The organism is Furfurilactobacillus milii (assembly GCF_009864005.1).
Taxonomy (GTDB): domain Bacteria; phylum Bacillota; class Bacilli; order Lactobacillales; family Lactobacillaceae; genus Furfurilactobacillus; species Furfurilactobacillus rossiae_B.
In genome coordinates, this window is record NZ_WEZQ01000001.1 from 287,109 (window position 1) to 344,779 (window position 57,671).

The window sequence follows — 57,671 nt, forward strand, 5'->3', positions numbered from 1 at the left end:
GTCAACAGCTGATTACGGAAGTTATTAAACGAATACCTAGTTTGCAGCAATCCTAAGGGGATGTTAAGCATGTTTGATGATGAAAATATTATTGAGAAAGCTATGGAATTTGTACTGGTTAGGACGAAACCAGAATATTTAAACGAAATGGTAAGCATTCTTGATGAGTTGGTTGTTGAGGCGCGTGTAACTCGTAATATCGCTGTGCTGATTGAGTTACCAACGGTTCAAAGTCGGATGATTAAACCAGAATACGTGGACGAAGTGAACACGATTAAGCATTATTTTGGTCAGCACCCGTTGGCAATGAGTTAGTTAAGCAAGTGATGCTAGTGCAACCCGTGCTGGGCCATTTTGGCGAATTGCTCTGGATCCACAAAGAAGGTGATCTCACCGGTTTCTGGGTTCACCTTGGGATAGACATTAACACTGATAGGTAAAACTTTATCCTGATTTTCTACCGTCAGTTTGAAGATGTTGCCCCAGGCGTACATTTTGCAATCTGTTTTTTCCATGATGTCGAGTTGCTCCCTTATCTTTTTAATGTGGCACGTTTAATTTAGCCCCAGAGTTTAGCAAAATAAAGCAAGTCATTTCAGCGATATGGTCTAAACGCCGAGATGACTTGCTTTTGAAATTCTGAATATTAATACATTAATGTTTGCAACTCGTTATTGTTTTAAGACTACCGTTTTCTGATAAAGCGGTAAGCGGCGGCAATTGCGCCAATCAGTAAGCTAGCACCGAGGATTGAAGCAACCGTAGCGCGTTGCTGATCAGTCAGTGGAAGAACGCCTGATTTATTACGTTGCGTCTGACTAGTCGTTTGAGATCCTGAACGGCCTGTGGTGGTGCCACTACCTGATTGAGGTGCAATAGCACGTGGTCCATTAACGGTACCACTTGTTACAGAGCGTCCGTTTGATCCGGTCCCGCTGGTGCCAGTTGTACCGGTCATGCCTGAGTCGGCTGTTTTTGAACCAGTCGCTTCTGAGCCAGTCGTTCTTGAGCCGGTCGAGCCAGTGTTGCCGGAACCTGAACCGCCTTGACCTGTCATGGCTGATCCTGAACGACTCGTTTGACCTGTGGTGCCAGAAGCAGTGCCAACACCCGTGGAACCAGATCCGGTTGTGCCTGTCCCACTGTTGCCGGAGGATGTTTGTCCACCAGAGCCTTGACCGTTGCCAGTTCCGGTAGTGCCAGAGTCAGTGTTACCCGACCCAGTGTTATCTGAACCGCCGCTGCCTCCAGTGCCCGGATTACCTGAACCACCGTTATTCCCAGTGCCTGGGTTACCAGGTGTGCCAGGCTGACCGCTACCAACTGTAACGTCCACTGGTGTGCTGTCCTTAGCGTTGTCGCCATTAGTGGCCACGATCTTCACGGATAGTGTTTGCCCATCAGTTAAACCGTCAATTGGAATGGAGAAGCTACCGTCTGCATTCACTGGTGCAGTTTTGGTTGAGCCATCAGGCAACGTTACAACTGCGGTAAACGTTGTCCCATCTGGTACTGGCGTTGTGATATTGGCATTCCCAGTTACCGCAGTGTCACCGGTATTAACTGGATTAACGGTTGGTGTTCCCACATTGTAATCATCCAGTGGATTTGTTGCATTTGGCTGACTAACAGTGATTGAAACAGGTGTACTATCCTTGGTATTGTCACCATTGGTAGCGACAATTTTGACACTCACTGTTTGACCAGGTGTCAGGGCACCAGTGTCGATGTTAAAGGAACCATCAGGGTTCACGGTGCCAGTCTTTGTCGAGCCATCTGGTAGTGTTGCGACTGCGGTAAACGTGGTTCCGTCTGGTACTGGTGTTGTAATGTTGGCGTTCCCAGTCACGCTGGTATCACCGCCCTTAGCAGGGTTTACGGTCGGTGTGCCAACGTTATAACCATCCAGTGGATTTGTTGGGTTGGTTGGGTCACCAGCTTCAACAGTTACAGAAGCAGGGGAACTGTCTTTCGTATAATCTCCGTTTACAGCTTGCAGTTTGACAGATACGATCTGGCCAGTAGATAAGGCACCTGTGTCGACTGTGAATGTGGCCTTGTCGCCGTTAACCGCTGCGTCGACGGTTTTGGTTGAACCATCTGGTAAGGTAGCAATGGCCTTAAACATGGTCCCATCAGGAATTGGTGTGGTTAGTGTGGCTGATCCAGAGACGCTGGTGTCGCCATTTTTCGCCGGATTCAGCGTTGGTGTTGTGACATTGTAGTTTGTTAATGGATCTTCGAAAGTCGGATCTGACTTACCGACGAAAATGGTTACCGGTAAACTATCTTTGGTATTTTCTCCGTTTGTGGCAACGATTTTGACGCTGATTTCTTCACGGGCAGTTAGTGTACCAGAGTCAATTGAGAATGAACCATTATCGCTAACAGCTGCTGATTTTTGAACGCCACCTGGTAGGGTTGCGACTGCCATAAATGTTGTGCCTTCAGGGTAACCAGGGTTGATGTTGGCATTACCGTCAATTGAAGTGTTGCCTTCTACAGCTGGATCGACGGTTGGGACATTAACAGTATAGCCGTCCAACGGATTACTTGGGTCGGCTTGGTCAACAACGATACCTGTTGGCAAACTTTCCTTGGTGTTATCACCATTGGTTGCCTGAATCTTCACATTGATTTGCTGACCGGCTGCCAATGTACCAGTTTCAATTGAGTAGGAACCATCACCGTTAACGGTCGCTGTTTTTTTGCTTCCGTCAGGCAGGGTAGCGATAGCTTCAAATGTTGTCCCATCAGGAATTGGCGTATTGAAATTGGCATTACCAATTACGGTAATTTCACCCGCCTTGGCTGGGTTAACAGTTGGTGCATTAACGGTGTAACCGTCCAATGGATTGGCCGGATTAGTTGCTTCAACAGTTGTTGAGGCTTCTGCTCCGTCCTTTGTGTTGTCACCGTTAACTGCCTGTAGTTTGGCAGATACTACTTGGCCGGTCGTTAATGTTCCAGTATCAGCTGTAAACGTCGCATTGACGCCATCAACATTTGCATCAACCGTTTTAGTCGTGTTGTCTGGTAATGTCAGAATGGCTTTAAACGTGGTGCCTTTTGGAATCGGAACTGTCAGTACAGCTGACCCTGAAACACTGGTATCGCCGTTCTTAGGTGTGACAAACGTTGGTGTTGCCACTTCGTAGTCAGCCAATGGATTTTCGGCTTCGCTAACAGTCATGTCCGTTGGAGTACTATCTTTGGTTGCGTCACCGTTTTTAGCTTGAATCTTGACGCTAATGGCTTCTCCCGCTGCCAAGGTACCGGAGTCGATCGTGTAGGTACCATCAGGTTTGATTTCAGCCGTCTGTTGAACACCACCGGGAAGAGTAGCAACGGCTGTGAAAGTCGTACCATCTGGATAAGGTGTGTTCAAGTTGGCATTCCCGGTAATGGCCGTGTCACCGGCCTTCGCTGGGTTCACTTCGGGTGCGTTAACGGTGTAGTCGTCAAAGGCATTAGCCACAACAGTTGTCGTTGCTGGTGATCCGTCCTTCGTGTTGTCACCGTTGACTGCCTGAAGTTTGACCGAAATTTCTTGGCCTGTCCGCAGTGAACCAGTGTCAATGGTAAACGTGGCTTGGTCGCCTTCTACGGTAACGTTACCGGTGACTGGTCGGCCACTCGGCAAGGTTGCGACTGCTTTAAACGTTGTTCCCGCAGGAATTGGTTCCATTAATGTAGCCGTGCCAGAGATCCTAGTGTCGCCGTTCTTCGGCGTCGTTAATGTTGGTGTCGCAACGTCGTAATCAGCAATTGGGTTTGTGACCACGGCCTTGCCGACGGTGATGTCAGTGCCAGTACTGTCCTTAGTGGCGTCGCCATTTTTCGCTTGGATACGAACGCTAATGTCTTCGCCTTCTGTTAATCCACCGGAGTTGATTGTGTAACTACCATCTGGATTAACCTCCGCTGTTTTCTCAATACCACCAGGGAGTGTTGCGATAGCGGTAAACGTCGTGCCTGAAGGGTAAGGCTCATTTAAATTAGCGTTCCCGTTAATCGTTGCATCGCCATCATTTGCTGGGTCAACACTTGGTGCGGCAACTGTGTAGTCTTTAAACGGATCTGCCGCTTGAACGGTTACAGAACGTGGTAAACCGTCCTTAGTGTAGCCACCGTTTTCGGCTTGAATCTTAACGGAGAGCACATCATTGGCGTTTAATTGGCCCGTGTTGATTGTAAATGTTCCGGTACCATTATTAACCGTAACAGTGCCTTCTGCGGTGCCGCCACCAGGTAATGCCGCAATGGCTTTAAACGTGGTGCCGTTTGGCATACCATCTGCAATGGCAACATTTCCTGAAATACTAGTGTCACCAGCCGTGGCAGGGTCAAGGTTTGGTACATTAACCGTGTAATTTTGAAGTGGGTTAGTCGGGTCAACATCATGGACGACCACGCTCGCGGCGCCACCGGTCTTGGTGTTGGCGCCATTAACTGCCTGTAGCTTGACGGATACTTCTTGACCAGCCGCCAATTTGCCGGTGTCCACGTTAAACGAAGCATGATTGCCGTCAACAACAACATCGCCTGTCACCGTGCTACCGCCGGGCAGTGTGGCAATGGCTTTAAATGTCGTTCCTTCTGGAATCGGTTCTGTCAGAGTCGCGTTCCCAGAAACGCTGGTATCATCAGCTGTTGCTGGATTCAACGTTGGGGTGGCGACAGTATAATTTTCCAGCGGATTTTGGGGTGTTACTGCAAATTGGAGGTTAACAGCATCACCTTCGCTGCTTAGGAGGTCAATATCCACGGCACCATTACTGGATAGGACACCGTAAACCTTTGTGTTGGCCGCGGTTGATTCACTTACAGTCGTTGTCAAACGTGCGGTTGTGACCAAGCAAGTTAACATTCAGCAAGTTATTCAGCAGGTTGCTTGATACCCCGATAATCGGATTTAATACGTTAAGCAGTGCTTGTAATGCCTCACGTAAGGTTGCTGTTAGTGGGTTAGATGTTGGTAAGGCATTCAGTGCATTTTGAACGTCAGCGATAATTAGGTCAGTTTGACTCTTAACATAGTTGCCCAAGCCATCTGTTACATCGGCGGTAATCCGATCATTTGATACAGTTCCGGCGACATTAGCTTGATAAGTACCTAGTGGTTGTGCACTAGTTAGCCGATTCAATGCGTTTTGAACGGCCTTTAATTCTGGTGACCCAGTTCCCAGTGCGGAGAGGGCGGTTTGAACCAGAGCAACTTCGGCACTAACACCTGGAATCTTAGACAGGTTAATGTCCGTTAATGCCGCATCGACGGAGATGTTAGCTCCGCCGACAACTTTGCCTCGTAATTCAGGGGCTAGTCCAAAGACCATGATTTTTTTCGTCGCTAAACCGACATCGGCGACACCCGTCCCAGTGTAACTAAGATCCAAGTCATAATTGCCCTGAGCGTTCTTCGTTTGTGGATTAGCTTTATTAGTAGTCATTTGACCATTGGATAGCAAGCTAACGTCAGCTAAGCCAGCTCTAGCCTGACGAGTTGTTTGTGGTTCGTTGATGGTGTCAGCTAAAGCAACGCCGCTTGGCACTGAGGCACTAAGTAGCATTAGTGTGGCACCGCATACATAAATAGACCGGCGCAGGTTACGTTTGAAATTAGCACGAGATTCAGATGGTGATTTTTTTGACACCTTTTTGGGGGATTGCGTTGACGCTTTTGTTTTAGACATGACGTAGTCTCCTTTCGCAGCCCAAGTGGGCAACACATTGCTAAATGTTTACCTGACGCCCACGTGTTTTGGGGCCTCGGCATCACTCTGAATCGATCATGATCAATTAAAAATGACTACCCGTCGATAGTACCTGAATGGTAACAAGGAACTTTTTATAAGCAAAAACATATGCTTTTTATAATTAATAATTTAATGATGAACTCATGTCGGAGTATGAAAATTATGGCATGGCAGTGAACTGTTGATATAATGAATCGATAGGAAAATGTTGATTCGTAGTAAGAAAGGGGAGGAAAATGTTCAAACAAAAAAGAATTTGGTTTATAGTTCTCCTCGTTCTGCTAGTCAGCACATTAGCGTGGGGTACGTTATATCATGAGGTGCAACGATCAACGAAAGTGGCACATCCAGTGTACAAACGAAAACCTGTTGTTAAGCCAATTGCGAAATGGCAAAGTGCTAAAATACCGACGGCAATTGACCACACGCAGGCGGATTCGTTGGATAAAAAGATGCAGTCAATCGATTTTGTTGGTTCTGTGCTTGTCGTTCGTGGCGGTAAAGTGGTGTTTGAAAAGCAATACGGGGATGCAAATGCGGCCCGTAAACGTCAAAATGATGTGAATTCGGCTTATGCTATTGCTTCCATCCAGAAAATAGCTACTGGGGCATTAGTCATGCAGCAAGTGCAACAAAACCACCTGTCACTTTCTGACCACATCAGTAAATTTTATAAAGACGTTCCGCACGGTAATGAAATTACAATTCGGCAAATGCTGGACATGACTTCGGGATTGACTTTGCCTGGACCACCCGGACCGACTACGCCACAAACGGATAAACAGATTGTGGATTATGATTTGCATCACTTAAAATTTAATCCACAGCTTTATAATCAGTGGCGTTACTCGCAAGTGAACTACAATATCTTGGCAGGAGTATTGACTAAACTTACGGGAAAGTCTTACGAAGCCTTGTTCAATCAGCAGGTTATTCGACGCTTTAATTTACGGCAAACGGTGTTTATGCCGTCTGACAACCCACATGTTGCCGTATCTTACGCGGGCACTAAAACAGACAACGTGGACTATGGTAAGGAAGTCGTGACGCCGGACGCAATGTGGCATGACGAGCTGGGAACTGGGCGCATCGCGATGTCGGCGCGTGATTTGTACGTTATGATCAGTCAAATTATGCAGGGTAAATTAATCTCTCAAACTTCAGTGAATCAGTTATACGAATCTGGTAGTCGCAGCACGTACGGTGGTGGTACGTACAACATGTATGGTGCGGCAGTTAATCACGGGCTGGGCTACGGTTATCAAGGAATGTCGATCGTTTCAAAGGATGGGCAGAATGGTCTGATCATGCTAAGTAATTCATTTCGCGCGAAACACAGTGTGAAGCCGTTTGCAGAACAACTGTATCTCAATTTATTTAAAAAATAACAAACTGATTCACTGGTTAACAAAAATTCCTCAAGCAACTTTTTTAGTTGCACGAGGAATTTTCTTTTGTCACCGTGTGATTAGCAGTAAAGTGGTATTTAATACACAAAACGAATAATAAATCGGCTATGAAAAAGATTATGATAGAACGAATAACTTCATCAGAGAGGATGTACTTATGACGGGGACTAAGCGAACGAGTATTTGGCGTTTTTTAGGCGCTTTTTGGTACTTCTTTAAGCATTATTCATTTACAGCAATTATTGTATACGCTATTTTAATTCCGCTGTTTTCTTGGCTGGGTGCAGGCATTTTACGCTGGAGCCATATTCCGTATTTGTCTTATACGAACGCTATCTCAGTGGCAAAGGATCATCCATGGGCGATGGTTAGCCTACTCTTGTTACTGTTACTGATTGTTCTGGCAATTTACATGCAGTTTGCTTATTTACTGTTGATGGTTGCTTATCGGCGGAAGGATCAGCGACCGACTATCCGTCAACTGGTAGCGCAGTTATGGCATAGATTACCACGGTTATCACCCGGCACGTTTGGCTTTTTCTTGTTGTACTTCTTGTTAATTGTTCCGTTTGGAGGCAACTTCATCAGTACGCCGTTACTGGCGAAGGTTCAAATTCCCGACTTTATCGTTGAGTTCATCATGACCAAGCCACTGTTAGTGGCAGCGTTGGTGTTACTGTACGTCGGCGCTTTCTATTTCGGAAACCGATTATTTCTTGTTATTCCAATGCTGATGTTTGAACAACAAACGGTTCGGCGGGCAGTTCGTGCATCCTGGCAAAGAACCTGGGGACGGTTTTGGTGGATCACGTTGCGGATTGTTGGCATTATCGCCAGTATTTCAGTTCTGTATGGCATCATGTTAGGCGGCTTTTATTTTGGACAACGGTGGTTCGACACCCAAGGACACACAACTGCATTGAGCGCTGCGATTGTTAACTTTAATTTGTTAACGCTGGTCAACTACACGATTTCAATTCTCGCAACTGTGTGGGTATTGGATTTGAGTTTGCAGTTGATGAAAGATTATGACGTCCACGCTCTTGACGGTTTGCCAGACCTGCCACGGGTAACGGCAAAACCATGGTGGCGAGTGGCTGTTCCGGTTGCCTTTACCGTTGTTGCCATTGTGTTTGCAGGCTACGGTTACAGCTATTTTGCCGGATTGCTGGTCGTGAATCCACAAACGTTATCCCACCGAGGTGTTGATAATGGTAACGGCGTGCAAAACACGGTGCAGGCATTAAAGGAAACACACAAACAACACCCAACGTACGTTGAAATGGATATTCAAGAGACCCGTGATCATAAGTTTGTCGTCATGCACGACCCGAATTTAAGTACCTTAGCTGGTCAAAACAAAACGGTCGGCAAGCAAACGTTAACCGGTTTAACAGATACCACGATTCATGAAAATGGGCATCAGACAAAAATTGATTCTTTCGATGATTATCTTCATGCAGCGCAACAAATGCACCAAAAATTGTTAGTTGAAATCAAGTTGAATGCCGGGCAGAACAGGCGGAAACTCGTTAACCGGTTCATAAAACGTTATGGTAACTCACTGCTTGCTCATCATGACATCATTCATTCACTGGACTATGGTGTTGTTGAACAGTTGAAGACTCAACGGCCAGCACTGACTGTGGGATACATCCTGCCGTTTAACTTTATTGGCGTGCCGCAGACCAAAGCAGATTTTTACACGATGGAATACACGACGTTAAATGATCGGTTTGTCAGCGGCGCTCATCGGGAGCACAAAAAAGTGTTTGCGTGGGCTGTGAACGATAGTGATTCGATGATAAAAGTCATGAACATGGACGTTGATGGTGTCATTACCGATCAGTTAAGCACGTTAAAACGGCAAATTAGGCAGCAGCAGGGTGGGCGTGATTATGCCACTCAGCTACTGCAGTACGGCACTCAAGTGATTAGCGATAACCAATAGTCATTTGAGCGGAGAGGGCAAAGGGGATTGAGTATGAAGATTGAACCTGCAACAGTAAATGATCTAGAACAAATTGAGGCAATTGAACAGGCTGGCTTTAACGCGGCAGAAGCTGCTTCACTGGAAACGTATCGCAAACGGCTGGCTGTTTTGGCTGATACTTTCTTAGTTGGCCGTGCTGACAACAGTGATGTCCTAGGCTTTATCGTTGGGCCGGCAGTGAAGGAACGTTTTGTTGAGGACTGGATGTATGAGGAGACGCCGCAAAATTTGCTTCAAGGCGGTCATCAACTGGTTTTTACAATTGCGACAGCGCCCACTGTTCGTGGACAAGGAATCGGCAGTAAGTTACTGACGGCCTTGGCCGACGTTGCGACACAGGCAGGACGGACATCCATGGCATTAACTTGCTTAAAAGACCGCATTCCGTTTTATGAGAAGAACGGTTTCACTAACGTTGGCGTGGCTGATTCGGTTCACGCTGATGAGATTTGGTACAACATGGAAAAACAACTGAAACGGAGTGTCTGAATGGAAACACAAGCAACGAATGTTGATGCAAAAGTAACGGCTAACTCAACAGAAACAGCAGCGACGCCACGTCCTAGAAAGGCACTGGGGATTGCCTTGGCCTGTACGGCGGGGATTTGCTGGGGAATTTCAGGCGTGGCCGCCAGTGCACTATTTCATCACAATCACGCGATTACGCCACTGTGGGTGAGCCAAGTGCGGATGACGATTGCTGGCCTAATCATGATTTTAGTTAGTCTGACACAGGGGGAATCGGTAGCCATTTGGCGTAACAAACGGGATGCACTACAACTAGTGATGTATGGGCTTTTAGGCCTCATTCCAGTTCAATTATTTTATTTCAACGCGGTTCACGCAGGCAATCCATCAATCGCAACGATATTGCAATTTTTAGGACCATTTGTGATTGCTTTTTATTACATTCTCTTCCATCATCAGCTGCCAACGCGTTCTGAAGTTATCGGGATGGTACTGGCGTTTGGCGGAACATTACTGATTATTACCCATGGCCATTTCAATACATTGGCTGTGTCTGGCGCCGTTTTATTTTGGGGCGGTTTGTCGGCCATTGGCGTGGCCACTAATACGTTACTGCCACGAGCGTTATTGCGTAAATACGGTTCGTTTGCAACAACCGGCTGGGGTTTGCTGGTCGCTGGTTTATCCCTAAACGTGTTTGGACCTGTTTGGTCTAATCCAGTTCATTTAGCTGCGCCAGATTGGTTGCTGATGAGCGTGATTATTGTTATTGGAACCTTGCTGGCATTCATTTTGTTCGCGATTAGTTTGAAACATATTTTGCCAACAACTGCGAGCTTGCTTGATGCGTTTGAACCATTATCAGCGACGGTCTTTTCCATCATTTTTCTTGGCATCTCGCTATCGGGTATGGATATTGTCGGCGGCGTCTTGATAATTCTCGCCGTAATGGCATTGGCAATGGATTTTCGAGCAATTCATTGGTTCCGCAAACGTTCGTAGGGTGACCCATCGAAAAGATTGTTTTGTGTAATAGCATGGGTGTATGATGCTGCCAAATGAAGCGGGTGGCGATTAAAATGACGCAGCACATAATTTATCGGTTTTGGTGGCTAATTCATGTTATTAATGTGGCTATTGCTGTCGTTCTTTGGGTGCGACTCAGTCGTTTGCAGATAACCTCTAGAAATGAACTTTTGGGTTTTAGCATTATTGCGGTGCTTTATCTTGCTTATATGCGATTACCGTTTGCAATTGGATCGTGGTCGTTTGTTCAGTGGCCCGTTGCAATGAAACTAAAGGTAGCAATTACTAACGCCGTGGTTTTTATGGCTTATGGCATAACTGCGTGCGTTTTTCCGAATGACTTTCAGGCCAGCCATGCGTCGATTGTTGGACTTACTTCAGGACTGGCAGGAATGCTAGTAACGTATTTGCCACCGGCACATCCAACATTCACAATTGGGTTTCACATCAAACAAAGTGATTCTGCAACAAAAGGTATGCTGTTATTCATGGGTCGGGGGTTGGCTATCGCCGGTATTGTTATCGTAGTAGTTGGCAATGCCGTTCCCGATGTCTTGATTCCAGTCGCTGCCGGTCTAACCACGTTCGCCTTAATTGGTGGGTTTGTATATGGTCAGTGGCTGGACCGACGATCGAAATAATTTCAAAGAATAGTGGCATTAATCCTATGCAAAGTGCATTTAGGGTTAATGCCACTATTTTAGTGTTATAGAAGTTATGACCAATAATAAAACGATAAACGCCGCTTTGAAAGATATGATACACAATGGCTATTATTGATTCTGGTTTCCCGCCAATAAAGAATCAATAATGAACTCATCAAGTCATAACGCACAGTATTTTTCGGAGGTTGATAAAATGGCTACAGACATCAAGGTTCATGTTTTGCACACAGGCTTAGTTCAAGTTGATCGGGCCTTGCCCTTTCATGACTATTATCGTAATCCGTTGGCATTTACAGGTGTATTGCGATCACATATTAATCAAATCACATTACCCGTTTCAAGTTATTTAATTGAGCATCCAAAAGGGTTGGTACTCATTGATACTGGTTGGAATGAATCGGTTCGTCAGAGTCAGTGGCATGAACTGGGCATGCAAGTGCAAATCAATAAAGCCTATTTACCAGCTGGGTGGTCGGTTCGTGAACAGTTAGCAACTTTAGGATATCAACCAAGTGATATTGACTATGTGGTATTAAGTCATTTGCACAGCGATCATGCCAGTGGTCTCAAATTGGTTAAAGATGCCAAGAAAATTTTAACCAGCGAGACGGAGTGGCAAACAGCTAATCATGATAAATTACGGTATATCAGTAGAATGTGGCGCGGCGTTAACGTAGAAACATTTGCATACAAAAGCGCAAATGTCGGTCCCTTACATCAAACGTTTGATCTATTTGGTGACGGTAGTGTTCAGTTTGTTGCTACACCAGGCCACAGTGCGGGGCTATCGGCTACAATTGTAACGGGAAAAGATGGACGTGAAGTCGTTCTTGCCGCTGATGTGGGTTACGCCCGCGAATCTTGGGAGAAAATGGTCACACCTGGTATTGTGATAGATCGGAAAGCTGCTATTGAGTCACTGGCATGGATTAAACAAGAAGCAGCAAAACCAAATGTTATTGAGGCGATGGCAAACCACGATCCTCAGGTACTGCCTCACGTTGTTACGTTGAATTAACGAAGCCGTTGAGATACCAATTATCAACTTTGCTGAGTGATTTGATTGGCAATGTTGATAAATGCTTTGTTCATAAAGTGGGCGACATCCTCATTGAGACCGTGGGCGAGCGACCACGTAATGTAAGTCATTGCATTAGCAACGTACAAGTCTTGCAAGTAAGTAATTGGTAAGGTCGTTTTAAGATGATTTCTCAGAAAAACTGCTAAGTTGTCTCCTATGATTGTCCGAAAATTAGCGTCTAGACTAATATCATCAGTGTGGACGTTTAGCAGTAGTAACAGGGCGTCTTTATCGGGCAGAAGATCTGTTACCAAATTGGCGAGGGAATTCGACTGTGTTAATGTTGAAATTCGTGTCGTCATAATTTTTTCAAATTTGTCGGTATATTGGCTGTTAAGATGTTCAAGCAATGCAAATTTGTCTACGTAGTGATGGTAAAAAGTAGATCGACCGATTTCGGCCTCCAGACAGATTTGTTGAATGGTGACTTGTTCGAACGATTCTGTTTTTAATAGTTTTAATAAAGTCTTGTCAATCAAACGAACCGTTTTGACAACACGTAAGTCTGCTTCATTCATAAATTTGCCACCTTTCGAAAACTAAATTCATTGTAGTCGATGAGCTCAGATGGCGGCAAGAAATGAAAAAGTGAGTTCTGTGATTGCACGATGGACAAACCTGTGATAATCTATGAACCACAAGTTAATTAGCATACGAACAAAGCTTATATAAGACCATGATATGGATGGTTGTCTCTACCCAGAGCCCTAAACTCCGGACTATAAGCAAATTAAGTCAATGTATCCTCGGCTTCTTTTGCGATATCCGCAAGGGAAGCTTTTTTGTTCTCAGAAAATGGAGGAGAAGTTTATCAAACGTCTTGAAGAACGCATTGATGCCGAAGGTCGTGTCCTCGGTGAAGATATTTTAAAAGTTGATAGTTTTCTAAATCATCAGGTAGATCCCGAATTGATGCAGGCTATGGGCGATGAATTTGCTCACTACTTTGCCGATATGGGGATCACTAAGGTGCTAACCGTTGAATCATCCGGGATTGCTCCTGCATTGATGGCTAGTCTTTCTCTTGGTGTTCCGATGGTCTTTGCACGTAAGCACAAGAGCTTGACGTTGACAGACAATTTATACACAGCGACGGTCTACTCCTTTACGAAACAAACTGAAAATACAATTTCAATTTCAAAATCATTTTTGTCGGCTGATGATAAGGTGCTGATTATTGATGATTTTCTCGCAAACGGTCAAGCTGTTAACGGCCTGCTGGATATCTGTGAGTCTGCTGGAGCCACGGTTGGTGGTGTTGGCGTGGTGATTGAAAAACGATTCCAACGTGGTCATCAGTTCATCGTGGAGCGTCACATCCCATTGCTCGCTTTGGCAAGTATCGCAAGTTTTGATAATGGTCACGTCGTTTTCAGCCATGAAAAGGAGCAAATTAATGTTCAGTAAATCCACGACAACGGCATGTGAATCCAAAGCTGCCATGCTTGGACTTCAGCATCTACTAGCAATGTACTCAGGCACCGTATTAGTTCCGTTGCTCATTGGTGGCGCCTTGCATTTTAATGCAACTCAAATGACATATTTGGTTTCAATTGATATTTTCATGAGTGGGTTGGCAACGTTGCTCCAACTGCTTACAAATCGTGTTTTCGGGATCGGCTTGCCAGTCGTTCTCGGATGTGCCGTTCAGGCGGTAGCACCATTAATCTTGATTGGTCAGCACTTTTCAATTGGAACTATGTATGGTGCCATCATTGCGGCCGGTATTTTTGTCTTTTTAATCGCCGGTGTGTTCGCCAAGCTCCGACACCTATTTCCACCGTTGGTCACGGGCATAGTCATCACCGTTATCGGATTAACACTAATTCCCATTGCATTTTTAAACCTTGGCGGTGGGGATGTATCGGCCAAAACCTTTGGCTCACCTTTAAACCTCGGGGTTGGCTTTCTGACTGTGGCTGTAATCATTGCCGCTAACGTTTGGGGTCGTGGATTTATTCGCCAAATTGCTGTGTTGATTGGTTTGCTGGTTGGTACACTAACGGCCGGAGCATTCGGAATGGTGTCATTAAAGCCGGTTTTGCAGGCCAGTTGGTTTCACTTTCCACAACCGTTTTATTTTGGTGTTCCACACTTTGAAATCTCTTCAATCCTAACGATGATTTTGATTTCACTCGTATCAATGGTTGAATCAACCGGTGTTTTCTTCGCTCTGGGAGATATCATGAACAAACCAATTTCGGAAACGGATTTAAAGAAAGGCTACCGTGCTGAAGCCTTGGCAGTTACCCTTGGCGGTTTGTTCAACACATTCCCATACACAACGTTCTCCCAAAATGTTGGATTGGTTCAGCTATCCGGAATTAAGAGTCGCCGACCAGTGTTTTATGCAGCTGGTTTTCTGATGACACTGGGATTATTGCCAAAGATTGGCGCGTTAGCTACGATTATTCCAGCGCCAGTTATCGGTGGCGCGATGGTTGTCATGTTCGGAATGGTTGCGATGCAGGGTGTACGGATGCTTGGCCAAGTTGATTTTCACAACAATAAAAACATCCTGGTTGCTGCAGTTTCTGTTGGCTTAGGTCTGGGCGTTACCGTTCAACCGGCAATTTTTCAAGATTTACCAAAAACGGCTCAACTTATTTTGAGCAATGGCATTGTGATTGCTAGCTTCTCAGCTGTTATCCTAAACTTGCTCTTACGACCGGAGCGCGAGCAGCAACCGGAAAGGGAGCAAACAGTAGTTACTGCGGAGAACCAGACTACGGCAGCAAAGCCAGAGAAGTAAGTCTCCGTGTTAATCGTGAGTTAATTTTATTTCCAATTAGTTAGTCCGTTTTACAACTAACATCGAAATTAAAAAAGTTGAATTGAAAGGGCGCTACCAAATTCTGAGTTTAATCAGAACTTGGTAGCGCCCTTTTTGAGTTTTAATTAATCGCCATTTGTAATGGTGTTGCGCACGATGACATAATCGACGGTTTTGAGTGCTGTAAGGTCACTCCCACCTGCATATGAAATAGATGATTGAAGATCTTCTGTCATTTCCGTTAATGTATCGCTGATTTCGCCACGGTAATCTACTAGGATATCTTTACCTTCAACGTTTTTATGACCACCCTTTTGGTTTTCGGATGCTGAACCGTAATATTGCTTGAAGTGGCGGTGATTGATCATAATGTCATGGCCTGGTGACTGACGATGACCGGCAAACAGTGAACCAATCATTACCATACTGGCACCAAAGCGAATGGATTTAGCAATATCGCCATTGTGACGGATTCCGCCATCCGCAATAATTGGCTTGCGCGCAGCCTTTGCACACCAGCGAACAGCTGCCAGCTGCCAACCACCGGTACCAAAACCAGTCTTCAACTTCGTAATGCAAACTTTACCAGGGCCAACGCCAACTTTTGTTGCATCGGCGCCAGCGTCTTCAAGTTCACGTACGGCATCAGGCGTTGCCACGTTACCAGCAATCACGAATGCCTTTGGGAGGCGTTTTTTAATGTAATGGATCATTTCAATAACGCTGTTGGCATGACCGTGAGCGACATCAATGGTAATGAAGTCTGGTGTTAACTTTTCACTGGTCAAATCATCGATAAACTGTTTTTCGTTCGGTTTTACACCAACACTGATTGAACTAATCAGATGTTTCTTCGCCATTTTCCGAACAAAAGGTAATCTTGTTTCTGGTTCGAAGCGGTGCATGATATAAAAATAATCATGTTCTGCCATCCAGGTAGCTAACTGTTCATCGATGACAGTTGCCATGTTCGCTGGAACCACAGGAAGCTTGAAGTGATGACCACCAAACGTAATACTTGGATCCGCCTGAGAACGACTCTCAATCAAACATTTGTTGGGGATTAACTGAACGTCTTCATAATCAAATATTTCCATGAAGGTGAAAACCTCTTTCTGTCATTTATTGATTAAAGTTCGTCAACACGAGATACAATAATCGTTTTAAATCTTTCTGTCAAATTAAAATTCGCTAAAACAAGAACAATAAATTTATTAATAATTAGATTATACAGTTTTAGTTGATTATCCGAACTTTACCTGTTATAGTTCTCATTGTTGTTCGACAAATAAAATTTGAGGTGACATAATGACAGCAGTAGTGATTGTTGGGAGTCAATGGGGCGACGAGGGTAAAGGAAAGATTACCGATTTTGTCAGTCAGCAGGCTGACGTGATTTCACGTTACCAAGGTGGCGACAATGCGGGACACACCATTACCTTTAACGGCGAAAAGTACCAGCTACAACTATTGCCTTCAGGAATTTTTGAAAGTGATAAACAATGTTTGATTGGCAACGGTGTTGTGCTGAATCCCAAAACATTGTTAGCTGAAATTGATTACTTACATGAACGCGGCATTAGTACCGATAACTTAAGAATTTCTGATCGTGCTCACGTGATTTTTCCATATCATATTTTGCAAGATCAATTAGAAGAAGCCAGTAAAAAAGGCAGTAAGATTGGCACGACAAATAAGGGTATTGGCCCCGCATATATGGACAAAGCTTCACGAATTGGCATTCGAGTGGCCGATTTATTGGAACCAGAAACTTTTAAAACATTGCTCGCTCGCAATGTCATAGCTAAAAATGAGTTGTTGGCTAAATTGTATGGTGCGGAACCGATTGCGTTTGAACCATTACTAAAAGCCTATCAGGGTTATGCCGAAAGGCTCGCCAAATATGTAACTGATACTTCAAAAGTGCTTGATGATGCGCTTGCTAATGGCCAACGTTTGTTGTTTGAAGGTGCGCAAGGGGTAATGCTAGATATTGATCACGGAACTTATCCTTATGTAACTTCATCTAATCCAGTTGCAGGCGGTGTCACTATTGGTGGTGGCATCGGACCGACTAGAATTTCAGCCGTTATTGGTGCGGCAAAGGCCTATACGTCTCGGGTTGGCGATGGTCCGTTCCCAACTGAATTACATGACGAGAAAGGTGACCACATTCGTGAAGTGGGACACGAATATGGGACCGTCACGAAACGGCCTCGCCGAATTGGTTGGCTGGATACGGTCGTTTTGCGACATGCCAAACGTGTATCCGGCTTAAACTACTTGGCGTTAAACTGTTTAGATGTTCTGACCGGTTTGCCAGAGTTAAAAATTTGTACAGCTTATGAGCTGGATGGTGAAACAATTGATCGTTATCCTGCTGGGCGGGAAGCTTTATTGCGCTGCAAACCAGTGTACGAAACCTTGCCTGGCTGGACGGAAGATATCACAAATTGTAAAACAGTGGATGACTTACCAAAGAATGCACGCCAGTATGTGGAACGCGTCATGTCATTAACTGGTTTACCATTAGCAACTTTGTCTGTTGGACCAGATCGTAAACAGACAATGGTTTTGAAAGATGTTTGGCAAGATGATATGAAAGTTGAGGAAATGGCATGATTGATCGCTACGTGCGACCGGAAATGGGCCAAATTTGGTCACAGAAAAATAAGTTGCAACAATGGCTAAAGGTCGAAGTGGCAGCGTGTCAGGCGTGGGCAAACTTAGGCAAGATCCCACAGGCGGATGTTGATGCCTTACGTGAGCATGCCGTCATAAACGTTGATCGAATGCAGGAAATTGAAGCAGAAACCCATCATGATGTGGTGGCATTCACACGCATGTTATCCGAATCGCTGGGCGATGAACGAAAGTGGGTTCATTATGGCCTGACGAGCACGGATGTTGTGGATACGGCTCAGGAATTGCAATTAAAAGCCGCTAATGGCCTATTGATGACAGATATGCAAACATTAAGAGACACATTGATCAAGCAGGCAAAACGTTATCGCCACACGGTAATGATGGGACGCACACACGGCATTCAGGCGGAACCGATGTCGTTTGGCGTTAAATTAGCACGGTGGGTAGATGAAATTAATCGTGACATCACGCGCTTACAAGCAGTGACTGATGAAATGGCTGTGGGTGAGTTAAGTGGTGCAGTGGGCACTTTTGCAAATATTCCCCCACAAGTGGAACAGGACGTTTGTGATCAACTTGGACTGCGCCCGCAACCAGTGACCAGTCAGGTGTTGCCACGGGATCTTCACGCACACTATTTGAGCGTATTAGCACTCATTGCGACTAGCTTAGAAAACTTTGCAACGGAAATTCGCGGTTTACAGCGAACGGAAATTGGTGAGGTGGCTGAGCCGTTTTCCGTTGGGCAAAAAGGTTCTTCAGCGATGCCTCATAAACATAATCCAATTGGCTCAGAAAACATTACGGGTTTGGCTCGGGTAATTCGTGGACATATGATTACGGCTTTTGAAGATGTATCTTTGTGGCACGAGCGCGACATTTCGCACTCTTCCGCCGAACGAATCATTTTGCCGGACACGACTGAGCTGTTAGATTATATGCTGCATCGTTTTAATCGCATCATGAAAAATTTGGTCGTCAATGAGGACCGGATGATTCACAACATTGAATCCAGTGGTGGCCTGGTGTTCAGTCAACAATTGCTACTAGCCTTAATTGACAAGGACATCAGTCGTGAAACAGCTTACGATCATGTGCAACAGTTGGCGCAACAGGCAATGACCACCGATAAAACATTTCAACAACTGGCGATGGCCAGTACCTTTGTCAACCAATACTTGACGCCGGATGAAGTGACTGCTGTGTTTGATGTGCAACGTCACTTGCGGTATGTTGATGAGATTTTCAAACGTGTTGGCATCGAGTAAGCGCTGCGTTCCGCTGTGCTTGCGGACATCCTGAAATTAATAAAAGCAGTCCGATTACGAGCCCACTCACCATTGAGTTGGCCCATAATCGGACTTTTTTTAAAATAAGCACTAGTCATCCGCTTTATTTAAAAAGTGCTTCGCTAATTCACGATACACATCGATACTTTGCAAATAGGCACGTTTGGAGACATATTCGTTTGGCTGATGGGCCTGCTGCGTGATTCCTGGTCCATAAACAATGATGGGGAAATGAGTCTTGGCCTTGACGAACTCTGAGGAGTCGGTTGTGCCGACCATGCCGATTACCTGCGGTGCTTTTTCAGTAATTTCTTGAGCAATATCAACGGTTTGGTGGACTAAAAGTGAGTTTTTATCACTTACAACTGGTATCTTGTTGAAGTTAATGGTGAGGGCAAGATTCATTAATGGCGCTTCATTTAACCGGTTAACAACGTTAGTTAAGAGATCAATAAAAGCAGCGTTATCGAACTCTGGGATAGTCCGGGCGTTGCCTTGTAATTCGGCGTGGTTGGGGATGGTGTTAACTTGATCGCCGGCGTGGAAAGTGGTCACACTATTGTGAAATTTACCTAAAATAGGACTTTCTTCTTGGTGCGATTGCAAGGCTTGCTGTAACGCATTGTAAAAGGTAACCAAGTTGTCCAGTGCGTTAACGCCTAAATCAGGCATCGAACTATGGGAGGTCTTACCGGTAGATACGACTGTGTAGTCAATTGATCCCTGATTAGCGTACCAAACGTCCTGGGAAGAGGGTTCACTAATCACTAATCCGGACAGATCATCTGCGTAGCCTAGTTCGGTCAGTTGTTGAGCACCGTATTCACCAACTTCCTCGCCAACCGTGAATAGCAGTCGCACTTGCCCATTTAGTTTGGTGTGTGCATCGGCTAATTCGGCTAGCGCAATTGCTTGTGCTGCGACGCCCGCTTTCTGGTCAGCTGTGCCGCGGCCAACGAGATAATCGCCCACAGCAGTTAGTGCAAACGGAGATGATTGCCATTCCTTTTCATTAGCAGTCACGACGTCCATGTGGCCCGAAAACCCGAGTACTGGTGTATTTTTATCGCCGTAACTCGCAATCAAATTTGAACGGTCGTTACCATAATCGATTAAGTGCGCAGTAATGCCGTGACCCTTTAGAAAAGATTGTAGGATAAGCGCTACTTCACGTTCGCGACCATTCACTGATGGTACGCCAATAAGGTCGGACAGTAGCTGCAATTGTTCTCCTTGCTTCATATTGCTTCCTCCTTACACTCAGTCAGGGCGGTGATTGGATCTGTTTGGTAACAGCGTAAGTTGGGAAGACAAAACGGTCAATTCTTTGATACCGAATGGCATCGATTTTTGTAATTGGCGGGATTAAATAAGCATGGTTTAACAAACAAAGGCTTGCAATTGCTATTTCAAACACTATAATAATATTGTTAATTACTTAAACACAAATAGTAATTTATCGTTTTACTAAACTTGGAAATTATTAAAAAGTCAGTTTAAAATAGTTTCCATAAGAAACAGTAAGTGATATACTCACTCTGCTTCGTGCGAAAAATAGATTGTTACGGACGAAATAGCAGATATAACGTCAATTGATAAAAATGAATTAATTTACAGTTATTTTGAGTAAATTAAGTTAGAGAATACGCCTTTCTTTGGCGTATAATAGCTAGGTTTATTTTGTGTCAATCATCGTCACATCTTTGCTTACGAACGAGGAGGAACGTGCCAAATGCTAAAAATAGCTAGGGGCCGAATTTCATTATGGGCGGTACTCGGGGCCGTATTTTTTATGATTATTCAGGTCATAGCCAACCTAAACTTGCCCAGTTTAACATCAGACATTGTGAATAACGGGGTGGCAAAGGGTGACATTAGTTACATATGGAAAATCGGTTTTGAAATGATCGGTTTTTCGTTACTGTCAGTGGCGGCCGCAGTGTTGAACGTGTTGTTAGCAGCGCGTTCTTCACAAAAGTTAGGTCAAAACTTACGGAGTGACATCTATAGCAAAGTAATGAACTTTGCCAATGATGAGTTTAATAAGGTAGAAACTTCATCATTGATCACACGAACAACCAACGATGTGGTCCAGATTCAAAACGTTGCCATGATTGCTTTACGAATGATGATTATGGCACCGATTATGCTGATTGGTGCGAGTTTCTTGGCCTATAACAAGAGCCACCAGTTGTCATGGATTTTCGTGGTGTCGATTCCTGTCTTACTAATTTGTATTGGTTTGATTATGGGCTTAGCGATTCCGCGGTTCCGTGCTATGCAAACGAAGACGGACCGTTTGAACCTGGTCTTTCGTGAAGGTCTAACTGGTGTTCGCGTTATTCGGGCTTTCCGTCAGGATCAGTTTGAACAGGATCGTTTTGAAGCAGCCAACCAGGACTACACGGACAATTCGATTAAGGTTAATACGATCGTGGCGTTTGCCTATCCTGTGATGACGCTGATTATGAGCGCGACAAACGTTGCCATTGTTTGGTTCGGTGGCAAGCTGATCAGTTCGCAGGCGATGCAAGTCGGGAACATGATTGCCTTCATGACATATGCTATGCAAGTCTTGATGAGCTTCATGATGCTCGCAATGGTCATGGCCTTTCTGCCTCGTGCGGCCGCTTCGGCAACGCGGATTCAGGAAGTCTTATCACTGGATTCTAGCATTAAGGATCCAGAACACCCCACTACGCCAGCAACTGGTGAAGCCAAACAACTGGCATTTGATAACGTTGAATTCCGTTACCGCCACGCCGAACAGCCTGCTTTAAGCGGCATTGACTTTAGTGCTAAGGCTGGCCAAACGGTGGCCATCATCGGTGGTACCGGTTCTGGTAAAACAACGCTGGTTAACCTAATTCCTCGTTTCTTTGATGTTGAAAAAGGGAGCGTCAATGTGAATGGCGTTGATGTGCGTCAACAAGACGTTAAGACACTTCATGGTGAAGTCGCGATGGTGCCACAAAAGGCAACATTGTTTACTGGTACTATTCGCGACAACATGAAGTTTGGTAAAGAGGACGCGACAGATGATGAAATCTGGCAAGCGTTAGATATTGCCCAATCAACCGACTTCGTTAAAGAGGAGGGTGGCTTGGACGCCCATGTTGAACAAGGTGGTGCAAACTTCTCTGGTGGTCAACGTCAACGGTTAGCCATTGCCCGTGCATTAGTGAAGGACGCCAGCACCTATGTGTTTGATGATTCCTTCTCCGCTTTGGACTTTAAGACTGATGCTAAATTGCGTGGTCAACTGCGTCAGGACAAACGGATTCAACAGAGTATTGTTGTGATTGTTGCACAACGAATTGCCACAGTGGCTGATGCAGACTTGATTCTAGTGCTTGATAACGGGAAGCTAGTCGGTAAGGGCACACACGAAGAATTGCGACAGTCCAACAAAGTTTATCAAGAAATTATGCGGTCTCAGTTACGTGAAGGGGAGGCGGGTCTGTAATGAGTGATAATGCAAAGAAAACACAGACACCACGACCAACTGGCGGTCACGGACACGGTCCGGGATCAGGCCCTGGTTTAGTTGAAAAGCCTAACAACTTCTTCGGCACGTTTATTCGATTAATGAAATACATGTCAGATCGTTGGTTTGGCATGATTATGGTGCTCGTTTTCGCCATCACGGCGGTTGTGTTCCAAATTCGTACACCAAAGATTTTGGGTCAAGCAACAACCGAAATTTACAAAGGAATTATGACGGGTGTCGCGCATCAAAAGGCCGGCATCGCCATGAGTCACTACCCAATCAACTTCGAAAAAGTCTTTAATATTATCGTTGTTGTTTTGATTATGTATTTGGCTTCTGCCTTGTTCAACTTCCTGCAACAGTACATTATGACGCGGATCTCTCAGCAGACTGTGTACAAATTACGGCGTGAGTTTAAAGGCAAGATGCGTTTAGTGCCGATCAAGTATTACGACACGCATAACAACGGGGACATTATGAGTCGTGCGGTCAACGATATGGATAATATCGCCAGCACGCTGCAACAGAGTCTGACGCAAGCGATTACCAGTTTGGTCACGTTTGTCGGCACCTTGTGGATGATGTTAACAATTAGTTGGCAATTAACGCTGATCGCATTGGTAACCATTCCGCTCAGTTTAGTCGTTGTTGGGGTTTTGGCACCGAAGTCACAACGCTACTTTGGTCAGCAGCAAAAAAGCCTTGGGTTGATCAACAACCAAGTTGAAGAAAACTACTCAGGTCACGAGGTGGTTAAGAGCTTCAATAAGGAAGACGATGCCATCAAGGACTTCGAAACGCAGAATGAAACGTATTATAAAGCGGCTTGGAAAGCGCAGTTTATTTCCGGAATTATCATGCAGCTGATGATGTTCTTGAACAACATTGGTTACGTGTTTGTGGCGATTGTTGGTGGGATTCAAGTTGCTAATGGGAATGTCACCCTTGGTAACGTACAGGCCTTCCTTCAATACACGCAGCAATTCTCACAACCAATTTCGCAGTTGGCAAACTTACTGAATACGATTCAATCAACGATTGCGTCAGCTGAACGGGTCTTTGATGTGCTTGAGGAAGAAGAAATGAAGCAAACACAGTCAAACTTGCCTGCGCAGCCTGATGATCCAAACTTGCTGACACTGGATCACGTGCAGTTTGGTTACGATGACGAACTGTTGATGACTGATTACAACTTAGCTGTTAAGAAGGGTCAACAGGTTGCCATTGTTGGGCCAACCGGTGCTGGGAAGACAACCATTATCAACCTATTGGAACGCTTTTATGACGTTAAGGGTGGCTCGATTCGTTTGAACGGTACGGATACCCGTGACCTTCAACGTGAAGACTTGCGCTCACACTTTGCGATGGTGCTTCAAGATACTTGGTTGTTTACTGGCACAATCTGGGATAACTTGAAATACGGGCGTGAAAACGCCACGGACGATGAGATTATGGCTGCCTCTAAGGCCGCTCACGTCGATGAATTTGTTCGTAAGTTGCCAGAAGGGTACAAAACTGTATTGAATGAGGAAGCGTCGAACATTTCCCAGGGACAACGTCAATTATTAACGATTGCCCGGGCATTTGTAGCGGATCCCGAAATTCTGATTCTTGATGAAGCGACGAGTTCCGTTGATACGCGGACTGAAGTTCAAATTCAGCATGCCATGGAACAGTTACTTCAAAATCGAACGAGTTTCGTTGTTGCGCACCGGTTATCTACAATTAGAAACGCCGATAACATCATTGTTATGAATCATGGTTCTGTTGTTGAAACAGGTAACCATGATGCATTGATGGCGGCTAACGGATTTTACGCTGACCTCTACAATAGTCAGTTTGCCGGCAACATCAGCATGAGTGAAGGGGAGGAATCGTAATGCAACGAAAGACAATATTAGGCATTGTTGCTGCGGCTTCCGTCCTCGCCTTGGCTGGTTGTGGGCGCGCGTCACTGACAACTACGAATGAAACGTATCATCAGGACGGCATGGTTGCCGCGGTGAAAGGACACACCAACGCTAATAAGGTGACCTATCAAGTTGATGACCACACAAAAGAATCATTAACTGTGCATAATGGGACGTTTGTCATTCAGGTACCCACAACGACCAAACGCCAGTCCGTTAAGTTGACCGCTAATGGTTCGCGTAAAACAATCCACGTTTCAGCGGCTAAGGTTTTGACTGATTATCAAACCTTGCAAAAGTCGTTCAATCAGGCGCTAACGGGTTCTAAATTAAGCAAAGCTGATCAGGGCAAGGCAATGGCACTGCAAAAGGCTGCGGCAAGTTTGAAGAAACAACCAACGCCAGCGGCTGCTGCTCAAGTTGGCGCTTTGCAAAAGGATGTTCAGGCAGCAATGACTACGGCCAAACAACAGGCCAAAGATCAATTACTGCCCGTTAAAACACCCGCTAATGGGGTTAGCGACGTTGTTTCGACCAAAGACTACCGCATTCGAATGAACGTTCAGAATGGGCAAGTTCTCGGCGCAACGATGATTGTGCCGACCAAGGCATTTAAGCAAAAGGCTACCCAAAAGCAGTTTGGCACGAGCTTCGCGCTTTTAACAAACGGTGTCGGTGCGGACTCTAAGAGTGTGATGAAGCAATTTGGCAAGGAAACAAAGAGCGTTAAGAGCGGTTCCAGTTCCATTGATCCAATCTATTCTAAAGGTGTTAAGTTCACGATTGGACTATCACCTGCTGATATTTACATTTTTGTCGTCAAGTAATGTTATTACGGTTCAAAAAAATCGCCTTCCCTAAAATTTAGGGAGGGCGATTTTTGTTAAATATTCAGCCAAATTAGACCGCTATCGGACCAAATAATTGTAAATTGACATGTTGTTTTTTAAAGTGATAAGCATAGGCGTGAAGCGCTTTGCTAACTTTAGTCAGAAACGGCATTATCAAAATTAGGGCTGCTAGGAAAATGTTTTATCCTGACCCAACGCCAATAGATGCGGTTTGCCGTAATAGTAACCTTGGCGAATATTGATGCCCATTTCGTTGGCAATGTCATCACCGACCTCATCTTCGATGCCTTCAAGCACTAATCGCTGATTGTATTGGCGAGTAATGCTAAGCCAAGTCTCTAATTCTTCTCGGATGTTGGGTGACATCAATCCCTGCTTAAAGTTTTGCAAGGCAAACTTGACCTCATCAGCATACGGCAGGAGTGCTTTGATGTTGTTGTAATGATTATCGCCACTATCGACGTCATCTAGACTAAAGTCCATGCCACGATTAGTGAACTGCTGGATTTGCGGAATCAACTCGTCGTTTGTGAATGGGACTTTACCAACCCGTTCTGTTAACTCGACGACCACGCGCATGGGGCGCATGCGTTCTTGCGCGTCAATCACTGATTGGGCGATGTCGTCATTCATAAGCTGGCGACGATCCAAGTTAACGGATACGGAATGGATCTTTAATGATAAGAGCTTGGTTGAGGCCACGAATAATTCCGTCCAGTTTTGCGGCGTAATACTGTCAAAAGACGTTGGAACCCGCCAACCATCTGGCGTGTGCTCTTTTAAGAGCATTTCATAACCAATAATTGAATTGGTGGCGATATTCAATTGAGGTTGTATAAAGAAACGAAACATGCTCATCCATCCTTTGCATTTTATATCAACAAACTGGTTATTACAGTTCTTATGCCATCGTTGCGTCGACCAGAGGCGCCGTTCCCTGAGGACCGGTCTCAACCTCGATTCTGAGCCAAAGTTCGTCTCAGAACTCGTCCCACAGCACTAAATGGTCAAACCCGCACCATTAAGTGCTGTCGACACGGAACTCTGTCTCTAGTCGACTCAACTCATATTACCGTAGAAACAAATTGTATTTTTTTGAACAAGCTTATTTCTAATTAAAGGCAGTCTGAGTTTGTAATGTAATCCGAAGGGCGTCAACAAGGAAACCAAGGCGTGAAGGGGGCTGTAATCAGGTGGTTTTCCTGATGTACAGCACTGGGACGGTCGCGAAGACTCGGGCTTTGAGGCTTGAACCGCTCCCACGCCGGTGTTTCCGTGTTGACAACCGAAGGCGACCTTTATCGCAAATACAAGTACTACATATTATGACTCAAGTTAGTGATGAAAAGACAAACTTGAGTTAATTATGGTGAACTACTTGACCTATGGTACAGTTGCTGGTTAACTGTGGTCAAGCGTTAAGAATCGTTGATTTAATCAAGCTTGTCGATGTTTTTGCGACTTAAAAAACGAGCTATAAAACATTTTATAAAGTTAATTTTAAGGTAAGCCGATTATGATGGCCGTATTACCGTAGTTTTCTTTATGAGAGTCATAAGCTATTAATTAAATTTTGGGGATGAACTTTCATGAAAGTTATTGTTGTTGGTTGTACACATGCAGGTACCGCTGCGGTTAGTCAGATGTTAGTGACTAATCCGGATTTAGACGTTGAGGTTTATGAACGGCATGACAATATTTCTTTCCTGTCATGTGGGATTTCATTATATTTGGACGGCCGTGTGCAACGGTTGGAGGACATGTTTTATTCGAGCCCTGAAGCTCTGCGTAAATTAGGTGCACACGTTCATGTAAAGCATGATGTGTTAAAGATTGATGCTAAACGACAAACAGTAGTCGTCGAAGACCTTATTAATAAGGATGTTGAAACAATTCATTATGATCGTCTAGTGATGACGACCGGATCAACAGTGATTGTTCCACCATTGAAGGGAATCGACTCACGCCGGGTGTTGTTATGTAAAGATTATGACCAAGCCAAACAGATTTATAAAACGGCTGAGGAAAATAAGCACATTACCATTGTTGGCGCAGGCTACGTTGGTGTGGAGTTGGCGGAAAGCTACGCTAGCACAGAACATGTAGTCAGTCTGTTCCAGAATCACAAACAAATTTTGGTTCACTCCGTTGACCAAATGTTGTCTGAAAACATTACGCAACGGTTGGTTGACCATGATGTCGACGTACATTTGCACGAACGTGTGACTGGTTTTAGTGCAGACCCAGACGGTGACGGGATCCTTGTGGAAACGGACAGCGGTCGTTATCCCACTGATTTAGCGATTGTGGCGACTGGATTTGTGCCTAATACGGGTTTGCTGAGTGGGCAGGTTGACATGTTACCGAATGGCGCCATTTTAACCAACGATTACATGCAGAGTTCCGATCCCCATATCTTTGCGGCCGGAGATGCTTGTGCAGTTCACTTTAACCCGACAAATGAAAATCTGTATGCACCTTTGGCGTCCACGGCTGTTCGCCAAGGCACGTTGGTTGGCCTGAACTTGCTGACGCCAACTTTGAAATACATGGGCACCCAGTCGACGTCGGCGATGGAAATCTTTGGCAGTACTTTGGCAACGACGGGGAGCACGCTCGCTCACGCACAAAAGCAGGGAATTGACGCAGCAACAGCAACGTATGAAGGTAACTACCGTCCCGCTTACATGCCATCAACGGCCAAACTGACAATTGCGTTGGTTTATGATCGGGATTCACGGCGAATTCTGGGTGGTCAGCTCCTGTGTGAACATGAAGTTGCTCAGTCAGCGAACACGTTATCCGTTTGCATTCAGAATAAGAACACGATTGACGATTTGGCGTTCGTTGACATGTTATTTCAGCCAAATTACGATGAGCCGTTCAATTATTTGAATCAAGTGGCTCAAATTGCAGTGGCTCAGGAACAACAACGTGGTCGCAAAACGCCCAAAAACAGTGATCAGGCGGCATCAGAACTATGAAACAACGGCGGCGTTATTTAATTCTTGTTAGTTTACTTATTTTACTGGTAGTCAGTGGCCCGTTAGTGAACGCTAAAGCCGACACCGATGCACAATCGTTGGAATCTGCTCATCAAGCACTGACCAAGTTTGTCACGACAAAGCTGGTTACCAAGCAGGGTGTTAAAACTAACGTGAATGATCAGGTTAATGCAGGTGCTGACACTGCTAGTGGCAATGAACTGTTGAGTGAATCTGCCGGTTTGTATCTGCAACACCTTGCGCTCACGAATCAGCGAGAAGCTTTTGCCAAATTTTACCAGCAAACGAAAAAGACCTTTTACGTGCACAATCAGTTTAGCTATCGGTATAATCCACATACCAAAAAACGGTCAAACGTAAATGCCACACTGGATGACTTGCGGATTATCGGTGCCCTGATTCAGTATGATAAAACCTTTAAAACGAAACATTATCAGCGGGAAATTAAGTCACTGTGGCATCATCAGCAAAAGCAAGCCTTGAGGCAAGGACGTGTTGCAGATTTTTACGATCCGCAATCAAAAAAGCGACCACAGACAGGGACGCTATCCTACTTTGATTTCTTAACGTTACGGCATGTAGAAGGTAATACCAAGGTCTATCAAAAGCAGTTACGTTTGGTTCAAGGCGGTTTTATAAATCGTAAGATGCCGTTTTACGCACGAAGGTACAATTATCACACACGCAAATATACGACTGGTAATATTAACACCACAGAAGGCCTAGTGACGTTGCTGCACGTCGCTCAAATCGGTCGTTTGAAACCATCTAGTGAACGGTGGCTGCTACAGCAAACAAAGCATAAGACGCTGGTTAACCAATATGACCAGCATGGTCACGCGTTAACAACAGATCAGTCTGCAGCTAATTATGCATTAGTCATGATGATTGGAAACGCTAGTGGTCAAAAGGAACTTCAAGCTGCCGGACAGCAACAATTGTTGGCGATGCAGGTTAAAAATGCTGCATCACCACTGGCTGGCGGATTCGGGGATGAAAGTACCAATACGGCATATTCATTTAACAATTTAACGGCACTGGTGGCGATGGATGGCGTCACCCATTAGTAATGTGGTGGTTTCGGTCGCATGTTTCACCAGCGGCGTTGGCGGTAATCTTGTCAGCGCTGATTGTGGCGTACCTGTTATTCATTCCACCGGTTAATGGATACGCTAATAATGGCGATTTTGATCGGGCCATCTACGTAAACGGTCTCTATCGATTAACTGGTAAACCATATTACTTTTTTACATACATGGTTCAAAAATATGGCATTATGCAATATTTTAACGAATCATCAGCGGCACTATTCTCGTCACAACCGTTATTTATCAAGGCGGCAATTGGCTTAAACATGTTGGTCTATAGTACCAAAGTGTTTGATATTCGGTTTATGGGACTGATTTATTACGTGCTGTTTCTTGGTGGCATCTACCTTTTGACCGAGGCGTTAACATTTCCTTCGAAACGGTGGCGGAACTACATTATTGCGCTGATGGTTGTCTTTGTTTTCGCTGACTCATCATACACGCTGTATTTTAATTCCTTCTTCGCAGAACCAGGGATGTTCGTTGCTATGCTCTATTCGTTTTCTTCGATTCTGTTACTGGCGCGTCACCGCTTTAAACGGCGCTGGCCGATGGTCTTGCTCTTCTTTATCAGCACGGTGGTCCTGATTACAAACAAACAGCAGAATGCGCCGCTGGCACTAGGATTTGCGCTGACAATGCTAAGTTTGTTGTTTGTGTTTCACAAACGTGCAGAGAAATTGTACGTCATTTTGGGTACTGTACTGATTTTAGCGTCTGGGGTGGCAACCTACGCCTTGATTACCAAGACGTTTAATAACATTAATGAGTACCAGTCCATGACCCGCGGCGTGTTACTAAAGGCAAAAGATCCTGAAAAGGCGTTGATGCAAGGCGGTATTGATAGTCAATTTGCTTTGACTCGGGGGCAAACGTACTTTGATCGTTATTCGCCGATTGACGTTAATAGTAAGTACATGAAGAAGCACTTTACAGATAAGTTCAGCTTCATGTGGATTTTGAAGTATGAATTGACCCATCCGTCAGAATTTGGTGCGCTACTAAATCTGGCCGCTAAGGATGGTCAATTGACGCAGGTTAAGGCAGTCAGTGATTACACGAAGTCAGCCGGTCAGCCAAAATATGCGCAAACACATTATTTTACGGGCTTTTCCACCATCATGGGCGCATTTTTCCCACGAACGTTCGCTTTTTATGTGTTAATTGCCTTCGCATTTATCGGCGTGTACGCGTTTGGCGCCTATCACGGTATTCGTGATGGTGATCCGGAAATGGTCGTTCGATTGGCACTCATCATTGCGAACATGGCCATTATTTTCATGACCTTTATCGCATCTGTGATTGGTGACGGAGACGCGGATTTGGCGAAGCATCTGTTTATGGTGCCGTTGTGTACGGATTTGTCATTAGCGTTACTCGTCTCTGATTTGTTGAATCACCGCCTCTGGCATGTATTTGAAATTCGGGGTGGGCAGCGATGAAAAAACGGTTTGGCCCTATTCTGTTGCTTATGTTGACGATTTTCAGCTTGTTATCATCTGTATCGGTAACGGCTTCTGCTAGTCAGGTTAGTCGTGCACCAAGGGTACTGCTGGCTTACGATAGCGAAAATCGCGCTAACGATGATCAAACAAAAATTGATGCAATGCAGCGATTGCTGACGTCGTTGAACTTAGAAGTCCATACGATTCGTATTGATCAATACCACGCTGGCGATATCAAACGGCTTCACTTTAAAGCTGTCATCACGATGGTGAATTGGTCACAGGCCAAGCTGACAACAAGTGACTTTGCTCATGATCGGGCTGCGTTTAAGGGATTGAAGCTTCACATTGGGCCATCAATGGCTACGGATGAACGGCAGTCGCTTGGCTTGACACTTAGTCCGCGTTATCACCAGCAGTATTGGTTAAGCGACCACACATCATCAGCACGGCAATTATTATCTTTCAGTGAGTCTTTGGCCGTGACGACACAAACGCCAGCGACAGTGAAGACATTTGGAACCTTAGTGCCCCAGAGTCAAAACGCCAAAAAGGTACCGTACGGTGTAATTAATGGAAACAGTGCCTACCTACCGTATCTGACGGCCAATGGACTGAGTTTTATTGTTGCTAGTCGGTTGATTGCGCGCTTCTTCGGTCACACAGCGACTTATGCGCCGTTACTGACGATTACGGACGTGACGCCATTTACGAATATGGATTTACTGCACAAGTTGGCTACGGATTTAGAGAATAACGGGATTCCGTTTGCCATCAGCACGACCAGCATTTCCGTTAATACTGATTTACCGGCATACAAACGGTTCACGAGTGAGCTGCAGTGGGTTGAAAATCATGGCGGGGTTGTCTTTCTGCGAACGCCCGTTGTGTATTACCCCAAGGCCAGTACTCAAGGGCAGCTGAAACAGCTGATGCAGACGCAGATTTGGCGGCTCATCGACCGACAAGTGTTCCCAGTCGGTCTAAGTGCGCCAAATTATTGGAATCAGGATTTGGTTTATCGGCCTGCCGCATTGTCATATAGCAACAATGTCATTTTGATGCAGAATCCATCGGAGACAAAGAATGCCGATGCTGATAATACTGCCGGCGTATACAAACAAGCATTTTATGGACTTCAAGAACAATCGTTAGAGACTGTTCACAACGGGACCAACTTAGCACAAACAGATCTTTCGTTTTCTTCGCCCACAGCGGTTACGATGACTATGCCTGATAGTCAAAAGGATTTGACGGGGCTAGTGAAGCGTGTAAGTGCTGCCAAGGTCAGTTGGTTAGATCCAAGTGCCGGTAAGTTTAGTGGCACCACAACGGTTGCCAACCAGCGGGCGCACTATCGTAATGGCAATTATTACTTAAACGGGCAGTTAACAGTGGTACCAACGTACAATCCGCCAAAGCAGACTAAGCCAGCACCAGTTACACCAACTGGCGCATTAAACACATTCTTCAGTGTCGATGGCGTTTTTCTGTTCTTCTTCATGATTGTGTCACTGATTGTCCTGTTGGCATTTTATATTGTTGGTCGTCAAGTTTACTGGCGCATGTTTAAAAAGAAATAGCGGCAAACATCGCTCAGTCAGTTTGGCATCTTGAAGGGAGGAACTACCATTAACATTCTCGATATTTTTCTCTTTATTGCGATTTTGGCAATTTGGACCATTTTAATCGTGAATATTATTTTGGTCATTGCAGGATACGTCAATTATTTACGTCAGGTGAAAACACCTGCGCGTGAGTTGCCAAAAAAAGTGCCGTTTGTGTCGGTGATGGTTCCTGCCCACAACGAGGGTATCGTTATCGTGAAGACGGTTGAGTCGCTATTGAACTTTGATTACCCACACGATCGCTATGAAATTATCATCATTAATGACAATTCGGATGATAATTCGGCTGAATTGTTGGGTCATTTGCAAAAGCGGTACCCTCATCGTCAGGTTCACGTGATCAATACGGATAAGACTAATGGTGGTAAAGGGAAGTCTAACGCCCTGAATATTGGTCTTGCCGCTGCCAAAGGCGATGTCATTTCCATTTATGATGCGGATAATACGCCTGAAAGTGGTGCGCTTCGAATTCTAGTTGCCGAGTTAATGGCTGACGACACGCTGGGGGCAGTGATTGGCAAGTTTCGGACACGAAATCGTAATGCCACGTTACTCACACGCTTCATTAACATCGAGACGTTGTCCTTTCAATGGATGGCGCAGGCAGGGCGACAACAGTTATTTCATTTATGTACGATTCCGGGAACCAATTACGTCATTCGTCGATCGCTGTTGGAAGAAGTCGGCGGTTGGGATGTGAAAGCACTTGCCGAAGATACGGAAATCAGCTTTCGAATCTACATGAAGGGTTTTCACATTAAGTTTCAGCCTAAAGCAGTTACTTGGGAGCAGGAGCCACAAACGTTATCTGTGTGGTTCCATCAACGAACGCGCTGGGTTAAGGGAAATATCTACGTCATTCTAAAGAACACGCATTTGCTATTTACCAAACGTGGCCGGCCAATTCGTTTCGATCTGTTGTACTTTTTGTCCATTTATTTTCTCCTGATGACGTCGTTAGTCTTATCCGACACTGTATTTGTCCTCTCGGTAGCGGGTAAGGTTCATTCAAACTTACAGGGATTCAGCAATTCGTTGTGGTTATTGGCAATTGTTCTTTTTGTTGCCAGCACGTACATCACAATCACAACGGAAAAGGGTGAAATGAACTTTAGCAACGTTCTCATAATTATCTTGATGTACATCACATATAGTCAAATGTGGCTTGCAGTAGCCGCTTACGGGATGGTGGGTTATGTTAGAGAACAGGTTTTTCATAAACAAGCGAAATGGTATAAAACAAAGCGGTACCAGTAAAGGATTTTCATTACTGTGGCTGGTATTCGCACTCGCGGTTAGTTTGGTCATCACAACAATGCCGGCAAAGGCTGCTGACGAACAAACGTATACGCAGCCATTTCAAAACAGCACCACAACGTTGTCAGGCAATTCAATTACCGCCAATACGTACTTTATCAAGATGGATTACTGGGACGTTAAACAAGCGACACTTAATTTGAACTATCAGGTTAGCCAGTTAACTAATGGGGATACATCTGACATTACCGTCTCAATTAATGGCGTTAAATTTTATTCGTTCAGGCCTGAAAATAAGGATGGCTTGCAAACGAAGAGTGTCGACATTCCGACTCGTTTGCTCAGTGGCACGAACAATATTAAGATCAGTGGCCAGATTTTAAATTCTGACGGGAGCAAGGCCGAAGTAGCACAAACGCCAGCTAATTGGTTCACGTTATATAGCGGTGCAAACGTTAACTTCCGCTACGTCTTGAAGGATCCAGAGACGGCCATTAAATCGTTCTACGATCATTTCAGCGGACCGGATACCATCGTGAACCATAACTCGGTTATTTCTGTGCCAAAGCAGGCAACTAATGATGAGCTGACTGCCAGCATGTACGCTCTGGCCGGTTACGCACGGGTAATCACAACTGAGAATAACCAGATTCCCGTGACTACGTTTGATACGAGCAAGGCTAAGAAGGCCGACTATCAAATTGTCATGGCAACGTACCAGCATCTGCCAAAGAAATATCAGGCGGCCGTGAGTCGTCAGGATGTTGCCAAACACGCGGTGCTTAAAACAATTTATGACGGGAACAAACATGTGCTCTTAGTCACGGCTGCAACTGGCAAAGATCTGGAAAAGGCGGCACGGTTTATTGCTAACGCTGAGTTGATGAAGGAAACCAGCGCAGATACTAAAAATGTCTCCGCAGCTACCCAAACATTTACGTCTGATCTGCAGTATCAAGGCAGTCGTAAATTAACGTCGACGGGTGATCAAATCACGGGTCCGAAGCATCAGGAGAGTACTTATTTCGTTAATTTACCGACTGATCGTACAAATGCGGACGGGAGTAAAATCCGTGTACACTTCCGGTATGCAAAGAACCTTGATTTCACGCGTTCACTGGCTACCGTTTATGTCAACGGCAAGCCGATTGGCAGTAAGAAACTGACTGCGGCCAATGCAGATAATGATCAGCTGACCGTTAACTTGCCAACCGGTCAATCTTTGGGCAACAGCTTTGTCATTCGGGTAGCGTTTGATCTTGAAATGAAGGATCAAAGCGATAGTGATAATGCGCAGACACCATGGGCGTTCGTGGAACCGGATTCGCGGGCTTACATCAAGTCCAAGCCAGTCACGGATATTCTCTTTAGCAACTACCCAAGTCTGTTTATCAAAAATCAGTCGTTCAACAATTTAGCCATCGTGCGGCCAAAGACACTGAGTGCGAGTGATTTTACTACCATGACGAACATCTTTAATTTGATTGGCAACTTTGCCCAAAGCAATACTGGGTCAATTCAGTTTTACACGAAGACGCCGCCTAAGAATGTTCTTCGCGAACACCACGTCATTGCGTTTGGAACGCCGACAGATAATTCGTTTATCAAGTCATTGAACGACAAACTTTATTTCCAATACAATAAAAAGTTTACTGGTTTCCTTTCAAACGAGAAACTCAGTATTGAGTCAGCTTATGGCAAAACCGTTGGTACGAATCAACTCTTGCGGTCACCATGGAATAAGCGGTTAGGTGTGCTGGTTGTCACCGCGGCGCACAGTCGTGATGTCGCGATGGCGTCCACACAAATTAACTTTCAGCGCAACATTCAACAATATACTGGGGATGCCATTTTGGTGGACCGAGACAATAATCACTATAATTACCGATTTAAGAAACAAAAGAATGCTGAAGCTAAACCGACTATTACGCAAACGATTCACAAAAACTCGGCACTGGCCATTTACCTTGGTTTGGCATTCTTGATGATTGTGGTCATCGCATATGCGCTGTTCCTAATGTTCCGCAAGAACGGTCAACGAATCGGGAAGGGAGGCCGTTCTCATGAAAAACAATCGTCAGACAAATAACGCCAGTTTAATGGCCGATGCTTGTTTGTTGGCCTTCCTGGGATTGATTGCAATCACTGCTATCTTTTTCGGAGCGACGCCAAGCAGTCTATTGCTAAATACGCTTTATTTAGGCATCAGTGTCGCATTGGTGATGACGACTTACTTCTTTAGTTTGACAACCGGTCTGACATTAAATTTGGTGTTCATGTTTATTCAGGGATTAGTGATGGTGTACCTCAATCTGGTTCGGCACCACACGGTTAACTTAGCGCTAGTCTTTTGGCTGCTCATGCCACTACTGTTGTCACTGAGCTTTTATGGCATGACCACGATGCAACGGCGGTTACAACAACAGAATCAGCAGTTGACGACTGATATGGTTGAGCGTGGGGCGTTTGATGCTCAAACGAACTTGCGGACCACAGTTTCCTATATCGAAGATGCTAATGTATACCTTGAAACGCATACTCGTTTTAAGATTCCGGTGACGACAATTATTATCCGCGTGCGTTATTACTCTGAACTGGAACGGATGATGGGCGACGAACAGTTGGATGCCTTGATTCGGTTAGTGTCCGATACGATCGTTCAATCCACCCGTGATAATGATATTGGGTACATTTTGGACACCGTGACGCCGACATGGGGAACGCTTATGTTCACAGACGCAGCCGGGGCGCGTATTGCCGCTCAACGGATTCGCGATAACTTCACCAAAGCTGCCAACAGCGCCAAGGCGCTAGAAATGATGGAATTGTCGCTTGTTATCGGGGTGGCTGAGTTTGACGATAACACGATGCATAATCCTTATGACATGATGAATGCTGGTATTAAAGAAACGGAATACGATGTCTAATAATTGTTGAAACGATAACGTGATAAAAAGCGCTGCATTAAAGCGAAAGGAGATCTGGGGATGACATTAACACACTGGAACCTAAATCCGTTGCTGACGGGACTGTTCTTTGAACTGGGCATCATCTTTTTGTTTCAAATTCTCGTTCGCCGTATCTGGGTTCACCCTGGACATGATCCTAAATTTTCGTTGAATTATCAGCAAGGCCGATTGAAAGTGCTCAGTGTGATTTACTTTGGCCTGCTTGGCATTTATTTCGAATACGCTACGATTCATGTGGGTCCCAACTATGCGTTTGTTAACATTCGCATGTTGCTGTTAATGTATGTGGTCTTTTTCATTGGCCAACAAACGGCATATATCGTGTTAGCCCTTCAATTTCTGACCAGAATCGTTCTGATTGGCGGCACACAGATGGAGCGTTCGCTGCTGTTTCTGGTTTTCTATGCTGTCATTATTGGTTTGCTTGGTGTGGTTCGTCATCGATTGTGGACGTCACGGATGCTGACGATTATTGTGACCAGCATAGTGTTCATTCCACTATTTTGGTTACTGGTGTACGTGATGCACTTTCCGATTCAACAGAAAATCACGTTAGCTGACATGTATGAGCAGATTGCAATCTTTTGGGTAATGGATATCGTCCTGTATTTCGCCATTATCTTTTTAGATCGAGATAATCGCTCATACGTGCAGCGCGTTCACCAAGCAACTATTGACGAACTAACGGGGTTAGCGAACTATGCTGAGTTTGCGACCACGTTTAATCATACTTATAAGAGTTCTCGTGCGGATAATGGCCAGTTAATTCTCATTGCGATGGACATCGACCGTTTCAAACGTATTAACGATACGTACGGGCATTTAGGGGGCAATCGCGTTCTGACAACAGTCGGTACCATGCTTCGAGAATACGTGGGCAATGACAAAGATATTTCCGTTTATCGTGTTGGCGGCGAGGAGTTTGAGATGTTGCTAACGGGGATGACAATGGACATGGCGCAGATGCTGGCCCGCGAAATTCAGGTTAACGCCGAGAATAAGACGGTTATCTACCAGCACTCACGGATTCAATTTACAATGTCATTTGGCTTAGCACAACTGAGGGACGGTGACGACGAAGCCGATCATCTTTATGATCGGGCGGATCGAATGCTGTATCAGTCCAAAGGCCGTGGTCGTAATGAGATCACGACGGATTTGCAAGAGAACTAGAGGGAGTCTGGTTCGACGGTTTGGTAAACGGTGTTGGAGTAGCGCACTGGTAGCCGTCAACAGTGGAATGCTTCAGTTGATAGCGTAGCAACGTATGGAATCCACGATTGCTGTGACAAAGTTGCCATACAATCCAGTCCAGATTTGATTCTCCAATATGTAACTAAAATAGACGTTTTGCACAAACTTTCGCGTGCAAAACGTCTATTTTGATTGTTTAGCTTATTTTGACGATGTCAGTTCCAACAATCGTTGCCGAAGTGCAGGCTGACTCGCGTAGATATAAAGACCATAGACACCACGTTTCATTAATACGTTGAGCACGTTTAGTGTCAGCTGTTCTTTAATTTGCTGGATTTCTTGTGGGTCTGTTAAATCATCACGTCGTTTGAAAACCTCGGGATCTGTCACCCGGTCCGTGTTGACGATCATGTGTTGGGTAATTGGATCGTAATCAAATGGCGGGCCAAGGATGACACCAACATAGTTAAGGTCGAAGCCTTGAACAGTGTAAATAGAGCCGACTTCATTGATGGTTTCGGGTTTCTCTGCCCATGAAGTGGCTTGGTAATTATATTGATCCCACGGCAATTTAAATCGTCCTTCGGTTACATAGTGTTTGCCGCCATCGAGCCTAGAAGGATAGCCGGATGTTGCGACGATTCGTGAGAGGCCAACACGTTGATCATCCTGCTTGATACGGTCATACATCGCCTGGGCGTCATCAAATATGTGCAATTCGAAGTCTTTGGTATTTGCTGGCACAGGTGTAAGTCGACGGGCCGTCAAATTATCAATCCAATCGACGACGGCTTGATTGGCGTGCATTCGGAATTGTTGGTGAAGCTGATAATCAGCATGTGGGTATGGCGCAATCAAGTGTTGCAAACGTTGTTCATTCCAAAAGCTTTTAGTTTTTAAGACTTGATGAGTATCAAACACTAAGACCACAACCTTCGCTATTTTAAGAATCTCTAGTAGCTGATTTTGTTGATCAAAGTTATTGTATCTGTCCGGTTTGGATAGCAGTAAGTGAGCTTCATCAATAATGACGATATCGCTGTGGTGACCGTTTTTATGCGAGCGGTTAATAAACGAAGTTGGCCGGTCAAAATCCTTTTTTCGCAAGTTGGGGAGTTGACCGGCTAGTTCTTTATAGACTTTGAGAATTTCTGGATGATTGACGAGAAAAATATTTGTCGTGTCAAACAATGGGCTGGTTGAATCAGTACGAGCAGCGGTTTGAATATCATTGAATAGCTGACTTAAAACAACACTTTTCCCGGTACCTGCGTCGCCATGGATTGTAAAGATAGCTGGTTTGTTAGTCTCGACTTGAATATGCGACTTGCAGAAGTCCTCGATTTTGGTTTTTAGTTTGCCCTGCTCAGTGGATAAGGATTTGAAGGGCGACAACTTATGAATGGCAGAATTTTTAACGATTACGTTCGACCTCCTAGCAGTCATAAAGAGATGATATTGCATAATAGTGTACACCATTTTGGAAAAATACTGTTCGAAAATAAGTTAACCGGTTCATAAAATTAAAAATGTGAATATAGTGAACTAGTTAAATATTATGAATGAGGAAATATAACCATTACATTTTGTTTAAGATTAATAATATGTAAGCGATTGAATTTATTGAATAAGAAATTGGTATAGTGACTAAAACAGTAAGTCGTAAAGACAAACGATTGCACAAGAACGGGGTTTCATAAACAATGTTTTAAGTAAAACGTATTACTAAAGTGGAACGGTCTAATAATTAAAAGAAAATATGGGCGCCAATCCTCACAGTGACGCGGTTTTAAAGCATTAAAAAGTATGTTATAAATGACGCTGTAACTTTTAGTTTACCTATTGAAATAATAACTAGTAAAAACATTGATTAATCGTATTTTTATTCATGCTAAATGATTTAACTATAACTCGTGGGGGGAACATTATTTTGAGGAAACGTCTATACGCGTTAGCGGGGGCAGTTATTGCAAGTGCCTTTTTCAGTGTCACAACCGTCAAAACAATCAGTGCTGAGGCGGATACGACGCCGGCTGTTGCAGCCACTAGTAGCACGGTAGGTAGTCAACCGAGCGCTTCGAGTTCTGGCGCGACGACTAACGATAAACAGAATACAAACGGTACAGCGAATGCACAGTCAAGTTCTGCTGTTGATACATCAACTAAAGCTAGCGAATCGAGTGAGAGCTCAAGCTTTACCGCGTCAACGCCGACAAGCACTTCGCCGTCGCAGGTATCTAGCTCCAGTGCTACTAGTTCAAGCAATGCGGCTAGCAACACTGATTCAAGTAAAGTAGCTAACACGGCAAGCAGTAGCGTTGATTCTGATCAAACGCAGACGACACCTAGGACTGATAGCAGTAATGCGAGTTCTACTGCTCCGGCAGCGACATCAACGTCAGCATCGACGTCGGCAAACACCAATCCTGATGCGGCTGGGTCCGAATCTGGTGGTGTGAGTCCTGGGAATACGGGAGAACAAAACAGTTCGTCCAGTAAGACGCAATCTGATGCGACATCAGATCAAACGGATTCTAACTCAAAGGGCAATACAGCTACTGCGGCTGTAACACAGCCAAGAGAGAAATATGATCATGGTGATAATAAATCAGCAGATGATCCTACTGCCAACAGTAACGCTATTAATGACAGCAATACCGACACTGAGCATGGCACTCATGATTTTGGGACATATCTCTTAGACGAAGATGGTGTGGATGGGTCTAAGGCAAGCCAGAATGATAAAGCTGCAAAATTAAATATTAAATTTGGACTGACGTTTAGCAATGGAAAAAGTACTTCAACCGTTAATTCAGGCAAGGTAACAATCAATTCTGATGTTCACGGAACCATGACCTTTTTAATTCCCAATGAAATTTGGAAATATCTGGTTACTGGTGATACGTTTACTTATCAGCTGCCCAATGGTTACAAGATTGTTGATGCACAATCTGGTGATATCAAGAATGATAATGCACCTGATGGAAGCACGACATATGGACGTTATACGATTGGTACTGACGGAAAGATTTCACTAACATTCTATAACCCTCATGTTACTGGAGAGGCTGGAGACAACCCGATTCAGTACCTTAAAGGTCAAATGACTTTTGATGCTTTATTCAATAAGGATGTTATTGAGAAGCCAGGACAGCCCGGAGATTCTCTAACGTTACCAGGAAAAAATGATACAGATAAAATTACGATTCATCCTGCCGTAAAACAAAGCATTTCGAAAAGCGGTCAACTGGATAAACACCTTGATCCAGACAAGGTGACGTGGAGCGTTTACATGAACCGCGACATGCAAACACTAACGAACGCACAAATAATAGAAACCTTTGACTCACAAGTCACTTACAATCAAGCGTCACCTGTAAAGATTTATAGCGTTCAGGAGGACCTCAATGGTCATATTGTACGTGATGTTAACGGTCAGGATGTTTTAGGAAAACAACTGATTGAAGGTACGGACTACACAGTTGATGAAAAAGGAAATGTTAAATTTCTTCATCCAATCAACTCTGTTTATAAATTGGTTTATGTAACTGATATTAATAAACCAAAGGATTCAAAGGGCAATATTAGGACGGCCACTTTGAATTTGACTAACAACGTTGACCAAACTGCTAAGGAACAGGGCACAACAAAAATCCACGCTAGTACAACGTTGAATGCACATTATGAAGGACTTTTTTATAAGATTGGTCCAAAGACACTTGATGCTGAACATCATATATATTCATGGACTGTTGGATTCAACCATGGTCAGGATACTTTAACCGGTGATAAGCTCACGTATACAGATGTCGTAGTTAAACCACAAACGTTCGTACCAGGTTCATTAGCAATTGTACTGATGACGTATCATCAAAACGCCAAAAATGCGGATGACATGTACACGCCTTCGAACACGTATTTAGTGCCAGGAACGGATTATACTTTGACGACTAGTACTGACGATAGTGGATTCGTTGTGACTTTTCTGGGAAAAAACTTCCATTCACCAGTCAATTTGGTCTACAAGACGCAAATTGATCAGCACCAAAAAGTTATTTCAACAGAAGACAAAGCAGTTGAAATTATTAATAAGGCTGAAGTTAAGGGATATGATACCCAGCAGCCAGAACCACAGCCAGCTGAAAGTTTTGACCTAGTTAAAAATCATACTGATATTGATGTCGGGTTTAAAACAATTCGTTGGAACATTGATATCAATAAAAGTAATTATCAACTGAACAATTACGTTTTAACGGATAATGCTGATAATGGTGGGCTGAGCTTACCATTTACTTCAATACAAGACGCACTGAACTCAAACAATGCAAATGCAAAACCAGCAATTGTGTTAAAAGATACAACAACCGGTGATGTCCTGCTTGAAGGTAGAGATTATAAATTAACAACCCTAGTTACAACGAAACACGACGCCGTAAAAGGTGACATTAAATATGCTAATTTCACAGTTGAATTTTTAGGGAAATACACACAGACGAGTGATCAATTCAACATCAATTACTACACACTTTACGACGTGGCACATGTAACAACACCAGTGCCAGATAAACAGAACACATTTGCAAACACTGTTGACGCAACTTGGAAAGACGTTAACAAGAATGACATTCATGATCACGCTACAACGGATTACCAAGCTAAGGATGAGGAGGCATACCAAGGCAAAAAAGGTGGCGCCTACGATCCAATCACTAAAGAAATCCATTGGAATATTGTTTCCAATTACGATACAGAAAATTATGATCATTACTACTTGATGGATCCAATTCAAGGGAATCAACAATTGTTGCCTAACAGCATTACGATTACGCAAGGCTCAATTGGTGGTAACGGTCAATTTAACCCAGGCATTAAGAATCCACCATATGCACAATTAAAGATATATCACGGAAAGTATGACCCAACTACTGGTTTATTCCATGTCGACAGCATTATGGATAAAGCTACTGGTAAGTTCAATTCAACTACATCAGTATCGGATTTAGATTTTACAAAGTACTTGAATTACAACAACGCAGGTCCGGGTTATTACAATTATTCATTGCTTAATGCGACAGAGGTTATGTATATCGATTTCGGTACGGCAGAAAATCCATTACCAAAGTTGACAGACGCTAACAACGATAATCGAACTCAAATGGCCTTTCAAATTGAGTACCAAACAAGTGTTGATGGTATTCAAGTTACTAATAAGTACAATAATGATGCATTTACCCATTATTCTGATACACCGGGTGGACGGTTGACAGTTCATGCTGATGTAGAAACGTATGTTGGTAATGCCTATATCAGTAAGCAAGGCCAAGCACCGGTTGACATTAAAAAGGATAACAGGGCTACTTGGACGATTGACATTAATCGCAGCCAGTCGACCATTAACAATGCTGTTTTCTCCGATACACCTTCGGAAAATCAGCGAATTGATCCAAATACGATTCATATTTATGAGACTATTTTAAAGACTGTTACGACTTCAACTGAAGGTGGCAGTCAAGGAAAATACAATGTGTACGATAATTCTGTTGGTGATGTGACTAAGGCTAATAATGGAACCGTTCGTCAAACAATCTTGAATCCGGACCTGACTAAAGAATTAAAGGGTGTCCAAATTTTCAAGGATTTCGATACTTTGTCAGATCAGGACAAGCAAGATTTGATTTCTAAAGGTTATGCTTATACATTTGAAATTCAACATGATTTAGGTAGCGGACAGGAAACATTGAAAATTAATTTCTTAAAAACTATCGGTCGTGCGTATGTATTGCAGTACCAATCACGTTTGTATTTCAACTACGCTAACACCAAGGATGGAAAAACAAACTTTACGAACAACGCCAACTTAAATGGTCAAAACGTTACGCCAGGCAATCCTGGTGACACGGATGCAGACAGTTTTAATGTTACAAAGAGTCAAGCCAGCGCAATCGGTTACTTTTATGATCTCCATTTAACAAAGGAAGTAACCGGTGGAAAACTTCTTGAAGGAATTATTTTCAACCTTTACGAGAAGGATACGATGGGAAACTTGAACTTAATTAGAACTGCAACGACTGATAAAAATGGTTTAGTTGTTTTTAAAAATATTCCTGGTTATCACTTGGACAAGAGCGCAATCCAATATTACATTCAAGAAATGAACCCTTCTAAAAACTACATCACCCCAGTTGATTTAGATGGTAGTTGGATGAAGTTTGAAGATCCAGATGGCACAAAGAACCTTGTGAACCATCCAGATGTTTCACATACAATGCGTAATATCAGCGTTGATATGCTTGACGGGGATGTAACTAACCAGATTCAAACGGGGACGATTTGGAATCATCTTGGTTCAGCAACTTTGACCAAAACAGATGATCAGGGCAATGCACTTGAAGGCGCCCACTTCAATTTTCAAGTATCTAACGATGGTAAAACTTGGACTGATTATACAGATAGTAGCAATAGAAACTACAGAGATTTGATTACCGATGCAAAGGGTACAATCACAGTTGATGGTTTATTGCCTAACTATTATAGATTTAAGGAAACACAAGCTCCTGATGGGTACATCTTGAACAAGACAGATCCTCAATCTAAGGAAATAATTATTCCGAAGTCTGATGGTGATAATTCGTTTGCGGACGAACAAAAAATCACTGTTTTTGACACGCAAAGTAACAGCAAAGGAACAGTTCTGTTCTATAAAATTGGTTCGAAAGGTTCACAAAATAATGCCCCAATTGCTGGTGCAGAATTTAAATTATATTATTTAGATTCCAAAGGAAACAGCGTTTACGTTGGTGATGAGAATGGCGATGTAATATCTGATGTTGATGGGTTAGTTCGTTTCACCAATTTGAATGCTGGCTGGCATTACTGTGTTCGGGAGGTTTACTCACCGAACGGTTATTATAATCCAGATAAAAACCACGATATTTATCAATTTACTGTTTCCGGAGAATCAAATAATGGCCGTTTTGATCTTATTGAACCCAACGTTATCAACTATACTGACCATGTTGTTCTGACAAAGGTTGGTAACGATAATAGCAAAGTTGTTGGCGCAACTTTCATTTTGAAGGATGCTTCCGGTAAGGTTATTAAAACATTGACTACGGATGCAAACGGCAAACAGACATCGAATGATGTTTGGACAACAGATGGCAACGGTCAGATTGTCATTGATAATTTGACGGCCGGTGACTATACGCTGCAAGAAGTTGCTGCCCCTGCCGGTTACATTTTGAACAGCACGATTCAGAAATTCACTATTTCTGCAAAGCTGGACAGTACATTCTATTTCACTCTGACTGACTATCGTGGTCAGATTCAAATCACCAAAGTTGATGGGGATAACACCTCCAAGAAATTGAGTGGTGTTGTCTATACGTTAACTGGAAATGGTAGTACACAAACTGCGACGACTGATGCAAACGGAATTGCAACGTTTAAAAATTTGAGCAGCGGTGATTACACTGTTGTTGAAACTCATTCATTAAATGGTTACATTCGTGATACTAAAGTTTACAAGTTTACGATTAGTGCGGATGTTACTAGTGACGACAAATCGTTATATGATTTGTCAGCAACTTACAAAAACTACCAAAACACAGTAACATTTACTAAATTCTTGAACTCTAGCATTGGTGCTAAAGGTGCTGGTGCAGTTTACGAATTAAATGGTGCTGGTGAATCAAAACAATTCACCACGGATGCAAACGGACTAATTACGTTTACAGGCTTGAAGACGGGCAGTTACACACTGACTGAACTAACAGCACCAATGGGTTATGCGACAAACAACACACCACTGACGTTCACGGTGGACGCTGATGGCAACATTTCTGTTGCAAGCCTTAGCCAGATTGAGTACCAAGGTCACGCGCAATTGACGAAGGCCGGTGCCAACGGTCCTCTTCAGGGTGTTAAGTTCGACTTGTTAGACGCAGATCAAAAGACGGTCGAACAGGCTAACTTAATCACTGACGCAAATGGTGTGATTACAACCAAGGATTTAAAACCTGGCACATACTACTTTGTTGAAAAGCAAACATTGTCCGGTTATATTCTTGATACAACGCCAATCAAAGTAGCTATTGAAGATCGTAAAGGTCAAAATGATGCATGGCTAGATGATTCAGCCAAAGCCACTCTGACTAATGTTCAGAACAAGCTTGTTTTCACCAAGCACAATGCGAAAAATGATTTACTTGATGGTGCTGTTTATGAGCTAACAAACAACACGACTAAAGCTGTTACCAAGTACACAACTGTCCATGGTCAAATTACGATGAATGGTTTGGCTGCTGGCAACTATACAATGTCTGAATTCACTGCACCCTTCGGATATGCTACAAATGACACGCCGCTGACATTTACTGTTGACGACAATGGTCATATTTCAGTTACTAGTTTGAGTCAAACTGACTATCAAGGTCATGCACAGTTGACGAAGACTGGGGCAAACGGTCCTCTGCAAGGTGTGACGTTTGACCTATTAGATGCAGATGAAAAAACCGTTGAACAAGCTAACTTAATCACTGATGCAAATGGTGTGATTACAACTAAAGATTTGAAACCAGGTACGTATTACTTTGTTGAAAGAAAGACGTCTTCTGGATATATTCTTGATGCTAGACCACAAAAAGTTGTTGTTGACGATCGTCAAGGTCAAACAGCTGCTTGGCTGGACGATTCAGCTAAAGCAATTCTGACTAACGTTCAAAACCAGTTAATTTTCACCAAGTACAATGTCAAACACGAACTGCTTGATGGTGCTGTTTATGAACTGACGAACAACACTACAAAAGAAGCAAGACAGTATACGACTTTGAATGGTCAGTTTACGATGATCGGTTTGGCGGTTGGCAATTACACACTGGCTGAAATCACTGCACCAACAGGATATGCAACAAATGGTATTTCGATGACGTTTGCTGTGAATGAAGATGGTCAAGTTTCTGTTGCAAGCCTAAGCCAGATTGATTACCAAGGTCATGCACAGTTGACGAAGATTGGTGCCAACGGTCCTTTACAGGGTGTGACGTTCGACTTGTTAGACGCAGATCAAAAGACGGTTGAACAAGCCAACTTAATCACCGACGCAAATGGTGTGATTACAACCAAGGATTTAAAACCTGGCACATACTACTTTGTTGAAAAGCAAACGTTGTCCGGTTATATTCTTGATACGATGCCAATCAAAGTAGTTATCGATGATCGTAAAGGTCAAAACGCTACCTGGTTGGACGAATCAGCCAAAGCAACTTTAGCTAATGTTCAGAACAAGCTTGTCTTCACGAAGTATGGTACTCATGTAGGCAACGTCTTGGATGGTGCCGAATATACTTTGGTGAACTCAACTACCGGTGACAAACCAGCTTTCACGCTTGTAAACGGTGAAGTTAGTTTATCAGGGCTAGCCGCTGGTACGTACACAATTACTGAAATTACTGCACCTAAAGGTTATATGCTTAACCCAGATGTCATTAGTTTCACAGTTGATGAAAAAGGTTTGATCAATGGAAAGTCTGAACTTTCTCTTAACCAAATCGACTACCAAGGTTACGCCTTTATGAAGAAAGTTTCCGCTGATACAAAGGTCCCATTGGCTGGCGCAATTTTCAGCGTTTACAACTCAGAAGGTAAAATTGTTCAAACAATTACGACTGGTACGGATGGATTAGTTAAAACTAAGTTCTTACCAGTAGGTGATTACTACTTTAGAGAAATGAAAGCACCAGATGGCTACATTTTGAATTCAAACTTGGTTCATTTCTCTATTAACAAGAGCAATCATGACGTTGCCCTTGATGAAGGAACGTTTGTGAACTGGCTAGGTGCCGTTAAGATGACTAAATACGGTCAACCAGATGTTACAAACATTGGTACACGCGTCATGTTGCCGGGTACGAAGTTCGCCCTCTACTATGTCGTAGATGATGGTAGCGAAGAATTATATGGTATTGATCCAAATAATGAGCACAACATTCATTACTTTAAAGCAGGGGAAGACACCAAGGGTTGGACGACAGTATTTACGACCAACGTTAACGGTCAAATCTTCTTGCAAGGTTTGAAACCTGGTAATTACTATTTCAAAGAAGTTGCCCACGCAGACGGTTACATTTTGCGTGACGACACACCTGACCTGAAACCTGAATTGAGTAAAGGTTTGGGCAGTGCAAACTTTGTTGACAAACCACAAGGATTGGAATTCTCACGTGTTGATGGCACCTCTGCGGTGGTTGACAAAAATGGCCACGTAACGTCAGCACCAGATGACCGTGACTTCAGTAGCCGTTTGTACTTTGTAATTCTCCCAGCAAGTAATGTGGAATCCGTTACATTTGCTGGTGATCAAACGAACTATCAAGGTTTAATGACGTTTACCAAGACAAACAGTAAGGGTGACAAACTTGCCGGTGCTGTTTACCAATTGCTCGATAGTGATAAGAAAGCTGTTGAAGTCACAATGGATGGCAAGCAAGTTAGCCAGCTCACTACTGATGCAAATGGTAACTTCACCATCACTGGTCTAGCACCTGGCACTTACTACTTGAAGGAAATCACCGCACCTGATGGTTACCTAATCAACGACAATGTTGATGAAACGAGGTTTGTTATTGCGGACACCACTCGTGGTGGTCAAAGTAACGTAACTGCTTCACAGATTGATTACCAAGGCAGTATCAAACTGACGAAAGTCGCTGCTGAAGACGGTCACGTGTTGGCCAATGCAACGTTTGAACTGCTCGATGCCGACAAGAATGTTATTAAGACAGGCTTGACGACGGATGCCAACGGGACGTTAACCGTTACTGACTTGAAGCCTGGTACTTACTACTTCAAGGAAACGGTCGCACCAACTGGTTATCAATTGAGCACTGAGTTGTTGAAAGTTGTTGTTCTGGATCATGCAACTGACGAACCTGTTGCTGTCTCGACTAAGTTCCAAGACGCACAGGTGCCACCAGTTACACCTCCAACGACACCCAACATTCCGAATATCCCAACCACACCGACGACACCGAATGTACCAAATATTCCGAACACACCAACGACGCCGAATGTGCCGAATATTCCTAACGTACCAACAACTCCGGGTCAACCAAACATTCCCAACGTACCAACGACCCCTGAAGTACCAAATGTTCCTACGACACCAACTGTACCGAATGTACCAGTAATGCCAAACGTACCAAACAAGCCAATGACACCAACAATGCCAAATCAACCAGCGCGTCCAGCTAAACCTGAAACGCCGATTGTATCAGCAGAAAATGGTTCTTATGAGGCTGCCGCTGTTACTCCTGTAGCATCACAAAAACTTGTTGCCAACGGTCGTCCTGCGGGTCAACCTGCTAAGCAAGAAGGACATGGTGTGACTGGATTACCAGAGACTGGTGAGAAATCAGCTTCATTGCTAGCAATGCTTGGTTTAGTTCTGCTCAGTGTTATTGCAGGATTTGCCTACTATGTGCGCAAACAAGAAGCTTAATCGAATAGGTATTACGTAAAAACGATTGCGAGGAAACTCGTAATCTTTTTTTGTACACACAAATTATTTTAGTTGTTTAAATATTTTTTGGTTAAATTGGTATAGTCACAAAAATAATTAACAGTAAACGCAAACGATTGCATTAACTGTGCGATGAAAGCACTTTTTAACCAAGGTGCAGAAGTGAAAATCGGAACATTGGTTGTTCCAAAAGCGGCAAAAAGCGCAACCTGACTACCTTTTAAAAGCAGCATTTATGTGTTATAAATACCCTCAGAATAAATTTGATTACTAAAAGGTTAAGTTACTAAAACGCTTACACAATTTATTTGTATAAATGTAATCGATTATGCATGACTTTCTCCGTTTGCAAATAATCATCGCAGACCTCTTTCCCATGCAAGATTAGCCAATCGCCGAAGAATTCATTGGCGAGTAAAAATACAACAGGGTTTTAAATTGAGGGGTATTTAAACGAATGAGTTATAAACACATGCAACCAGAAACAAAGCTGCATTATCGGATGTATAAAGATGGCAAGAACTGGGTATTCGCCGCAGTTGCACTTGCCTTTTTTGGCGTGGGCGCAATGACGACCACTGTTCATGCGGATGATGTACCAGCAACGAATCAGCCAGCGATTGAAAAGCCTGCTAGTGCTCCGGCCAGTCAGACCACAAGTGCTGCGGCTTCGCAAACATCAGCTGGTAGCGAAAAAGCCTCAACAGCTAGTGAAGCTACAAGTATTGCCAGCTCTGCTAAAAGCGATGCAGCCTCAAACTCTGGCGTGGCAAAGTCAGTTGCCCCAGCCAGCGAGCAACAATCACAGACTTCAGGTAACTCATCTAGTGAAGCTAAATCTGACGCACAATCAGTTAGCTCCGCTGAAAATCAGAGTTCTCAGACATCGACGGAATCACAAAGCCAAGCTGCTGTTAAATCAGTAGCCTCACAAGATAGTCAGAACTCACAAGCAGTTTCGTCCGTCGATAAGACAAGCGATGCTCAGACTGTATCCCAAGCTCCTGTCACTAGGGCGCAGAATCTTGAATTTACGGTTGAAGATTCCAGTAGAACTGCTGAAAATAACGTCGACTCAACAAGTAACTCTGGTACTACTAACGACGCATCGACTACTACACCTGTTAACAAGCCAACGGTAAACAAGACTTCAGTTGCGGCGGATGGAAAGACCGTTACAATTAGTCCAAATAATTTCGATTCGTATTTTACAGCAAATGGTAGTGCCAAGTATGATAAGGGTCAAGTTACATTGACGGATGGAAAAGATCAGTCAGGAAATATCACTTTAAAAAACCAAATGGACCCAAACTACGCTTTCATTGTTAATGGTGGCGTCAGTATGGAACTTGGCAAAGGTGATGATCAAAATGCTGATGGTATTTCATTTATTTTTCATCCAGGTTCTACTGACATGGTAGGTGAAGGTGGTGGTGCGTTAGGTATTGGAGGATTGCCAAATTCGTTCGGTTTTAAAATAGATAATTTTTTTAATGGCGATGATATAAATTCTAGCCCTATTGAAAACCCTGCGCATAAGTACTTTTATGCCGATCCATCATTAGATCGTGAAGGTGATGCCATCACTGATGGAGAGGCCTATGGCGCCTTTGTATACACAGATGGTAACGGATTTGCGTCCACATATGGTGGGCCAAACGGGAAAGATTATTCATCATATCAAGATGCTGACGGGACCTGGCATTGGACTATTGGTGGAGTGAATCACTTTAGCGCAGATGGTCACTATTCCAAAACCAATGCTGAAAATGATAATAGTGATGCTACGGCCGATAAGGAGAGCGTAAAATATCTTGTGTAAACGCATAAAAGATTTCTAAATTGTATAGAAATAGGGAATGCCTTCCCTTATGATATTTAGTAACCACAGAAAACATCACAGGAGGCATTCCCCATGAATGAACTTACCACAGAAATTATCGCTGCACTAGCCCAAAAACAAGATTTGGACGAAGTTTTTCGTCACCACCTTGAAATCGCCATCAACCAGCTGCTTCAAACTGAATTGGCAGAGTTTTTGGGTTACGAACGCTACTCATACGCTGGGATTAACACTGGTAATAACCGCAACGGCAGTTATGAGCGCTCGTTTGATACGAAGTACGGCCAACTTAACTTAACCATTCCTCGAGATCGCAATGGCCGGTTTGAAAATCATACCTTGCCAGCCTACGGTCGGCACAGTGATAATTTAGAAACAACGGTTATTCAGTTGTATACCAAGGGAATTACCACTGCTGAAATTGCCGAACTCATTGAGAAAATGTACGGTGCTCACTATTCCAAAGCCACGGTTTCCAACATGACTAAAGCCGTCAATGAACAGGTTCAAGCTTTCCAGCAACGTCGACTGGCTTCACAATATGCGGCTATCTTCTTAGATGCCACTTACTTGCCGTTAAAGCGGGATACCGTTCAAAAAGAAGCGGTTCATATTGCGATTGGCATTCGTCCAGATGGTACGAAAGAAGTGCTGAACTACCAAGTGGCGCCGACGGAATCAACTGGGATCTGGACTGAATTACTGGGAACCCTGATTAAGCAAGGGGTCAAAGATGTGCTGTTGTTTGTGGCCGATGGGTTAGTTGGTTTGGATGAAGGCTTAAATCGGCATTTTCCCAAAGCTAAACGACAACGTTGCCTGGTTCATGTTGGGCGTAATTTAATCAACAAGGTTCGGGTGAAAGACCGTAAGGCCGTGATCAATGACTTTAAACAAGTTCATTGGGCTGCCAATCGTGAAGCAGCCGAACTGAAACTGAATGAGTTCGCCAACAACTGGCATCGTACCTATCCCAAGTTAATCAAAGATCTGCTTAAAATGCCGAATCTGCTCACTTTCATGGACTTTCCACCAGCCATTCGGCAATCACTCTACTCCACTAACTTGATTGAGAACTTTAACAAGCATCTCAAGCGCACCACCCACCACAAAGAACAATTTCCAACGGAAGATTCACTGGATCGATTCCTGGTTTCTCAGTTTAATGCTTATAACGAGAAGTCTCTGAAGCGGATCCACCGAGGCTTTAAGGGACTCCAGGACACCTTGGAAGCATCATTTATTTAAGTTAGTTACATATTATATGTACGAAGGCATTTCATTTACACAAGATTCTTGACGCTACCCCGATAAGCTGGCGGGGCCTTTATTGGTCAAAACGCCTTCTGAAACACACGGAAAAAATGTTCCAATCAGTATGGAATATGAGCCAAAAATGGTTAAGCAATTAAATGAAGATGGGACTGCCGTGCGTGATAAGGATGACAAACTCGTTTTTAAATTTGAACATTTAATGACTGTTCGTTATGGAGGACCAGATGTAAACGGTGACGTTGCTCAACCGCTTACCACATGGACGATAGATATAACGCCATGGTTAGCGAAAAAAACAGATGGTTCAGGAACCTATGAACCCCTGTCATTTGCTATGGCTGCGTCGACCGGGACTCACTATAATTTACAGGAAATGAATTATGAATCATTTCGTTACGTTAGTGAAGCGGCAATAAATGTTAAGTATGAAACACAAGATGCGGATCATAAACTTATTCTTATCCCAAAAGAAACTCTTGAAAATCCAGATGCTGTGACTTCTTATCAAATTCATTCGGGTATTCATGAGATGTACACTGCCACTGCTCCAGCCACTATTGCATCTAATCTGCATTCCAGTAATGGAAAACAAATGGAATATGTGCTTCAGCCTGCACCAGCGAATGCCCATAAGTTTGCCGAGGTTTTAAATCCTGATGTAATTTTTACGTATGACCTAAAGGAAATGTCAGATTCAAATTTACAGACAATACGTGGGGAAGAATATGATGTCTCAACTTCTTTACCAATAACTGAAGTGACTCAGTTTGAAAATGCATCATTAGATAAAGCAACAAGAGGCAATTTTGTTACGCCCTTTCCGAAAACATGGACAATTCCTGCTGGGTACACATTAGTAACAAGCGACAGCGAACTGTTAGCAAATAAAATTGCTGAAAAGTTAGCTTATACTGTTGGTGATAATGATTCATTGTCTATCCCACTTACTGGAAGCAATCAAAACATTCACGTTTGGCTTGCACCTATGCAATATGGGCAAATAAATATCAAATTGGTAGATAAAAAAACGGGTAAGATTTTGAAAAGTATCCCCAATTATTGGAAGATCTACGCAAACTCAAATGTAGATAATATTCCGCCATACTATGAAGATGACAAGATTGATGGTTATTTACCTGTTGATCCAAATGTTCAAAAATTCAATGTTACACCTGTTAGCGGTCAGAAAAATTATGATTTCACTTTTTACTATGTTCCGTCGCCAATTCTTGATTTCAAAGTAGAAGGAAAAATTATAAATACTACTACACAGTTGAACCCTTTAGGCTCTGATGATTTGGTTTTTAGTCCTTCGACTGATTTCAAGATTAGTGATACTTCAATGCCGGAATCACACATGGTTACTGAAAAAGATAACAGGACTGATGATAGTGACACGATAACGACATTTACGTTATCAGAACAAAAAGCATTATTTGGCGATCAAGTTGATAATTACGATTTTTCAAAGGCAACTGACATTCGACACGTCTTTCAAGATGTGCCTACGAGTAATTTTGACAAATATAACCCTTATCAAACCGAAACACGTTCGTATGATGCTAAACCAGCCTCATTGACTGTTAATATTACGAGCTCAGACGGAGCACTTAATAACATTTTGACCGTTACTGGCGGCACTTTGTTAGGAAAATACAAAGTGTCTGCGCCTGAAACAGTTGTTAAGAACGGAGTGACTTATAAGATTTCAGACATTTCCCCTGCAACTGGAACATATGTAAGTGATAAACCTAATGAAGTAATGTTTAACTATGTAGTTCAACCGATGTCTATTCAAACTAAGGATATTGATATTCTTATAGGTGATAAGAATTATACTGCTTTACAGAACTTCATATCACTTACCAATGGAAAAATTGTCAGTGGCAATGATGCAGCATCGAGAGAAAAGGCATATGATTCACTGAAAGTTGATGCATCTAAGGTCAATATTAGTGAAGTAGGTCGTTATCCAGTTGTCTTTACGGCTGCGGATGGTACTCAAAAGACTGCATATACGAATGTGATTTACTTAAAGTTACGTCCCGTTGTGTTGTATGTTGGGCAAAAATGGACCCCATCCGACAGTTTTATTCGGGGACTGGATCAAAACGATAACCCAATATCAGTAGATGATTTACGGTTAGTTTCGGATCCGATTTTAACGGATAAGGTGCGTGACGGACAAATCGTCAAGTTTGAGTATGGTGATCCGGTTGAAGTGCAGGAAACTGTTTCAGTGGTGCCAAATCCAGACCAGCCGGCTACAACTCCAGAAACACCAGTAACGACACCAGAGAAACCGGCTACAACTCCAAAAACACCAGTAACGACGCCGGAGAAACCGGCTACAACTCCGGAAACACCAGTAACAACACCGGAGAAGCCGGTCACAACTCCCGAAGTGCCAGTAACGAAACCGGAGCAGCCAGCAACTGTTGCCGAAACACCAACGCCAGTTGATCACCCAGCGACACCGGCCCAAACACCTGATGTGCCAGTTGAACCAACGACACCGACTGAACCTGCACAACCAGCAACGGTCGCAAACGTAACGCCAAACGTGCCAGCACAACCAGTGCTTACACCAACGGCCACTGCCCAACCGATGACGCCTGTGTCATCAGATCGTACTTGGGACCCAATCGAATTGATTATGACCGATGATGATAATGGTCAAATTATCACAACCACTGAGATTCAGGGTTACACCGGCAACTGGGTTTACATTGGTAACGTGATTCCTGCAGGCTATCATTTGGCACCAGGCCAAAGCGACTGGATTTTGTTGAATGATGTTACACCACAGACAGTTCATTTAGTGGCTGACGCAGTTGATCAAACATCAACCGCTGCCGCACAGACTACGGTGGCACCTGCAGCAACAGTTGCTCAACAGAGTGTGCCCGCAACTGTTGTTAAAGAAGCCACTGCACCAACAACGAAAACGACTGATGAAACTGATCAGCCTGCCGCAGCAGAGTTGCCACATACTGGTGAACTTGCTACAACGGCAGCAATGGGTACTGGTTTAGCTTTATTAACTGGTTTACTCTCATTGTTTGGTCTTCGTCGTAAGCAACACTAATCTTTAAAATGCATCACCAAAAAGACTAAATTCGATTAATTTCGGATTTAGCCTTTTTTGTCGTTCTTGATGACCGTCAATTATCTATGACGCAATCCCACCTATACTGAATACATCATCAAACGAAAAGGGGTTACGTTATGAAATTTCAACGCTGGATTCAGCACCATACGAACCAAATTACAGGGATAACAGCAGGTTTGATCATCCTCGGTTTTATTGGCCGCTTCACGGGTCAAACATGGTTAGACACATCGGCTTTTATCCTTGCTTCAATCATTGCGGCTACGCCGATTATCATCAGAGCTTGGGAAGCACTGAGAGTTAAAACGATCAGTATTGAATTATTGGTGAGCATCGCGGTCATTGGTGCGTTTGTCATTCGGGAATTTGATGAATCCGCAATTGTGACTTTTCTATTCTTATTTGGCACGTTCCTGGAAGAAAAAACGTTAGCGCGAACGCGAAAATCAATCAAGTCACTCACTGAAATGGCTCCAACGACTGCGCAGGTTCTCCAAGCGGATGGTAGTACAGAAGAAACGGATGTCGATTTTGTTGACGAAGGTGACGTAGTGCTGGTCAAAACAGGTGCACAGGTGCCGGTGGATGGCAAAATTATCAGCGGCAGTGGTTACTTGAATGAGGCCAGTGTCACGGGTGAATCAAAATTGGTTACTAAGCATCCAGGTGAATTGGTCTATTCCGGAACGATGGTCGATAACGGGACCATTCAGGTTGAAGCAACTAAAGTCGGTGACGATACCACGTTTGCCAAAATTATCGAATTGGTTGAAGATGCGCAGGATACCAAATCCCATGTAGAGAAGTTTATTGACCGCTTTTCCACGTATTACACGCCTGCTGTGTTGATTCTTGCACTGCTAGTGGGGGTATTTTTCCGTGACTTCAAACTGGCAATTACAGTACTGGTTCTTGGCTGCCCTGGTGCACTTGTGATTGGTGCGCCCGTTTCAAACGTCGCTGGCATCGGCAATGGCGCCAAGAATGGTGTCCTAATCAAAGGTGGCGAAGTGGTCGATACGTTTAGCAAGGTTGACACTCTGGTGTTTGATAAAACAGGTACGTTGACGAAGGGCAAAACCGAAGTTGCCAGTATTCAAACGTATGGGGATGACCACGCTTTGTCATATGCCGCCGCGATGGAGCACGAGTCGGATCATCCACTTGGCCGTGCAATCGTGAATTATGTAACTGACCACGCTTTGCCGACGACTGGTATAACTGTCAACGCAATCAATACGAATAAGGGCCAGGGGATGGTAGCTGAGGTTAACGATCATCACGTTGCGGTTGGCAATCAAACATTAATGAACGCTGAAAATGTTGCCTTGAACAACGATCAGCAACAAACATTAACCGTAATTCAACATCAAGGTAGTTCAACAGTTTTAGTTGCCGTTGATGGCAGGCTGCAGGCCATTATCGGTATTGCAGATGTTATTCGTGATGGCGTTAAAGAAGATCTCCGCCAGCTCAAGACGATGGGCATCAAACAGCTCGTGATGCTGACGGGGGATAACGCGTTAACGGCACAAGCGGTTGGTAGCCAGCTTGGTATGGATGAGATCCACGCAAACCTGTTGCCTGAAGATAAAGTGACGTTCGTTAAACAGCTGCAGAAAGAGAACCACACGGTGGCATTTGTTGGGGATGGCATCAACGATAGCCCGTCAATTGCGACGGCTGACATTGGCATCGCAATGGGTAGCGGCACTGATGTAGCAGTTGAAACATCTGATATCGTGTTAATGCAGTCGTCGTTTAGCGAACTGATCCACGCTTATGGCTTAGCTAAAAAGACGGTTCGGAATACGCGTGAAAATATTATTATTGCGATTGGTACAGTGGTGTTTTTACTAATTGGTCTAGTCTTTGGCTATATCTACATGGCCAGTGGCATGTTCGTTCACGAGGCCAGCATTCTTGTAGTCGTTTTCAATGCGATGCGGCTAATTCGTTACGCACCCAAGTCAACGGTTT

At 43.9% G+C, this 57,671-nt stretch carries 36 protein-coding genes and 1 riboswitch (2 of these 37 cut by a window edge); of the genes, 28 read left to right on the forward strand and 8 right to left on the reverse strand.

Annotated elements, in window-relative coordinates; all coding sequences use genetic code 11:
* Both GB993_RS01325 and GB993_RS01330 read left to right on the forward strand, forming a co-directional pair.
* A protein-coding gene (locus GB993_RS01325; RefSeq protein ID WP_161002775.1) for a phosphatase PAP2 family protein crosses the window boundary here: on the forward strand, positions 1 to 56 show its end. 604 nt of this gene lie to the left of the window's left edge; only the last 56 of its 660 coding nucleotides appear in the window; the start codon falls outside the window, past its left edge; its stop codon occupies positions 54 to 56.
* Between the two features lie 13 nt (positions 57 to 69).
* Complete coding sequence (locus tag GB993_RS01330; protein WP_161002776.1) at positions 70 to 315, forward strand: hypothetical protein; 246 nt, start codon at positions 70 to 72, stop codon at positions 313 to 315.
* 14 nt (positions 316 to 329) lie between these two features.
* On the opposite strand, the gene GB993_RS01335 is transcribed toward GB993_RS01330, so the two are convergent.
* From GB993_RS01335 to GB993_RS01345, 3 genes are all read right to left on the reverse strand, one after another.
* The gene (locus tag GB993_RS01335; RefSeq protein ID WP_161002777.1) at positions 330 to 515 is read right to left on the reverse strand and encodes a hypothetical protein; all 186 of its coding nucleotides are present in this window, start codon (positions 513 to 515) and stop codon (positions 330 to 332) included.
* A gap of 170 nt (positions 516 to 685) precedes the next feature.
* Positions 686 to 4,858, reverse strand: coding sequence for a beta strand repeat-containing protein (locus tag GB993_RS01340; RefSeq protein WP_161002778.1), 4,173 nt, complete (start codon positions 4,856 to 4,858; stop codon positions 686 to 688).
* The gene (locus GB993_RS01345; protein ID WP_161002779.1) at positions 4,821 to 5,693 is read right to left on the reverse strand and encodes an adhesive domain-containing protein; all 873 of its coding nucleotides are present in this window, start codon (positions 5,691 to 5,693) and stop codon (positions 4,821 to 4,823) included. Before GB993_RS01345 ends, GB993_RS01340 begins: the two co-directional genes overlap by 38 nt.
* A gap of 299 nt (positions 5,694 to 5,992) precedes the next feature.
* Between GB993_RS01345 and GB993_RS01350 the strand changes: the two genes are divergently transcribed.
* The 6 genes from GB993_RS01350 (at position 5,993) to GB993_RS01375 (ending at position 12,335) form a co-directional block, all read left to right on the forward strand.
* Complete coding sequence (locus tag GB993_RS01350) at positions 5,993 to 7,144, forward strand: serine hydrolase domain-containing protein (protein WP_161002780.1); 1,152 nt, start codon at positions 5,993 to 5,995, stop codon at positions 7,142 to 7,144.
* Positions 7,145 to 7,322: 178 nt separating this feature from the next.
* On the forward strand, positions 7,323 to 9,116 hold the full coding sequence (locus tag GB993_RS01355; RefSeq protein WP_161002781.1) for a glycerophosphoryl diester phosphodiesterase membrane domain-containing protein: 1,794 nt from the start codon (positions 7,323 to 7,325) through the stop codon (positions 9,114 to 9,116).
* A 33-nt stretch (positions 9,117 to 9,149) separates the two neighbouring features.
* The gene (locus GB993_RS01360; RefSeq protein WP_161002782.1) at positions 9,150 to 9,647 is read left to right on the forward strand and encodes a GNAT family N-acetyltransferase; all 498 of its coding nucleotides are present in this window, start codon (positions 9,150 to 9,152) and stop codon (positions 9,645 to 9,647) included.
* Complete coding sequence (locus GB993_RS01365) at positions 9,648 to 10,628, forward strand: DMT family transporter (protein WP_161002783.1); 981 nt, start codon at positions 9,648 to 9,650, stop codon at positions 10,626 to 10,628.
* A gap of 77 nt (positions 10,629 to 10,705) precedes the next feature.
* On the forward strand, positions 10,706 to 11,293 hold the full coding sequence (locus tag GB993_RS01370; RefSeq protein ID WP_161002784.1) for a hypothetical protein: 588 nt from the start codon (positions 10,706 to 10,708) through the stop codon (positions 11,291 to 11,293).
* Between the two features lie 217 nt (positions 11,294 to 11,510).
* Positions 11,511 to 12,335 carry an N-acyl homoserine lactonase family protein gene (locus GB993_RS01375; RefSeq protein ID WP_161002785.1) on the forward strand — a complete coding sequence of 275 codons (825 nt, stop codon included), beginning with the start codon at positions 11,511 to 11,513 and terminating at the stop codon, positions 12,333 to 12,335.
* 23 nt (positions 12,336 to 12,358) lie between these two features.
* On the opposite strand, the gene GB993_RS01380 is transcribed toward GB993_RS01375, so the two are convergent.
* A complete protein-coding gene (locus GB993_RS01380; protein WP_161002786.1) occupies positions 12,359 to 12,916 on the reverse strand; it encodes a TetR/AcrR family transcriptional regulator in 558 nt (185 codons plus the stop codon).
* 126 nt (positions 12,917 to 13,042) lie between these two features.
* A riboswitch (purine riboswitch) is annotated at positions 13,043 to 13,140 on the forward strand.
* 68 nt (positions 13,141 to 13,208) lie between these two features.
* On the opposite strand from GB993_RS01380, the gene GB993_RS01385 reads away from it, so the two are divergent.
* Complete coding sequence (locus tag GB993_RS01385; RefSeq protein WP_161002828.1) at positions 13,209 to 13,805, forward strand: xanthine phosphoribosyltransferase; 597 nt, start codon at positions 13,209 to 13,211, stop codon at positions 13,803 to 13,805.
* Positions 13,795 to 15,150 (forward strand): nucleobase:cation symporter-2 family protein, encoded by a 1,356-nt coding sequence (locus tag GB993_RS01390; protein ID WP_161002787.1) that lies wholly within the window; start codon positions 13,795 to 13,797, stop codon positions 15,148 to 15,150. The genes GB993_RS01385 and GB993_RS01390 overlap by 11 nt, the downstream gene beginning before the upstream one ends.
* Positions 15,151 to 15,296: 146 nt before the next feature.
* Here the strand turns inward: GB993_RS01390 and GB993_RS01395 are convergent, their stop codons facing one another.
* The gene (locus GB993_RS01395) at positions 15,297 to 16,268 is read right to left on the reverse strand and encodes a GMP reductase (protein WP_161002788.1); all 972 of its coding nucleotides are present in this window, start codon (positions 16,266 to 16,268) and stop codon (positions 15,297 to 15,299) included.
* Positions 16,269 to 16,479: 211 nt separating this feature from the next.
* Between GB993_RS01395 and GB993_RS01400 the strand changes: the two genes are divergently transcribed.
* Positions 16,480 to 17,793, forward strand: coding sequence for an adenylosuccinate synthase (locus GB993_RS01400; protein ID WP_161002789.1), 1,314 nt, complete (start codon positions 16,480 to 16,482; stop codon positions 17,791 to 17,793).
* Complete coding sequence (gene purB / locus GB993_RS01405) at positions 17,790 to 19,085, forward strand: adenylosuccinate lyase (protein ID WP_161002790.1); 1,296 nt, start codon at positions 17,790 to 17,792, stop codon at positions 19,083 to 19,085. Before GB993_RS01400 ends, purB begins: the two co-directional genes overlap by 4 nt.
* A 111-nt stretch (positions 19,086 to 19,196) precedes the next feature.
* Here the strand turns inward: purB and GB993_RS01410 are convergent, their stop codons facing one another.
* Positions 19,197 to 20,348, reverse strand: coding sequence for an ArgE/DapE family deacylase (locus GB993_RS01410; protein ID WP_161002791.1), 1,152 nt, complete (start codon positions 20,346 to 20,348; stop codon positions 19,197 to 19,199).
* A gap of 490 nt (positions 20,349 to 20,838) precedes the next feature.
* On the opposite strand from GB993_RS01410, the gene GB993_RS01415 reads away from it, so the two are divergent.
* Genes GB993_RS01415 through GB993_RS01425 form a run of 3 tightly spaced genes read left to right on the forward strand, consistent with a single transcriptional unit; the run spans position 20,839 to position 25,333 of the window.
* Positions 20,839 to 22,572, forward strand: a complete 1,734-nt coding sequence (locus GB993_RS01415; protein WP_161002792.1) for an ABC transporter ATP-binding protein — start codon at positions 20,839 to 20,841, stop codon at positions 22,570 to 22,572.
* Entirely contained in the window at positions 22,572 to 24,476 is a 1,905-nt protein-coding gene (locus GB993_RS01420; protein WP_161002793.1) for an ABC transporter ATP-binding protein, read from the forward strand. Before GB993_RS01415 ends, GB993_RS01420 begins: the two co-directional genes overlap by 1 nt.
* Positions 24,476 to 25,333: a hypothetical protein gene (locus GB993_RS01425; RefSeq protein WP_161002794.1), complete on the forward strand. Its 858-nt coding sequence runs from the start codon at positions 24,476 to 24,478 to the stop codon at positions 25,331 to 25,333. The genes GB993_RS01420 and GB993_RS01425 overlap by 1 nt, the downstream gene beginning before the upstream one ends.
* A gap of 192 nt (positions 25,334 to 25,525) precedes the next feature.
* Here the strand turns inward: GB993_RS01425 and GB993_RS01430 are convergent, their stop codons facing one another.
* Positions 25,526 to 26,209 (reverse strand): EAL domain-containing protein, encoded by a 684-nt coding sequence (locus GB993_RS01430; protein ID WP_161002795.1) that lies wholly within the window; start codon positions 26,207 to 26,209, stop codon positions 25,526 to 25,528.
* A gap of 737 nt (positions 26,210 to 26,946) precedes the next feature.
* Between GB993_RS01430 and GB993_RS01435 the strand changes: the two genes are divergently transcribed.
* The 8 genes from GB993_RS01435 to GB993_RS01470 are packed head-to-tail and all read left to right on the forward strand — an operon-like array spanning position 26,947 to position 37,922.
* Positions 26,947 to 28,341, forward strand: coding sequence for an FAD-dependent oxidoreductase (locus GB993_RS01435; RefSeq protein WP_161002796.1), 1,395 nt, complete (start codon positions 26,947 to 26,949; stop codon positions 28,339 to 28,341).
* On the forward strand, positions 28,338 to 29,429 hold the full coding sequence (locus tag GB993_RS01440; protein WP_161002797.1) for a glycosyl hydrolase family 8: 1,092 nt from the start codon (positions 28,338 to 28,340) through the stop codon (positions 29,427 to 29,429). Before GB993_RS01435 ends, GB993_RS01440 begins: the two co-directional genes overlap by 4 nt.
* Before the next feature lie 2 nt (positions 29,430 to 29,431).
* Positions 29,432 to 30,892 (forward strand): glycan biosynthesis hexose transferase WsfD, encoded by a 1,461-nt coding sequence (wsfD, locus tag GB993_RS01445; protein WP_161002798.1) that lies wholly within the window; start codon positions 29,432 to 29,434, stop codon positions 30,890 to 30,892.
* Positions 30,889 to 32,478 carry a hypothetical protein gene (locus GB993_RS01450; RefSeq protein ID WP_161002799.1) on the forward strand — a complete coding sequence of 530 codons (1,590 nt, stop codon included), beginning with the start codon at positions 30,889 to 30,891 and terminating at the stop codon, positions 32,476 to 32,478. Before wsfD ends, GB993_RS01450 begins: the two co-directional genes overlap by 4 nt.
* A gap of 48 nt (positions 32,479 to 32,526) precedes the next feature.
* Complete coding sequence (locus GB993_RS01455; RefSeq protein ID WP_161002829.1) at positions 32,527 to 33,780, forward strand: glycosyltransferase; 1,254 nt, start codon at positions 32,527 to 32,529, stop codon at positions 33,778 to 33,780.
* Positions 33,719 to 35,869: a cellulose biosynthesis cyclic di-GMP-binding regulatory protein BcsB gene (locus tag GB993_RS01460; RefSeq protein ID WP_161002800.1), complete on the forward strand. Its 2,151-nt coding sequence runs from the start codon at positions 33,719 to 33,721 to the stop codon at positions 35,867 to 35,869. The genes GB993_RS01455 and GB993_RS01460 overlap by 62 nt, the downstream gene beginning before the upstream one ends.
* Positions 35,844 to 36,707, forward strand: a complete 864-nt coding sequence (locus GB993_RS01465) for a GGDEF domain-containing protein (protein WP_161002801.1) — start codon at positions 35,844 to 35,846, stop codon at positions 36,705 to 36,707. The genes GB993_RS01460 and GB993_RS01465 overlap by 26 nt, the downstream gene beginning before the upstream one ends.
* A gap of 60 nt (positions 36,708 to 36,767) precedes the next feature.
* The gene (locus tag GB993_RS01470; RefSeq protein ID WP_161002802.1) at positions 36,768 to 37,922 is read left to right on the forward strand and encodes a GGDEF domain-containing protein; all 1,155 of its coding nucleotides are present in this window, start codon (positions 36,768 to 36,770) and stop codon (positions 37,920 to 37,922) included.
* A gap of 222 nt (positions 37,923 to 38,144) precedes the next feature.
* Here the strand turns inward: GB993_RS01470 and GB993_RS01475 are convergent, their stop codons facing one another.
* Positions 38,145 to 39,407 (reverse strand): DUF2075 domain-containing protein, encoded by a 1,263-nt coding sequence (locus tag GB993_RS01475; protein ID WP_238331560.1) that lies wholly within the window; start codon positions 39,405 to 39,407, stop codon positions 38,145 to 38,147.
* Between the two features lie 466 nt (positions 39,408 to 39,873).
* Between GB993_RS01475 and GB993_RS01480 the strand changes: the two genes are divergently transcribed.
* The 5 genes from GB993_RS01480 to GB993_RS01500 all read left to right on the forward strand — a co-directional run.
* Positions 39,874 to 49,440 (forward strand): SpaA isopeptide-forming pilin-related protein, encoded by a 9,567-nt coding sequence (locus GB993_RS01480; RefSeq protein ID WP_161002803.1) that lies wholly within the window; start codon positions 39,874 to 39,876, stop codon positions 49,438 to 49,440.
* Between the two features lie 478 nt (positions 49,441 to 49,918).
* Positions 49,919 to 51,283: a lectin-like domain-containing protein gene (locus GB993_RS01485; RefSeq protein ID WP_161002831.1), complete on the forward strand. Its 1,365-nt coding sequence runs from the start codon at positions 49,919 to 49,921 to the stop codon at positions 51,281 to 51,283.
* 93 nt (positions 51,284 to 51,376) lie between these two features.
* The gene (locus GB993_RS01490) at positions 51,377 to 52,552 is read left to right on the forward strand and encodes an IS256-like element IS1310 family transposase (protein ID WP_161002804.1); all 1,176 of its coding nucleotides are present in this window, start codon (positions 51,377 to 51,379) and stop codon (positions 52,550 to 52,552) included.
* A 148-nt stretch (positions 52,553 to 52,700) separates the two neighbouring features.
* Positions 52,701 to 55,667, forward strand: a complete 2,967-nt coding sequence (locus GB993_RS01495) for an LPXTG cell wall anchor domain-containing protein (RefSeq protein WP_161002805.1) — start codon at positions 52,701 to 52,703, stop codon at positions 55,665 to 55,667.
* A gap of 140 nt (positions 55,668 to 55,807) precedes the next feature.
* Positions 55,808 to 57,671, forward strand: partial view of a heavy metal translocating P-type ATPase gene (locus GB993_RS01500; protein WP_161002806.1) — the 5' portion only. Its footprint extends 50 nt past the window's final position; 1,864 of the gene's 1,914 nt are visible here — the first part of the coding sequence; the start codon lies at positions 55,808 to 55,810; its stop codon lies off the right edge, out of view.

Excerpts from the sequence above, each read along its gene's own strand:
- GB993_RS01330 (WP_161002776.1), top strand. The coding sequence starts at position 70 with ATGTTTGATGATGAAAATATTATTGAGAAAGCTATGGAATTTGTACTG.
- GB993_RS01335 (WP_161002777.1), bottom strand. The coding sequence starts at position 515 with ATGGAAAAAACAGATTGCAAAATGTACGCCTGGGGCAACATCTTCAAA.
- GB993_RS01345 (WP_161002779.1), bottom strand. The coding sequence starts at position 5,693 with ATGTCTAAAACAAAAGCGTCAACGCAATCCCCCAAAAAGGTGTCAAAA.
- GB993_RS01350 (WP_161002780.1), top strand. The coding sequence starts at position 5,993 with ATGTTCAAACAAAAAAGAATTTGGTTTATAGTTCTCCTCGTTCTGCTA.
- GB993_RS01355 (WP_161002781.1), top strand. The coding sequence starts at position 7,323 with ATGACGGGGACTAAGCGAACGAGTATTTGGCGTTTTTTAGGCGCTTTT.
- GB993_RS01360 (WP_161002782.1), top strand. The coding sequence starts at position 9,150 with ATGAAGATTGAACCTGCAACAGTAAATGATCTAGAACAAATTGAGGCA.
- GB993_RS01365 (WP_161002783.1), top strand. The coding sequence starts at position 9,648 with ATGGAAACACAAGCAACGAATGTTGATGCAAAAGTAACGGCTAACTCA.
- GB993_RS01370 (WP_161002784.1), top strand. The coding sequence starts at position 10,706 with ATGACGCAGCACATAATTTATCGGTTTTGGTGGCTAATTCATGTTATT.
- GB993_RS01375 (WP_161002785.1), top strand. The coding sequence starts at position 11,511 with ATGGCTACAGACATCAAGGTTCATGTTTTGCACACAGGCTTAGTTCAA.
- GB993_RS01380 (WP_161002786.1), bottom strand. The coding sequence starts at position 12,916 with ATGAATGAAGCAGACTTACGTGTTGTCAAAACGGTTCGTTTGATTGAC.
- GB993_RS01390 (WP_161002787.1), top strand. The coding sequence starts at position 13,795 with ATGTTCAGTAAATCCACGACAACGGCATGTGAATCCAAAGCTGCCATG.
- GB993_RS01395 (WP_161002788.1), bottom strand. The coding sequence starts at position 16,268 with ATGGAAATATTTGATTATGAAGACGTTCAGTTAATCCCCAACAAATGT.
- GB993_RS01400 (WP_161002789.1), top strand. The coding sequence starts at position 16,480 with ATGACAGCAGTAGTGATTGTTGGGAGTCAATGGGGCGACGAGGGTAAA.
- purB (WP_161002790.1), top strand. The coding sequence starts at position 17,790 with ATGATTGATCGCTACGTGCGACCGGAAATGGGCCAAATTTGGTCACAG.
- GB993_RS01410 (WP_161002791.1), bottom strand. The coding sequence starts at position 20,348 with ATGAAGCAAGGAGAACAATTGCAGCTACTGTCCGACCTTATTGGCGTA.
- GB993_RS01415 (WP_161002792.1), top strand. The coding sequence starts at position 20,839 with ATGCTAAAAATAGCTAGGGGCCGAATTTCATTATGGGCGGTACTCGGG.
- GB993_RS01420 (WP_161002793.1), top strand. The coding sequence starts at position 22,572 with ATGAGTGATAATGCAAAGAAAACACAGACACCACGACCAACTGGCGGT.
- GB993_RS01425 (WP_161002794.1), top strand. The coding sequence starts at position 24,476 with ATGCAACGAAAGACAATATTAGGCATTGTTGCTGCGGCTTCCGTCCTC.
- GB993_RS01430 (WP_161002795.1), bottom strand. The coding sequence starts at position 26,209 with ATGTTTCGTTTCTTTATACAACCTCAATTGAATATCGCCACCAATTCA.
- GB993_RS01435 (WP_161002796.1), top strand. The coding sequence starts at position 26,947 with ATGAAAGTTATTGTTGTTGGTTGTACACATGCAGGTACCGCTGCGGTT.
- GB993_RS01440 (WP_161002797.1), top strand. The coding sequence starts at position 28,338 with ATGAAACAACGGCGGCGTTATTTAATTCTTGTTAGTTTACTTATTTTA.
- wsfD (WP_161002798.1), top strand. The coding sequence starts at position 29,432 with ATGTGGTGGTTTCGGTCGCATGTTTCACCAGCGGCGTTGGCGGTAATC.
- GB993_RS01450 (WP_161002799.1), top strand. The coding sequence starts at position 30,889 with ATGAAAAAACGGTTTGGCCCTATTCTGTTGCTTATGTTGACGATTTTC.
- GB993_RS01460 (WP_161002800.1), top strand. The coding sequence starts at position 33,719 with ATGTTAGAGAACAGGTTTTTCATAAACAAGCGAAATGGTATAAAACAA.
- GB993_RS01465 (WP_161002801.1), top strand. The coding sequence starts at position 35,844 with ATGAAAAACAATCGTCAGACAAATAACGCCAGTTTAATGGCCGATGCT.
- GB993_RS01470 (WP_161002802.1), top strand. The coding sequence starts at position 36,768 with ATGACATTAACACACTGGAACCTAAATCCGTTGCTGACGGGACTGTTC.
- GB993_RS01475 (WP_238331560.1), bottom strand. The coding sequence starts at position 39,407 with ATGCAATATCATCTCTTTATGACTGCTAGGAGGTCGAACGTAATCGTT.
- GB993_RS01485 (WP_161002831.1), top strand. The coding sequence starts at position 49,919 with ATGAGTTATAAACACATGCAACCAGAAACAAAGCTGCATTATCGGATG.
- GB993_RS01490 (WP_161002804.1), top strand. The coding sequence starts at position 51,377 with ATGAATGAACTTACCACAGAAATTATCGCTGCACTAGCCCAAAAACAA.
- GB993_RS01495 (WP_161002805.1), top strand. The coding sequence starts at position 52,701 with ATGGTTAAGCAATTAAATGAAGATGGGACTGCCGTGCGTGATAAGGAT.